The sequence below is a fragment of the Pseudoalteromonas sp. HF66 genome, assembly GCF_011806445.1.
In the GTDB taxonomy this organism is placed as follows: domain Bacteria; phylum Pseudomonadota; class Gammaproteobacteria; order Enterobacterales; family Alteromonadaceae; genus Pseudoalteromonas; species Pseudoalteromonas apostichopi.
Genome location: NZ_JAATOU010000003.1, coordinates 1 through 57,671 on the forward strand (window position 1 = coordinate 1; position 57,671 = coordinate 57,671).

At 41.0% G+C, this 57,671-nt stretch carries 56 protein-coding genes and 1 tRNA gene (1 of these 57 running past the window's edge); 34 read left to right on the top strand and 23 right to left on the bottom strand.

The annotated features are described in order from the left end of the window. Positions 1–123: 123 nt before the first annotated feature. Both HCZ11_RS04330 and HCZ11_RS04335 read left to right on the top strand, forming a co-directional pair. Positions 124–200, top strand: a tRNA-Asp gene (locus HCZ11_RS04330). Positions 201–437: 237 nt separating this feature from the next. Further along, complete coding sequence (locus HCZ11_RS04335; RefSeq protein WP_167657754.1) at positions 438–1,163, top strand: helix-turn-helix domain-containing protein; 726 nt, start codon at positions 438–440, stop codon at positions 1,161–1,163. 23 nt (positions 1,164–1,186) lie between these two features. Here the strand turns inward: HCZ11_RS04335 and HCZ11_RS04340 are convergent, their stop codons facing one another. After that, positions 1,187–1,651: a sel1 repeat family protein gene (locus HCZ11_RS04340; protein ID WP_119852042.1), complete on the bottom strand. Its 465-nt coding sequence runs from the start codon at positions 1,649–1,651 to the stop codon at positions 1,187–1,189. Between the two features lie 121 nt (positions 1,652–1,772). On the opposite strand from HCZ11_RS04340, the gene HCZ11_RS04345 reads away from it, so the two are divergent. Beyond that, positions 1,773–3,065, top strand: coding sequence for an NCS2 family permease (locus HCZ11_RS04345; RefSeq protein ID WP_167657755.1), 1,293 nt, complete (start codon positions 1,773–1,775; stop codon positions 3,063–3,065). Positions 3,066–3,091: 26 nt separating this feature from the next. Here HCZ11_RS04345 and HCZ11_RS04350 read toward each other — a convergent pair whose 3' ends face one another. Beyond that, the gene (locus HCZ11_RS04350) at positions 3,092–3,850 is read right to left on the bottom strand and encodes a hypothetical protein (protein ID WP_130051202.1); all 759 of its coding nucleotides are present in this window, start codon (positions 3,848–3,850) and stop codon (positions 3,092–3,094) included. A gap of 298 nt (positions 3,851–4,148) precedes the next feature. On the opposite strand from HCZ11_RS04350, the gene cysB reads away from it, so the two are divergent. Further along, complete coding sequence (gene cysB, locus HCZ11_RS04355) at positions 4,149–5,126, top strand: HTH-type transcriptional regulator CysB (RefSeq protein WP_130051203.1); 978 nt, start codon at positions 4,149–4,151, stop codon at positions 5,124–5,126. A 56-nt stretch (positions 5,127–5,182) separates the two neighbouring features. Here cysB and HCZ11_RS04360 read toward each other — a convergent pair whose 3' ends face one another. From HCZ11_RS04360 to pabB, 3 genes are all read right to left on the bottom strand, one after another. Then, a complete protein-coding gene (locus tag HCZ11_RS04360) occupies positions 5,183–6,559 on the bottom strand; it encodes an L-serine ammonia-lyase (RefSeq protein WP_130051204.1) in 1,377 nt (458 codons plus the stop codon). A gap of 101 nt (positions 6,560–6,660) precedes the next feature. Continuing rightward, on the bottom strand, positions 6,661–7,239 hold the full coding sequence (locus tag HCZ11_RS04365) for a CoA pyrophosphatase (protein WP_130051205.1): 579 nt from the start codon (positions 7,237–7,239) through the stop codon (positions 6,661–6,663). A 17-nt stretch (positions 7,240–7,256) separates the two neighbouring features. Beyond that, complete coding sequence (pabB, locus tag HCZ11_RS04370) at positions 7,257–8,600, bottom strand: aminodeoxychorismate synthase component I (RefSeq protein WP_167657756.1); 1,344 nt, start codon at positions 8,598–8,600, stop codon at positions 7,257–7,259. 181 nt (positions 8,601–8,781) lie between these two features. Here pabB and HCZ11_RS04375 point away from each other — a divergent pair, with 181 nt between their 5' ends. From HCZ11_RS04375 to HCZ11_RS04400, 6 genes are all read left to right on the top strand, one after another. Further along, positions 8,782–10,308, top strand: a complete 1,527-nt coding sequence (locus tag HCZ11_RS04375) for a fumarate hydratase (protein WP_062570698.1) — start codon at positions 8,782–8,784, stop codon at positions 10,306–10,308. Between the two features lie 400 nt (positions 10,309–10,708). Next, positions 10,709–11,749, top strand: a complete 1,041-nt coding sequence (locus tag HCZ11_RS04380) for a Glu/Leu/Phe/Val dehydrogenase (RefSeq protein WP_130051207.1) — start codon at positions 10,709–10,711, stop codon at positions 11,747–11,749. A 157-nt stretch (positions 11,750–11,906) separates the two neighbouring features. Continuing rightward, entirely contained in the window at positions 11,907–12,542 is a 636-nt protein-coding gene (locus tag HCZ11_RS04385) for a CatA-like O-acetyltransferase (protein ID WP_239977567.1), read from the top strand. A 131-nt stretch (positions 12,543–12,673) separates the two neighbouring features. Further along, entirely contained in the window at positions 12,674–15,580 is a 2,907-nt protein-coding gene (locus HCZ11_RS04390; protein ID WP_167657758.1) for a two-component regulator propeller domain-containing protein, read from the top strand. Between the two features lie 89 nt (positions 15,581–15,669). After that, on the top strand, positions 15,670–16,494 hold the full coding sequence (locus HCZ11_RS04395) for a M90 family metallopeptidase (protein ID WP_167657759.1): 825 nt from the start codon (positions 15,670–15,672) through the stop codon (positions 16,492–16,494). 107 nt (positions 16,495–16,601) lie between these two features. Beyond that, complete coding sequence (locus HCZ11_RS04400) at positions 16,602–19,787, top strand: amidohydrolase family protein (protein ID WP_167657760.1); 3,186 nt, start codon at positions 16,602–16,604, stop codon at positions 19,785–19,787. A 54-nt stretch (positions 19,788–19,841) separates the two neighbouring features. Here the strand turns inward: HCZ11_RS04400 and HCZ11_RS04405 are convergent, their stop codons facing one another. Then, positions 19,842–20,384, bottom strand: a complete 543-nt coding sequence (locus HCZ11_RS04405; protein ID WP_167657761.1) for a TetR/AcrR family transcriptional regulator — start codon at positions 20,382–20,384, stop codon at positions 19,842–19,844. A 99-nt stretch (positions 20,385–20,483) separates the two neighbouring features. Here HCZ11_RS04405 and HCZ11_RS04410 point away from each other — a divergent pair, with 99 nt between their 5' ends. Continuing rightward, complete coding sequence (locus HCZ11_RS04410) at positions 20,484–20,960, top strand: HPP family protein (RefSeq protein WP_130051213.1); 477 nt, start codon at positions 20,484–20,486, stop codon at positions 20,958–20,960. Positions 20,961–20,990: 30 nt separating this feature from the next. Here HCZ11_RS04410 and HCZ11_RS04415 read toward each other — a convergent pair whose 3' ends face one another. Next, positions 20,991–21,368, bottom strand: coding sequence for a hypothetical protein (locus HCZ11_RS04415; protein WP_054561783.1), 378 nt, complete (start codon positions 21,366–21,368; stop codon positions 20,991–20,993). A 150-nt stretch (positions 21,369–21,518) separates the two neighbouring features. Here HCZ11_RS04415 and HCZ11_RS04420 point away from each other — a divergent pair, with 150 nt between their 5' ends. After that, positions 21,519–22,271, top strand: a complete 753-nt coding sequence (locus tag HCZ11_RS04420; protein WP_130051214.1) for a Nif3-like dinuclear metal center hexameric protein — start codon at positions 21,519–21,521, stop codon at positions 22,269–22,271. A 6-nt stretch (positions 22,272–22,277) separates the two neighbouring features. On the opposite strand, the gene HCZ11_RS04425 is transcribed toward HCZ11_RS04420, so the two are convergent. Together HCZ11_RS04425 and HCZ11_RS04430 are read right to left on the bottom strand one after the other, a co-directional pair. Then, positions 22,278–23,042, bottom strand: a complete 765-nt coding sequence (locus HCZ11_RS04425; RefSeq protein WP_167657762.1) for a YdcF family protein — start codon at positions 23,040–23,042, stop codon at positions 22,278–22,280. A gap of 55 nt (positions 23,043–23,097) precedes the next feature. Beyond that, on the bottom strand, positions 23,098–23,985 hold the full coding sequence (locus HCZ11_RS04430) for a LysR substrate-binding domain-containing protein (RefSeq protein WP_054551603.1): 888 nt from the start codon (positions 23,983–23,985) through the stop codon (positions 23,098–23,100). Positions 23,986–24,299: 314 nt separating this feature from the next. On the opposite strand from HCZ11_RS04430, the gene HCZ11_RS04435 reads away from it, so the two are divergent. Together HCZ11_RS04435 and HCZ11_RS04440 are read left to right on the top strand one after the other, a co-directional pair. Further along, positions 24,300–24,992 carry an alpha/beta fold hydrolase gene (locus HCZ11_RS04435; RefSeq protein ID WP_175580377.1) on the top strand — a complete coding sequence of 231 codons (693 nt, stop codon included), beginning with the start codon at positions 24,300–24,302 and terminating at the stop codon, positions 24,990–24,992. Between the two features lie 2 nt (positions 24,993–24,994). Next, positions 24,995–25,819 (top strand): alpha/beta hydrolase, encoded by an 825-nt coding sequence (locus HCZ11_RS04440; protein ID WP_167657763.1) that lies wholly within the window; start codon positions 24,995–24,997, stop codon positions 25,817–25,819. Here the strand turns inward: HCZ11_RS04440 and HCZ11_RS04445 are convergent. The 3 genes from HCZ11_RS04445 to HCZ11_RS04455 form a co-directional block, all read right to left on the bottom strand. Continuing rightward, the gene (locus tag HCZ11_RS04445; RefSeq protein WP_130051217.1) at positions 25,816–26,295 is read right to left on the bottom strand and encodes a YchJ family protein; all 480 of its coding nucleotides are present in this window, start codon (positions 26,293–26,295) and stop codon (positions 25,816–25,818) included. The genes HCZ11_RS04440 and HCZ11_RS04445 overlap by 4 nt on opposite strands. A 40-nt stretch (positions 26,296–26,335) precedes the next feature. Beyond that, positions 26,336–26,773, bottom strand: a complete 438-nt coding sequence (locus HCZ11_RS04450; RefSeq protein WP_130051218.1) for a SulA-like leucine-rich domain-containing protein — start codon at positions 26,771–26,773, stop codon at positions 26,336–26,338. Between the two features lie 303 nt (positions 26,774–27,076). Continuing rightward, a complete protein-coding gene (locus HCZ11_RS04455) occupies positions 27,077–29,002 on the bottom strand; it encodes a S9 family peptidase (protein ID WP_167657764.1) in 1,926 nt (641 codons plus the stop codon). A 149-nt stretch (positions 29,003–29,151) separates the two neighbouring features. Between HCZ11_RS04455 and HCZ11_RS04460 the strand changes: the two genes are divergently transcribed. Beyond that, positions 29,152–29,742, top strand: a complete 591-nt coding sequence (locus HCZ11_RS04460) for an ATP-binding cassette domain-containing protein (protein WP_167657765.1) — start codon at positions 29,152–29,154, stop codon at positions 29,740–29,742. Next, on the top strand, positions 29,739–30,833 hold the full coding sequence (locus HCZ11_RS04465) for a DUF6136 family protein (RefSeq protein ID WP_167657766.1): 1,095 nt from the start codon (positions 29,739–29,741) through the stop codon (positions 30,831–30,833). The genes HCZ11_RS04460 and HCZ11_RS04465 overlap by 4 nt, the downstream gene beginning before the upstream one ends. On the opposite strand, the gene fadE is transcribed toward HCZ11_RS04465, so the two are convergent. Further along, positions 30,830–33,286 (bottom strand): acyl-CoA dehydrogenase FadE, encoded by a 2,457-nt coding sequence (fadE, locus tag HCZ11_RS04470; RefSeq protein ID WP_130051220.1) that lies wholly within the window; start codon positions 33,284–33,286, stop codon positions 30,830–30,832. The two genes, HCZ11_RS04465 and fadE, sit on opposite strands and share 4 nt — an antisense overlap. A 337-nt stretch (positions 33,287–33,623) precedes the next feature. Here fadE and HCZ11_RS04475 point away from each other — a divergent pair, with 337 nt between their 5' ends. Then, positions 33,624–34,388: a class II glutamine amidotransferase gene (locus tag HCZ11_RS04475; protein ID WP_138599717.1), complete on the top strand. Its 765-nt coding sequence runs from the start codon at positions 33,624–33,626 to the stop codon at positions 34,386–34,388. A 17-nt stretch (positions 34,389–34,405) separates the two neighbouring features. Here the strand turns inward: HCZ11_RS04475 and HCZ11_RS04480 are convergent, their stop codons facing one another. The 5 genes from HCZ11_RS04480 to cmoA form a co-directional block, all read right to left on the bottom strand. Beyond that, positions 34,406–35,206 carry a DUF3108 domain-containing protein gene (locus tag HCZ11_RS04480; RefSeq protein ID WP_130051222.1) on the bottom strand — a complete coding sequence of 267 codons (801 nt, stop codon included), beginning with the start codon at positions 35,204–35,206 and terminating at the stop codon, positions 34,406–34,408. Further along, positions 35,151–35,798: a phosphoribosylglycinamide formyltransferase gene (purN, locus tag HCZ11_RS04485; RefSeq protein ID WP_130051223.1), complete on the bottom strand. Its 648-nt coding sequence runs from the start codon at positions 35,796–35,798 to the stop codon at positions 35,151–35,153. The genes HCZ11_RS04480 and purN overlap by 56 nt, the downstream gene beginning before the upstream one ends. Continuing rightward, positions 35,798–36,850, bottom strand: a complete 1,053-nt coding sequence (purM, locus tag HCZ11_RS04490) for a phosphoribosylformylglycinamidine cyclo-ligase (RefSeq protein ID WP_130051224.1) — start codon at positions 36,848–36,850, stop codon at positions 35,798–35,800. Before purM ends, purN begins: the two co-directional genes overlap by 1 nt. Before the next feature lie 191 nt (positions 36,851–37,041). Then, positions 37,042–38,010, bottom strand: coding sequence for a tRNA 5-methoxyuridine(34)/uridine 5-oxyacetic acid(34) synthase CmoB (gene cmoB / locus HCZ11_RS04495; RefSeq protein ID WP_167657767.1), 969 nt, complete (start codon positions 38,008–38,010; stop codon positions 37,042–37,044). A 27-nt stretch (positions 38,011–38,037) separates the two neighbouring features. Then, a complete protein-coding gene (gene cmoA / locus HCZ11_RS04500) occupies positions 38,038–38,763 on the bottom strand; it encodes a carboxy-S-adenosyl-L-methionine synthase CmoA (RefSeq protein ID WP_063706202.1) in 726 nt (241 codons plus the stop codon). A 118-nt stretch (positions 38,764–38,881) separates the two neighbouring features. Between cmoA and HCZ11_RS04505 the strand changes: the two genes are divergently transcribed. The 4 genes from HCZ11_RS04505 to HCZ11_RS04520 all read left to right on the top strand — a co-directional run bounded on the left by HCZ11_RS04505 (position 38,882) and on the right by HCZ11_RS04520 (position 41,600). Further along, on the top strand, positions 38,882–39,562 hold the full coding sequence (locus tag HCZ11_RS04505; RefSeq protein WP_063705977.1) for a DUF3334 family protein: 681 nt from the start codon (positions 38,882–38,884) through the stop codon (positions 39,560–39,562). 244 nt (positions 39,563–39,806) lie between these two features. Continuing rightward, the gene (locus tag HCZ11_RS04510; protein ID WP_167657768.1) at positions 39,807–40,085 is read left to right on the top strand and encodes a hypothetical protein; all 279 of its coding nucleotides are present in this window, start codon (positions 39,807–39,809) and stop codon (positions 40,083–40,085) included. A 79-nt stretch (positions 40,086–40,164) separates the two neighbouring features. Further along, on the top strand, positions 40,165–40,467 hold the full coding sequence (locus HCZ11_RS04515; protein WP_167657769.1) for a hypothetical protein: 303 nt from the start codon (positions 40,165–40,167) through the stop codon (positions 40,465–40,467). Between the two features lie 116 nt (positions 40,468–40,583). Then, complete coding sequence (locus HCZ11_RS04520) at positions 40,584–41,600, top strand: DUF5924 family protein (RefSeq protein WP_167657770.1); 1,017 nt, start codon at positions 40,584–40,586, stop codon at positions 41,598–41,600. Between the two features lie 9 nt (positions 41,601–41,609). Here the strand turns inward: HCZ11_RS04520 and HCZ11_RS04525 are convergent, their stop codons facing one another. Both HCZ11_RS04525 and HCZ11_RS04530 read right to left on the bottom strand, forming a co-directional pair. After that, positions 41,610–42,104 carry a M48 family metallopeptidase gene (locus HCZ11_RS04525; protein ID WP_130051226.1) on the bottom strand — a complete coding sequence of 165 codons (495 nt, stop codon included), beginning with the start codon at positions 42,102–42,104 and terminating at the stop codon, positions 41,610–41,612. Between the two features lie 22 nt (positions 42,105–42,126). Further along, positions 42,127–42,975: a DUF72 domain-containing protein gene (locus HCZ11_RS04530; protein ID WP_167657771.1), complete on the bottom strand. Its 849-nt coding sequence runs from the start codon at positions 42,973–42,975 to the stop codon at positions 42,127–42,129. A gap of 227 nt (positions 42,976–43,202) precedes the next feature. Between HCZ11_RS04530 and aspS the strand changes: the two genes are divergently transcribed. From aspS to HCZ11_RS04555, 5 genes are all read left to right on the top strand, one after another. Further along, entirely contained in the window at positions 43,203–44,972 is a 1,770-nt protein-coding gene (gene aspS, locus HCZ11_RS04535) for an aspartate--tRNA ligase (RefSeq protein ID WP_130051228.1), read from the top strand. 109 nt (positions 44,973–45,081) lie between these two features. Then, the gene (locus HCZ11_RS04540; protein WP_058585269.1) at positions 45,082–45,288 is read left to right on the top strand and encodes a hypothetical protein; all 207 of its coding nucleotides are present in this window, start codon (positions 45,082–45,084) and stop codon (positions 45,286–45,288) included. Next, the gene (locus tag HCZ11_RS04545; RefSeq protein ID WP_130052273.1) at positions 45,288–45,875 is read left to right on the top strand and encodes a pentapeptide repeat-containing protein; all 588 of its coding nucleotides are present in this window, start codon (positions 45,288–45,290) and stop codon (positions 45,873–45,875) included. Before HCZ11_RS04540 ends, HCZ11_RS04545 begins: the two co-directional genes overlap by 1 nt. 14 nt (positions 45,876–45,889) lie before the next feature. Continuing rightward, positions 45,890–46,477: a GNAT family N-acetyltransferase gene (locus tag HCZ11_RS04550; RefSeq protein WP_167657772.1), complete on the top strand. Its 588-nt coding sequence runs from the start codon at positions 45,890–45,892 to the stop codon at positions 46,475–46,477. Between the two features lies 1 nt (position 46,478). Beyond that, on the top strand, positions 46,479–47,210 hold the full coding sequence (locus HCZ11_RS04555) for an alpha/beta fold hydrolase (RefSeq protein ID WP_130051230.1): 732 nt from the start codon (positions 46,479–46,481) through the stop codon (positions 47,208–47,210). Between the two features lie 7 nt (positions 47,211–47,217). Here HCZ11_RS04555 and HCZ11_RS04560 read toward each other — a convergent pair whose 3' ends face one another. Beyond that, positions 47,218–48,105 (bottom strand): MBL fold metallo-hydrolase, encoded by an 888-nt coding sequence (locus HCZ11_RS04560; protein WP_130051231.1) that lies wholly within the window; start codon positions 48,103–48,105, stop codon positions 47,218–47,220. A 238-nt stretch (positions 48,106–48,343) separates the two neighbouring features. On the opposite strand from HCZ11_RS04560, the gene HCZ11_RS04565 reads away from it, so the two are divergent. Then, the gene (locus tag HCZ11_RS04565) at positions 48,344–49,186 is read left to right on the top strand and encodes an isopenicillin N synthase family oxygenase (RefSeq protein ID WP_130051232.1); all 843 of its coding nucleotides are present in this window, start codon (positions 48,344–48,346) and stop codon (positions 49,184–49,186) included. Between the two features lie 203 nt (positions 49,187–49,389). After that, positions 49,390–50,796 (top strand): DEAD/DEAH box helicase, encoded by a 1,407-nt coding sequence (locus tag HCZ11_RS04570; protein ID WP_130051233.1) that lies wholly within the window; start codon positions 49,390–49,392, stop codon positions 50,794–50,796. Positions 50,797–50,858: 62 nt separating this feature from the next. Here HCZ11_RS04570 and HCZ11_RS04575 read toward each other — a convergent pair whose 3' ends face one another. Both HCZ11_RS04575 and HCZ11_RS04580 read right to left on the bottom strand, forming a co-directional pair. Then, positions 50,859–51,605, bottom strand: coding sequence for a DUF3307 domain-containing protein (locus tag HCZ11_RS04575; protein WP_167657773.1), 747 nt, complete (start codon positions 51,603–51,605; stop codon positions 50,859–50,861). After that, positions 51,602–52,219: a hypothetical protein gene (locus tag HCZ11_RS04580; RefSeq protein ID WP_167657774.1), complete on the bottom strand. Its 618-nt coding sequence runs from the start codon at positions 52,217–52,219 to the stop codon at positions 51,602–51,604. Before HCZ11_RS04580 ends, HCZ11_RS04575 begins: the two co-directional genes overlap by 4 nt. Positions 52,220–52,374: 155 nt before the next feature. Here HCZ11_RS04580 and HCZ11_RS04585 point away from each other — a divergent pair, with 155 nt between their 5' ends. From HCZ11_RS04585 to nudC, 6 genes are all read left to right on the top strand, one after another. Further along, positions 52,375–52,869, top strand: a complete 495-nt coding sequence (locus HCZ11_RS04585; protein ID WP_167657775.1) for an NYN domain-containing protein — start codon at positions 52,375–52,377, stop codon at positions 52,867–52,869. A gap of 372 nt (positions 52,870–53,241) precedes the next feature. Next, positions 53,242–54,156: an N-acetylglucosamine kinase gene (gene nagK / locus HCZ11_RS04590; RefSeq protein WP_130051237.1), complete on the top strand. Its 915-nt coding sequence runs from the start codon at positions 53,242–53,244 to the stop codon at positions 54,154–54,156. Next, entirely contained in the window at positions 54,156–55,268 is a 1,113-nt protein-coding gene (gene nagA, locus HCZ11_RS04595; RefSeq protein WP_167657776.1) for an N-acetylglucosamine-6-phosphate deacetylase, read from the top strand. The genes nagK and nagA overlap by 1 nt, the downstream gene beginning before the upstream one ends. A gap of 61 nt (positions 55,269–55,329) precedes the next feature. Then, on the top strand, positions 55,330–56,460 hold the full coding sequence (gene nagX / locus HCZ11_RS04600; protein WP_167657777.1) for a transmembrane glucosamine N-acetyltransferase NagX: 1,131 nt from the start codon (positions 55,330–55,332) through the stop codon (positions 56,458–56,460). Positions 56,461–56,670: 210 nt separating this feature from the next. Then, positions 56,671–57,465, top strand: a complete 795-nt coding sequence (nagB, locus tag HCZ11_RS04605) for a glucosamine-6-phosphate deaminase (protein ID WP_167657778.1) — start codon at positions 56,671–56,673, stop codon at positions 57,463–57,465. A 114-nt stretch (positions 57,466–57,579) separates the two neighbouring features. Further along, on the top strand, positions 57,580–57,671 hold the 5' portion of the coding sequence (nudC, locus tag HCZ11_RS04610; RefSeq protein WP_130051241.1) for an NAD(+) diphosphatase. 826 nt of this gene lie beyond the right edge of the window; only the first 92 of its 918 coding nucleotides appear in the window; it begins with the start codon at positions 57,580–57,582; its stop codon lies beyond the right edge, outside the window.

Below are 57,671 nucleotides of genomic sequence, written 5' to 3' on the forward strand. Positions count from 1 at the left end.
TGGTAGTTCAGTTGGTTAGAATACCGGCCTGTCACGCCGGGGGTCGCGGGTTCGAGTCCCGTCCACTCCGCCATTTGATATCATAAACAAATTAAGTGCATTACCCCATGCACATACCACTGCGGAGTGGTAGTTCAGTTGGTTAGAATACCGGCCTGTCACGCCGGGGGTCGCGGGTTCGAGTCCCGTCCACTCCGCCATTTGTTTTCATCAAAGCAAATGATTAAATTAGTCTTTACTCTCCAACAAATTATCTCTTTACACTGAAAACGTATCTCGTATCTCGTATCTCGTATCTCGTATCTCGTATCTCGTATCTCGTATCTCGTATATTTCTTCCTATCTTGCTAATATTCTTAATTATTCCTATTTATTCAGCTTCTTATATCTGCATGAATAGCAAAGAATAGTGGCTCCACAACAAAAGGAAATGCGTTATGAGTACATTCGGAACACAACTAAAACACTATCGCTGTGAGCTAAAACTAAGCCAACCAGAATTTGCTGAGCAAATAGGGATAGAGCAAAGTTACCTATCAAAACTTGAGAACGATAAATCAGTGCCTTCAAATGACACATTTCGTTCGATACTAACGGCACTCAACCTAACAATTTGTGACTTTATGGAGCCATTAAAACACTCGGCAGATAAAGCGAGATTGATTAATGTGCCTGACATTGAAGCTTGGTATAAGCGACAAAGTAATAAACAATTCATTAAACAGCGCTCATTGATATATGTTGCCATACTGTTGAGTGCGCTAGGCTGTGCCATGTTTTATTTAGGGCATCAAGAAAAGCTATTCAATACAATGTTCTATGAGTACAAATCATACGGTGTAGTGAAAGATAATGAACCAGATGGCATTTTTCATGATTGGCGAACGCTACTCGTTGAACAAAGCCGCGAGAAAATAGATGCAAAACGTCGAGAAATGATTAGCAGGCATGATTTTAAATTTATTATCTCAGCTGACTATAAGGGCATCTCGTTTGTAGAGCCTGGCGAGCAAGACAGCAGACGCTTATACAGCCTTACTTCAAAAACACCTATTATCAAGCCGCATAAAGGCCATGTGTGGCTTGAGTTTTTAGGTATCTTATTGCTTGTGGTTGGTGCAGGTCTCATCACATTTGAGAGTAAACTGACAAGACAGCATTAATGAGTTGCAGAACCTGACGCGTGTTAGCTGGCGTCAGGGTCACGAGGAATTAAATGAGCAAACTGTTGCTGGTGGATTTGTTCGTATAAGGTCGCTGCATAGCTTTGCGCATCATGTAATCGGCGAGTACTAATGTGCTTTCTAAGGTCATCAAGAGCAGCGGTTGCAGGCTCATATCCTTGACTACTTGCCAAACTTAGCCAAACCGCACCATGAAATACGCTGTGCGGTACACCTTGCCCTTTGATGAAAAACAGCCCCATATAAAATTGCGCTCTATGGTTGCCCGCCATAGCTGCTAGGCGCATCCATTTGGCAGCAAGGGGAGGTTGTTCATTTTTTAAATAATACAAAGCTTTGTTTAGTACGTTTTCAACAGATTGAGTACTTTTATCTGGCGCCGACCCTTTATCGGGTTGGGTAATAAAGGCAAGTACATTATCAAGCTGTTGCTCTAAATCTAAGCCTACTGGCGAATTATCAGACATAGTTTAGTTATTTTCTTGAATTAAAAGACCTTATTAGTTTAGAACATTGCAAGGCAAAATGTCCTCTTATTGAGATAAAATATGATAAAATTAGCCAATTAATCTCAACTTAAAGTTCAACATGTTCGAAAGACTTTTCAAAATCACTGAAAACAACACCTCTGTGCGCCGCGAGACTATTGCTGGCATCACAACATTCATTACCATGGTTTACATTGTATTTGTTAACCCTGCCATGCTAGCAGAAGCGGGAATGGATCAAGGTGCGGCATTCGTAGCAACCTGTATTGCTGCTGCAATTGGCTGTTTTATCATGGGTTTATGGGCAAACTACCCATTAGCACTGGCTCCGGGTATGGGCTTAAACGCCTTCTTCACTTATGGTGTTGTTTTGGGCATGGGCTACACTTGGCAAGCTGCATTAGGTGCAGTTTTTATGTCTGGCTGTATTTTCTTATTCTTAAGCCTATTTAAGGTGAGAGAGTGGATCATTGATGCTATTCCACTGGTATTAAAGCGTGCCATTGCCACAGGTATCGGTGCTTTCTTAGCGCTTATTGCATTGAAAAACGCTGGGATTATCGTAGCAAGCCCTGCAACCTTAGTGCAGTTAGGCGATATCACCGCACCAGGTCCACTACTTGCGATTTTTAGCTTCTTTGTTATTGCGGCGCTGTTATATCGCGATATGAAAAGTGGCGTGCTTATTAGTATTTTACTAGTAACGGCTATTGCGCTTGGTTTAGACCTTGTGGAATATCAAGGTATTATTTCAATGCCACCTTCAATAGCGCCAACCTTTATGCAATTGGACTTTGCAGCCGCATTCGAAATCTCAATGCTAACAGTGGTTTTTGCGTTCTTATTTGTTGATTTGTTTGATACTTCAGGCACTTTAGTTGCTGTAACGCAAAAAGCAGGTCTTGCTGATGAACAAGGTAAAATGCCTCGTTTAGGTCGTGCATTAAGTGCCGACAGCACAGCTACCATTGCAGGTTCAATGCTTGGTACATCAACAACAACGTCTTACATTGAATCAGTAGCAGGTGTGTCAGTGGGCGGCCGTACAGGTCTTACTGCTGTGGTTGTAGGCATTTGTTTTTTGTTAATGATGTTCTTTGCGCCACTTGCTAGTATGATCCCAGCTTATGCAACTGCGGGTGCGATTTTGTATGTTGCTGTTTTAATGATGCAAAACTTAAAGCTGGTAAATTGGGATGATATGACAGATGCAATCCCTGTCAGCGTGGTATTATTAATGACACCGCTCACTTTCTCGATTGCACACGGTATTGCACTTGGTTTTATTTCGTATACTGCGGTGAAGTTGGTATGTGGTAAAAAAGATGAAATCAGTATTAGTGTGTGGGTATTAACAGCGCTGTTTATTGTTAAGTTTGCGTTTTTATCTTAATTAGCACAAAGCAAAGAAAAAGTGGTTTACCACTTTTTCTTTGGTGCGAATAATACATCTAAATCGTCTTGCTCTTGTTCTGCTTTTTTCTTCAGTGACGTTGCATTTGATGCTTTTAATTCAGAACTAATCGTTTCTAGATAATTCTCTACTTCTTGCTTTTTGGTATTAACATAATCATCGCTATAGCTAACTGCGCTGAGAGTCGCAAGTGCCTTTTCAAAATACTGTCTGGCAGAACCCACCATGTTTGCTGAACGGGCAGAGATACCACGCTTAATTTGGCTTTCTACATTGATTCGCAGTTGTAACTTTTCAAGACGTTTATCTTCAGCAACAAATATTTGGCTATCTATTTTACCTTTGCCATGCTCTGAGCGAAGTAAGGCACGTAATTTCTTTATCCCTTGAATTAGGGCAATCAGTTGTTTGTCGTTATCTGGTAGGGCTAATGCATCACTATTATTAGCTTCGATAGGAGAGGCTAAACGTTCTTTTGATTCTTTTAATCTGTTTTTCAATTCTTTTGAGCTTGGAGAGAGCTCTACCATACCTGCTAAAGCATCATAAATACGACGCTGAATAATACGTAGGATATTTTCAGACATTGGGATATTGGCACTGTTAAGCAGTACATCCTCTGCTTCTTCAATGATTTTTTTCTGTTTTGTAAGCTCTTTACGGCGCTCTGCTTCTTGTTTTTCTTTATGTTGTTGCACTGCACTGACCCATAGTGCGATCACAATTAATGCAACAATGAGCATGATGATGATAGAAACAATCATTACTAAATCTCAGTTTTAACTATCTAATTTTTTTATCTTACATTAAAAAGATTAGATCTGAACAGTTTTGCGGTTAGTTATCTCGAATAAACTTCTTACACTTACTACTTTATAATGAGTATAGCCTTAAACTAGCACCTTTATTGAATATTTTGCGAGTAAACACCGCTACCGAGCTGTAATTTAATGTGTTAGCCTTAGAAACAATCGATATAAATGTATAGCGCGATGAAATATCGCTTGGCATTGCGCTTTACAGCCTTTATAAATAAACAATAAAAACGTCTACAATGCAGCCATGAAACTACAACAACTCAGATATATAGTCGAAGTCCAAAATCATAAACTGAATGTATCCGCAACAGCAGAAAGTTTATTTACCTCGCAACCGGGGATCTCGAAACAAGTTCGTATGCTTGAAGACGAACTCGGTGTACAGATCTTTGGCCGCAGTGGTAAACACCTTACCCATGTAACCAGTGCAGGTAACGAAATTATTAATATCTCACGGGAAATACTGTCGAAAGTTGAAGGTATTAAAGCGGTTGCCAATGAGCATACCTTACCCGATCAAGGTAAGCTTAATATTGCGACTACTCATACTCAGGCTCGTTATGCATTGCCGAATGTTATTCAAGGTTTTATGAAAAAGTACCCAGCTGTTTCGCTGCACATGCATCAAGGTACGCCGCAACAAATTTCAGATGCTGCAGCACGCGGCGATGCTGACTTTGCCATTGCGACTGAGGCATTGCATTTATATTCTGATTTAGTCATGTTGCCTTGTTATCACTGGAATCGCAGTATTGTTGTGGCAAAAACACATCCGCTCGCGCAAAAGGCTGATAATTTAACCGTTGCCGATGTGGCTAAATACCCACTTATTACTTATGTGTTTGGTTTTACGGGTCGTTCTGAATTAGATAAAGCTTTCAATGCGCATGGGCTTGAGCCACATATTGTATTTACTGCAACCGACGCTGATGTAATCAAAACCTATGTCCGTTTAGGCCTAGGTGTGGGTGTTGTGGCGTCTATGGCGATTGATCAAATAACTGATTCTGATTTAGTGTGTATTGATGCAAGCCACTTATTTGAAGCGAGCACTACCAAAATTGGTTTTAGAAAAGGCAGCTTTTTACGCAGCTACATGTATGATTTTATTGAGCGTTTTGCACCACACTTAACTAAAGAGTTAGTGGAAAAAGCAAGCTTATTACGTAATCAAGAAGATGTTGATAAGCTCTTCGAAAACATTGAATTACCAGTAAAATAGATATAAAGAAGCCGCGTTAAAGCGGCTTTTTTATTGTGCTCAAAACGTGCTATAAATTAACACTCGATGATATTAACAGCTAAGCCACCGCGCGCGGTTTCTTTGTATTTTGTTTTCATATCATTTCCTGTGTCGAGCATGGTTTTAATGACCTTATCAAGCGTAACCTTTTGCTCGCCAGAACCGCGCATTGCCAAACGTGATGCGTTAATTGCTTTAATTGAACCCATCGCATTACGTTCAATACACGGAACTTGCACAAGACCGCCAACGGGGTCACAAGTTAAACCCAGGTTGTGCTCCATACCGATTTCAGCGGCATTTTCAACTTGCACAACATTACCACCCATTATTTCAGTTAGTGCACCAGCGGCCATTGAACAGGCAACGCCCACTTCACCTTGGCAACCTACTTCAGCACCCGAAATTGAAGCATTCTTTTTATATAAAATACCAATTGCTGCAGCTGTTAATAAATAACGTGTTGCAATATCACGGTCTACTTCTTTAATGAAAGTGTGATAATACATTAATACCGCTGGCAAGATACCCGCAGCACCATTGGTTGGTGCGGTAACAACACGGCCACCTGCTGCATTTTCTTCATTTACTGCAAGAGCAAACAAATCAACCCAGTCCATTGCGCGCAATGGGTCATTATTAACCTCAATATTTAATTTAAGGTGTAAGCTTGGTGCGCGGCGTTTTACTTTTAAACCACCTGGTAAGATACCCTCTGTACGCATACCTCGCTCGATACAGGCTTTCATTACTTGCCAAATATTAAACAGCTCATCTTTAATGTCTTTTTCGCTGCGTAGAGTTTTTTCGTTGTGCATCATAAGCGTTGATACACTAAAACCTGATTCACGGCATAGATCTAATAGCTCTTTTGCAGTATTAAACGGGTAAGGAGCTGGGTTTTCTTCGCGTATCTCGAGCGCTTTTTGTTTTTCGTTCTCGAACTCATCATCGCTTACGATAAAACCACCACCGATTGAGTAATACACCTTACTAAATAATTTTTCGCCATTTTGGCTGGCAATGATTTCCATTGCATTTGAATGTTTTGGTAGTGTTTTACGGCGGTGGAATACAATCGCCCCTTGCTTTGGGAAATTGGCTTTATGGCTTTGGTTTAAATAAATAACCTGTTCTTTTTCGATTTTTGCGAGGATATCGTCTACTAAATCAGCATCAATGGTTTCTGGATCATAACCAGCAAGACCTAATATTACGGCTTTACCAGAGCCGTGGCCAATACCTGTCTGCCCTAATGAGCCAAACAGCTCAACTTTAATATCGGTCACGTTTGCAAGTAAGTTTTTTTCTTCTAATTCGTTTACAAATAAACGCGAAGCGCGCATTGGGCCAACAGTGTGAGATGACGATGGGCCAATACCAATACTAAACATATCGAATGCACTGATCATAATTTGCTACTCATTTTTCTATTAACGGCATACTACCTGCCTTTGAACGGTGCCACATGATAACGTTTAAACGTGTCTGTGTAACCCTAAAAGCAGGATAATTAAACTGGTAGGGCGAGCTGTTTGATAAAGTTATTAATAATGCTGGCTGTTGCCCCCCAAAGCAGACCATGCGGGGTCATTAAGCCTTGTAAAATAATGATTTTACCATTTCGTTCAAAGGGCAGGGGCTGCCAATTTTGTTGATTACTCAAATAAGATAAAGGCAGTAAAAAGCTAGCAGCAACTTCGTTGGGATCTGCCTGCCATGTTGTGCCTTCGCTAAGGACACAAACAAATGGCTCAATAGTGAAACCGGTTAGGGTCGCGTATTGGTGTAATTTACCGTGAACCGTCACTTGATGTGTCGCAATATTGAGCTCTTCATTGAGCTCTCGAAGGGCTGTGTGCATCAAAGAGTCATCATGCTTTTCATACTTACCACCTGGTAAGCAAATTTCCCCCGGGTGGTGAAGCAGATAACTTGGTCGTTTACATAGTAATAAATGTGCTTCGTCATTTACATCAAGCAATGGTAGCATCACGGCACTGGCGCGCTTTTCGGCATTAAAGCGAATGGTGCTAGGGCTCTGTGTGGTTTTACTTAAACTAAAACGAGCTATTATTTGCTGACTATTCAAGGTAGTTACTTCAACTTTTACTTTAACAAAGGCAGTATTTTATTTACTTTATCGTAAGTTTCTTGGTACTCCAAGTCGACCTTTGAATCAGCCACAATGCCGCCGCCAGCCCAGCAATAGATAGCACCTTGATGACACACTAAAGTACGAATTGTTATACTGGTATCCATGTTGCCACAGGCACTCAAGTAGCCAATTGAGCCGCAGTACACACTACGGCGATGCGGTTCAAGCTCTTCTATAATTTCCATAGCGCGAATCTTCGGTGCTCCAGTAATTGAACCGCCTGGAAAAGCAGCATGAATTTGGTCAACGGCATCTTTGCCATCCGCTAATTCTGCGCGCACAGTACTTACTAAGTGATGTACTGCCGGAAAGCTCTCTATGGCAAATAAGGACGGCACGGTGACACTACCTGGACGGGCAACTTTTCCTAAATCATTACGCAAAAGATCGACAATCATGACATTTTCCGCACGGTCTTTCTCAGATTGTTGTAAGCGAGAAGCTTGCGCTTGGTCTTGTTCATGGTCGGCAAAACGAGGAAGCGTTCCTTTAATTGGTTTGGTTTCTATTTGGCCCTGATTAACTGAAATAAAACGCTCAGGCGAGATTGATAAAATAGCGCCATCAGGGTGGTTTATATAGCTTGAGAATGGTGCTTTATTGGCTTCTCGCAACTGTTTATAGGCTTGCCATGTTGAACCCGAAAATTCAGCTTTAAATCGCTGAGCAAGGTTGATTTGGTAGCAATCACCGCTTTTTAAATAAGCTTGAATTTGTTCAAACTTTTCGCTGTAGCTGGCTTTGGTCATATTTGAGTGCCAGTCACTTGTTAGAGCGAACTCTGCACTTTCTGGTGTTTCGTTTAGCTGCTGTTGATAGAGTGCTAAGCGATTATGATTTGGCTGACAGACGTAAAACCAGCTTTGTTGTTGCTTATCAAAAATAAGGGCATCAGGATAAAGACCTATTGCCATTTGCGGCATATTAATATCGTTTTTGGCAGTAGTCGGCATGTTTTCAATCACGCGACCTAAATCATAACCAAAATAACCAAGCCAACCACCAGTAAAAGGTAGGTTGTTTGAGTTTGGTGTGTGATTAAACTCCCTAAGACCAGATTTCATCAAACTAAAGCAATCACTTGATTGTAATTTACCATCTACAAAGCACTGATTATCGCGCACCTCTAATTGCTTTAATGGCGCAATGGCAATGATATCGAAACGGCTATTCACATGCTCGCTATTAGCTGAATCAAGTAACACGGCGTGGGGCAAATGAGCGAAATGAGTAAATAGCGTGATGCAATCACCGCTTAATTCTAATTTAATGCATAAATTTTCATCGTTTATCATCTACATTGCCCTGAATAACTAGCCCGAAACGGGCGAGGAGGGTATCATAAGTTAAATTTGATTGGCAGCGTTATGATTTCCTTTATAGTGATGCCATGACTAACCCGTAGAGTAAATCTTCGTCACCGGTTTACTCAGGATCACGTACAGCGCTACGCGATAAAAACTTAAGGAACCCGTAATGAGTACAATTCGTCAGCAAGACTTCATTGATAGCATTGAAGATGCATTGCAATACATTTCTTTTTATCACCCTCTCGATTTCGTACAAGCCTTAGAAAAAGCTTACAATAAAGAGCAAAGCAAAGCGGCAAAAGATGCCATTGCGCAAATATTAATTAACTCTCGTATGTCAGCTGAAGGTAAGCGTCCGCTATGTCAAGATACAGGTATTATTACTTGTTTCGTAAAAGTAGGTATGGATGTTAAGTGGGATAAAACAGACATGACTGTTCAGCAAATGGTTGATGAAGGTACCCGTCGCGCATACTTAAACCCAGATAACCCGTTACGTGCATCAATTGTTGCAGACCCTGCTGGTACGCGTAAAAACACCAAAGATAATACACCATCAGTTGTTCATATCGACTTAGTGCCAGGCGCTGAAGTAGAAGTAATGGTGGCAGCGAAAGGCGGTGGCTCAGAAAATAAAACGAAAATGGTTATGCTTAACCCATCTGATGATGTGGCTGCATGGGTTGAAAAAACATTACCAACGATGGGTGCGGGCTGGTGTCCACCTGGCATGTTAGGTATAGGTATTGGTGGTACTGCAGAAAAAGCTGCGGTACTTGCTAAAGAATCTCTAATGGACCCAGTTGATATTCACGAGCTGATTGAGCGCGGCGCAGAAACAACTGAAGAAAAAATGCGTATCGATATCTTCGAACGTGCAAATAAATTAGGTATTGGTGCACAAGGTCTTGGCGGTTTAACAACCGTAGTTGATGTGAAAATCAAAACGGCACCGACTCACGCAGCATCAAAACCAGTGGTTATGATCCCTAACTGTGCAGCAACTCGTCACGTTCACTTTACGTTAGATGGTTCAGGCCCTGCTGATCTTAAAGCACCGAAACTAGAAGATTGGCCAGAAGTTACGTTTGAAGTTGGCGAAGGTACACGTCGCGTTGATTTAAACACACTGACTAAAGAAGATACGCAAGAATGGAAGATGGGTGAAACTGTACTTCTGTCTGGTACTATCTTAACGGGTCGTGATGCAGCTCATAAGCGTCTACAAGACATGATCCAATCAGGTGAAGGTTTACCAGAAGGCGTTGATTTTGATAACAAGTTTATCTACTACGTTGGCCCTGTAGATGCTGTGGGTGATGAAGCAGTAGGCCCAGCAGGCCCTACAACTGCGACTCGTATGGATAAATTCACCGATATGATGTTAGAAAACACAGGCATCATCGGTATGATTGGTAAAGCTGAGCGTGGTCCTGCTACAGTAGAATCAATCAAAAACAATAAGTCTATCTACTTAATGGCGGTAGGTGGTGCAGCTTACCTTGTTTCTAAAGCAATCAAGAAAGCACGTGTTGTTGCGTTCGAAGATTTAGGTATGGAAGCAATCTACGAGTTTGAAGTAGAAGATATGCCAGTAACCGTTGCTGTTGATAGTGAAGGTGCGAATGCGCATACGCAAGGCCCAGCTATTTGGAAAGCAAAGATCGAAGAACTTGATGGCAAATTAAAATAACCATCTTGTAACTCTTTAAATAAACGGCGCAACAGCGCCGTTTTTTTCAGCTCTGACCAGTCTTAGTTATTTCTTCACCATCCCCTTAAAAAGCATATATTTCTTGGCTTTATCGATACAATTTCTTTGTAATATTTTCTTTACGCTATACTTTACCTTTACGTTCACGTAATTAAGTATGCAATGTTAATATTTTGTTTTGAATTAACAATGCTTAAAGTGTGCTTTTTATGGTGTGTTTTTTCTTTAAAGTGTTATTTTTTGAGTTGTTATTTCGGCAGGGGAACTTTGCTTAGTTTTATCATCTCATATAGTGGCAAGGGAGCAAACGAAGTGATAAAGTCTCGGCACTTTCAGCGCTCACACCCCTTAGGGTAAGAAAATTTCGGAGTATTTAACTGTGGCTGTATTTAATAAAGTCGACTTTGATAACCACGAGCAAGTGGTGTTTTGTTCAGATAAAGAATCAGGCCTAAAAGCTATTATCGCGGTTCATAATACCAAGTTAGGTCCAGCAGTTGGTGGTTGCAGAATGTGGGACTACTCAACAGATGAAGATGCTGTAACTGACGCACTACGTTTATCAAAAGGTATGACGTATAAAAATGCTGTGGCACGCTTACCATTTGGTGGCGGTAAGTCAGTGATTATTGGTAATGCAAAAGAAATAAAATCAGAGCAACTTTTCCGTGCATTTGGTCGTCAATTAGAGCGATTAAGCGGTAGCTACTATTCAGCTGAAGACGTGAACATCACCTGTGACGATGTTGCTATTATGAATAAAGAAACTAACTATGTATTAGGTCTTGAAGGTAAAAGTGGTAACCCATCACCTTTCACTGCTTATGGTACATTCTTAGGTATTAAAGCTGCATTACAACATCAACGTGGTCACCAAGACCTAGCAGGTGTTAAAGTAGCAGTTCAAGGTTTAGGTGCGGTGGCGTATGGCCTATGTAAGCATTTACACGAAGCGGGCGCAACGTTATTTGTAACAGATATCAATGAGCAAGCTGTTGAGCGTGTTGTTAATGACTTTAACGCTACGGCTGTTGGTATTGATGAAATCTACGACTTAGATGTCGATGTTTATGCACCGTGTGCACTAGGCGCAACGGTAAACGACACGACTATCCCTCGTTTAAAAGCAACGATTATTGCAGGTTGTGCGAATAACCAATTAGCAGAGTCTCGTCACGGTGAAATTATTCGTGAAAAAGGTATCTTATACGCTCCAGATTACGTAATTAACGCAGGTGGTATCATCAACGTTTACTACGAAACAGCGCCAGAAGGTTATAGTGCAGAAGCATCAACGAAACACGTTGAAGGCATCTTTGATACCCTAACTGAAATCTTTGCTCGTTCAGAAAAAGAGCAAAAGTCGACGCATTTAATTGCAGATGAGCTAGCATTAGAAATCATCGAAAACGGTTTATAATTTAGTAAATTCACTAAATTTACAGTCAAAAAAAGGTGCGCAGGTCGCACCTTTTTTGTATCTGTTATTTATCGCATCAAGGTGACGAAGTTAAGCTTGCTAGGTACACTCAGCTTTTAAATTTCGAGGACACCTAATGAAAGCTCCATCTTGTGAAATCACGCCTATTGATCTAGCGACTTGGCCTCGTAAACAGCATTTTGCTTTTTTCAAAGAATTTTCTCTGCCTTATTTTAATGTGTGTGTTTCGCTCGATATGGCAGCTCTCTACACTAAATGTAAAACAGAGTCTTATTCGTTTTTTCACTGCTATGTCTACCTAACACTTGAAGCATGCCATGATTATGCGCCGATGCGTCAACGTATTATTGATTGTTTGCCAGTACAACTGTCATCGGTAAGAGGCAGTGTTGTAGAGCTTGCTGAAGATGAAACATTCCGCTTTAGTTATTTTGAAAAACAAGCGTCGATGGACGATTTCTCAAAACATGCCATTGCAGCGAGCAAAACAAGTAAAGCAAAGCCATTTTTTTCTGATGCATTTGCTGCAACAGAAGGGCAGCCTGATCTTATTCATATCTCAGTGCTTCCATGGTTAAACTTCACAGGCTTCTCGCATGCCGTGAGTGAGGGGCACGGCCTTGGTATACCTAAGTTTGTGTTTGGTCAATATGACTCGAAAACTGGCAAGATGCCACTCTCAATTGATGTACATCATGCTTTGATGGATGGCTTACATGTGGCGCGATTTGTGAAAATACTGCAAGATAAAATTACGAATTTTTGTAATTGATTGTTGCTAAATGTCATTAAAGTGAGTAAGAATTGCAACTAATGTAGTATTATCTGAAGTTAGCGATGACTTTGGCTTCACAGAGCTACATCACTGAATAGAACGATAATAAATATCAGGGTTTTAGTTTTATGGTGCGGGTAGTTAGTTGTATTTTACTTTTCTTATGTTTCAGCGCTTTTGCAGACTCTGCACGCCTCTCTCTGAGTGACTACTTTACAGAGACTTGGAGTACTCGCGCCGGACTTCCTCATAATAGTATTAATAGCGTTACGCAAACTAAAGATGGCTACATTTGGATAGCGACTTGGGAAGGCCTTTCTCGCTTTAATGGCCGTGAGTTTAAACTTTTCACTCGCACAGAAATTCCTGGTTTACCAGATTCAGGCTTACGTAGCCTTATTCCCATGGATAATGGAGATTTATATATCGTTGGTGCGCGAGGTGGTATTGCTCTTCGCTCACAAGGTGGGTGGCGCGCATTACCCAGTTCTTCTGCGATGGTAAATCATGCGCTTGTCACTGAACAAGGTGAGCTTTGGTTAGCACTAGAAGGACAAGGCATTACTTATCGTGCTTCTGAAAATGCCACTGAGCAAAAGTTACTTGATAAGCTGAGCGCATATCGTCTTTTACAGGACAAAACTGGGGTGATCTGGGCTGCTACCAGTGATGGACTCTATCAAATTATTAATAATCAAGTTCGTAGAGTAGGTCAAGAATCAGGCCTACCTGACGCCTCTGTCTTTACTTTGTTACTCACTAGTTCAGGTACCTTAATTGTTGGGACCGAAAAGGGAGTATGGAAAAAGCAGCAAGACAAATTCATTTCTGTTGACCCTGTACTGAATAAAGAATCTATTTCTAGCTTACTTGAAGATAGTGAAGGCGATTTGTGGTTTGGTACCATCAATAAAGGGGTGTTCAGACTCAGCAGTGTAGGACTTGAAAACTTGGCCGCCGATGATGGTTTACCCAACAACCGTATTTTATCTTTACTGCAAGATCGCGAAAAAAGTATCTGGGTTGGCACTAATGCTGGTTTATTTCGCCTGCGCGAAGCGCCATTTACAAATTGGAGTCAAAGTCGTGGGCTTGCATCTGACTATGTGCGTACCGTGTTATCGCATTCTGATGGTAGTTTGTGGGTGGGCAGTAGTAATGGTTTAAACCGTATTGAAAATGGCAAGCTCACAACTCTTAGCCAAGCCTATGAAAAAGACCCGCTATCAGTTTTAAGTTTAACCGAAGATAAACAAGGCACAGTGTGGTTAGGCACTTATACTGCAGGTTTAATGAAAGTGGTAAACAAACAAATTTACCCAGTAAGAAATCGCAGTAATGGCTTGATTAGTAATGAAGTTCGCGCTGTGTTGTTCGATAAAACGGATAACTTATGGATTGGCACCGCGGGTGGTTTAACCAAAATAGATCCTGCCGGGCAAACTGAATTATTCACCACAGAAGATGGTTTAATTGGTGATTTCATTATGGCCCTTGTCGAAGATGACCATGGCAGGTTATGGGTTGGTACGGGGGTCGGTGTTTCAATTTATGACCCAGCAACAAAGCAGTTTAAAACTCTAGAGTTTCCAAAGCAGTTCAGTACTGAGTATGCATTTGGCTTTTATCTAGATGACGATACTATGTGGCTTGCTACTGATAGAGGCCTAGTTCGCTACAATCTCAGCACAGATAAAATGAGCTTGTTTGGTCGAGATCATGGTTTACCAGTTGATAAGCTGTTCCAAGTAATTGAGCAAGGTGACTCATTATGGCTGACCAGTAACCGTGGTGTTATTCAAGTCAACAAAGCTCAGTTAGTTGCAATACTAGATAACCCTGAAAAAGTTCAACCAATGAGCATTTCGATGCAGCTTTATGATGAAGGCGATGGCATGTTGAGCGCGCAAGCAAATGGCGGTTCAAACCCTGCAGCTGTTCTTCATTCCGATGGACAAATATGGGTTGCTACTGCTAAAGGTGTCGCTATCGTAACACCAGAGCGCTTAAAAGAAGCTAGTAAACGACGATTATCGACGGTTATTGAAAGCTTTGAAGTCGATGGCAAACCAATGACTTTACCTGTTGGTAATGAAGTTTTGAGTTTACCTGCTGGTGTTTCTCGTGTTTCGTTTAACTATGCAGGGCTTAGTTTTATCATGCCTGGGCGTTTAAACTACCAAACTCAATTAAGTGGTTACAATCAACAATGGGTAGACAGGGGGCGTCTGGCCATTACGGAGTACACCAATTTACCGCCGGGTGAATATACCTTTAAAGTGCGTGCAGGGTATCCTAATAGTGATTGGCAAAATAATGAGCAAGTACTGCGTTTTAAAATCGCCCCTTATTTTTGGCAAAAAACTAGCTTTAAGTTATTTATCTTAATTGCCGTACTTTTTACTGCTTATGTCATTTATAAATACCGCTTATATCATTATAAGCGTATTGAAATTGAGTTAACCGAAAAAGTTGAACAGCAAATGCATGATTTACAAACCCAAGCGGATGCTTTTGCTCATTTAGCGAACCATGATCAGTTAACGCAATTACCGAACAGACGAGCTTTCGATAGCTGGTTATCTGAAAACTTTAATCAATTTCAGCGTGATAATAAAACGCTTAGTATTGCCATTATGGATATTGATCACTTCAAACTTATTAATGACAACTTCTCGCACTTAATTGGCGATAAAGTGATTTGTGAAATTGCTCGTTTGCTGCGCCTGAACTTCCCTGATGAAGGTTATGCCGCTCGTTGGGGCGGTGAAGAGTTTACTCTGCTGTTCCCATATAAAAATGCTGAAGAAGCTGCAAAAATGTGTGAAATTATCCGTTTAGAAATAGCCGATTACGATTTTTCAGAATTAGCACAAGAGCTCTCAGTGACGGTTAGTTTTGGCGTTGCAGATAATGCAGAAGTTACTGATTATGACCGTTTATTATCACATGCAGATACAGCTCTTTATCACGCTAAAAACAACGGGCGTAATAAAATTTTTATTTATAATCAAGGTTGCACTGCGCTAGATTAGCCAATCTGAAAATAAAAATGTGTGCAAACAATTGATCTTTTCTTGTTTGCACACATTAAAGTATCAAGATTGTTTTTTAGGCGATAGTAATGCTTAACGTGGTTTTGATACTTTTTTTAATAATTTTTGTTGTGTGTTACTGGCGCTGGGACGACATCCGTAATCACTTTTGGCAGAAAAAATACCTCAATAACTCCCTCAATGTTCAGCAAAAAAATCTGCTGTTAAAATATATGCCTATCTACCGAAAGATGACGGATGCCGATCGTGAAAAGCTGGAGCGTCACATCGTTTGGTTTTTAAATGAAAAACGCTTTATTGGTTGTGATGGCCTTGAGCTTAATGATGCAATGAAGCTGATTGTAGCGGCAGATGCCTGTGTTTTAGTGCTTAATAAACCTTGGCCTTTGTATCGCAATGTAAAAGAGATCCTTTTATACCCAAGCGCGTATTATGCCCCGCAAACTTCTCGTGATAATGCTGGGCTTGTGAGTTATCACAATACTGTGCGACAAGGTGAATCATGGCCGGGCGGAACGCTGGTATTGAGCTGGCATGATGTCCTTGAGGGGAATCGCTTGCCAAGTGATGGTCATAATTTGGTGTTTCATGAATTTGCCCATCAGCTCGACCAAGAAACCGGCAAAACTACAGGCACGCCATTGCTTTCGAGTAATGAGGATTACCAAAAGTGGGCAAAAGTATTTAGCCGTGCGTTTAATCAATTAAAAACCCATTTAGCCTATGGCATGCCTCATGTTATTCACAGCTATGGCGCGACCAATGAGGCAGAGTTTTTTGCTGTTATTACTGAAACCTTTTTAGAAAAGCCTGCTGAACTCAGACAGTTTGACCCAGAAATATACCATTTACTGGTTGGCTTTTATCAGTTTGATCCGATTGCGTGGCATTAGTCGACTATTTACGTCTGTTTAACACGAATCACTGGAATCTTGCTATGCTATTTGGTGCAATCCTAAAAGTGTGCATATAAGCAAAACAATAAAAAAGTGAGATTTCAATGAAGAAAATGCTTCATACAGCGCTTGCTGTATCGATTTCACTTGCTTTAACAGGGCAAGTGGCTGCAGCTGAGCAATCAAATGATGACAAATGGCAGGTAGACGCACCAAAAGGCCAATTCTTAGACGCTAAAATTAGTGTTGAGCAAGGCACGTGGATGAATGTTGATATTAGCCCTGATGGTAAAACAGTCGTGTTTGACCTACTCGGCGATATTTATACCATGCCAATGTCTGGTGGTACTGCAACGCAATTAACCAGTGATATAGCATGGCAAATGCAACCGCGCTTTAGCCCTGATGGTAAGCACATTGCATTTACTTCAGACCAAGGTGGTGGCGACAACATTTGGGTTATGGATTTAAATGGTGAAAACCAAAAGGCAGTAACGAATGAAACATTTCGTTTATTAAATAGCCCAGCTTGGAGCCCTGATGGAGACTACTTAGTGGCTCGTAAGCACTTTACTGCAAGCCGCTCTTTGGGTGCAGGTGAAGTATGGCTATACCATAAAGCGGGTGGTAAAGGTGTACAGCTAACTGCACGCGAAAACGACCAAAAAGACTTAGGTGAGCCAATGTTCTCGCCTGATGGGCGTTATGTTTATTTCTCTCATGATGCAACGCCGGGTAAAACATTTCATTACTCTAAAGACTCTGTAGCGGGTATTTATAAAATTAAACGCTATGACCGTGAAACTGGCGATATTGAAACAATTATCGATGGCATGGGCGGGGCTATTCGTCCTACACCTTCGCCAGATGGTAAAAAGCTTGCTTACATCAAGCGTGATGATTTTCAAACAAGCTTGTACTTATATGACCTTCACACCGGTGAGCATACTAAGCTGTATGGTGAGCTTGAGCGCGATATGCAAGAGACATGGGCTATTCATGGCGTATATCCAACAATCGCTTGGACACCAGATAACGAACAATTGGTATTTTGGGCTGGTGGTACTATCCATAAGCTAGATGTCGATGATAAGTCTGTTTCGACTATTCCATTTAAAGTTGAAACCAATAAGCAAATTCAAAAAGCAGTGCGTTTTACACAAAACATCGATAGCGATAATTTTGATGTGAAAATGCTGCGCAATGTACAAATTTCACCAGATGGTGAAACGGCTATATTTGAAGCGCTAGGTCATATTTATAAGCGTGATTTAGAGTCTGGCAAAGTGAAGCGCTTAACTAAGCAAGACGATCACTTTGAATTATTCCCACAGTTCTCTCGTGATGGAAAGAAAATTGTTTACACAACATGGGATGATAATGAGCAGGGCTCAGTACGTGTTGTATCTGCGCGTAGTGGTCGTGGCGATACTATTACCAAAGAGCCGGGTAAATATGTAGAGCCAACATTTAGCCCAGATGGCAAAACGGTTGTTTACCGTAAAGCGTCAGGCGGCAGTATTCTTAATCCTACATGGTCATTAGAGCCAGGTATTTACTCAGTAAGTGCTAAAGGCGGTAAAGCAACGCTTATCACTAAATCAGGCTATCAACCACAATTTGGTGCAGCAAACGACCGTATTTATGTGATGAGTCCTTGGCCAAAACCAACATTAAGCGTTGTTGAACTTGAATCAAAACAAATTCGTAAACTTTATGAATCAGAGCATGCAACAGAGTTTAGAGTATCACCAGATGGTAAATACTTAGCGTTTGCAGAGCGATTTAAAGTGTTTGTCACGCCATTTGTTGAACGTGGTAAAACCATTAATATTGGCCCGAAAGATAGCCAATTCCCAATTGAGCAGCTCTCTGTTCGTGCGGGTGAAAATATCAGTTGGAGTGGTACAAGCGATAAACTTTATTGGAGCTTGGGCCCTGAGTTATATCATGCAAGCCTAGCGGGTTTATTTGATATTAACCAAAATGCTGAGACTGATTTTAAAGTTAAAAGTGGCGACAATATCGGTTTTACAAAAACCATGGCGGAGCCTAAATCTGTATTTGCATTAACTGGCGCGCGCATTATTACCATGAATGGTGAGCAGGTCATTGAAAACGGCGTTATTGTTACCGACGGTAAGCATATTAAAGCTGTAGGTAGTAAAGACAGTGTTGATATTCCTAAAGGCGCAGAAGTAATTGATGTGACTGGTAAAACAATTATGCCGGGTATTGTTGATGCGCATGCACATGGCTCGCAAGGTAGCGATGAGATCATTCCACAGCAAAACTGGAAGAACTTAGCTGGATTAGCGTTAGGTGTGACAACGATTCATGATCCATCAAACGACACCACTGAGATTTTTGCTGCAAGTGAAATGCAAAAAGCAGGCATGATTGTCGGCCCTCGTATCTTCTCTACGGGTACCATTTTATATGGTGCGAATATGCCAGGTTATACATCGCACATTGACTCGCTAGAAGATGCTAAGTTCCACCTTGAGCGCTTAAAGAAAGTGGGCGCGTTTAGTGTTAAATCATATAACCAACCGCGTCGTGAACAGCGCCAGCAAGTAATTGAAGCAGGCCGTGAACTTGAAATGATGGTTGTGCCAGAGGGGGGATCATTACTGCAGCACAACTTAACTATGGTGGTTGATGGTCATACGGGTATTGAACACTCAATTCCTGTAGCCAATATATACGATGATATTCGCCAGCTTTGGTCTCAAAGCGATGTTGGTTATACGCCGACATTGGGTGTAGCTTACGGTGGTATTTGGGGTGAAAATTATTGGTACGACAAGACAGATGTATGGAATCACCCACGCTTAAGTAAGTTTGTACCAAAGAATCAACTTTTACCTCGTTCAATGCGTCGTGTTAAGGCTCCCGATCATCACTATAATCACTTTAACAATGCCCGTGTTGCTAAAGAGCTACAGGACTTAGGTGTATTAGTGAACTTAGGTGCACACGGTCAACGTGAAGGTTTAGCGGCACATTGGGAAATTTGGATGTTTGCGCAAGGTGGTATGACACCACTTGAAGCTATTCGTGCAGCAACGTTAGATCCCGCTAAATACATTGGCCTTGATAACAACATCGGTTCTCTGGAGCCGGGTAAACTTGCCGATTTAATTGTTATTGACGGTAACCCGCTAACTAACATTCGTGATACAGATAAAATAGATTACACCATGATTAATGGTCGTTTATTTGATGCTGCAACAATGAACGAAGTGGGTGAGAAAAAACGCGAAAAGTTATATTTCGAAAAAATCTAACAAAGAGAAGGTTTAACTTAAAGCGGCCATTGTGCCGCTTTTTTTATGATTTATTTATTGTTTTAAGTGAGGAAACTGTTTAGTTCCTATTAGTTTTGCTTGGCAGATCATGCCTTCAACGAGCGTCATTAAATAGTAGCTTTGCGTGTCCAGCTGCGCACTTTCCATGTTATTACACGATGACAGACGCAGTTTAATTAACTGCTGTATGGCCATTTTATGTTCTTTACAGGCTTGATTTATCGGGCTAGTAGGATCAGGAAACTCGGCTGCAGTGTTAATAAATAAACAGCCATTGAAATCACCTAACTCAGTCACCTCAGAATTAAACCAAGCTTCATGGCAGCTGATCAAAGCTACTTTAAATTCTTCAACAGTGGTTAGCTTGCTGGTGGCATGCGTTAACCAATTTAAGAATTTGTTATGTCGCTCACTAAGGCACGCAAGTAATAATTCATCTTTACTTGCGAAATGGTGGTACATGGTTTTTTTGGCGACACCAGCCACATTAATAATTTCGTTTATTCCCACACTATGAATGCCTTTTTGATAAAAAAGTGACAGGGCAGTCAAAATAATATGTGTTCGTTTATCCATAACAAAGCCTCATTGGGTGACTAATGATAGCTTGACAGAAGTAGACCGAGTTGTCTACCATTTGCGAGGTAGACAACTCGGTCTACTTTTGGAGGTGTTATGGAAAATAAGTTTCGTAAAGCTGCTATTGCTGGCATATTTGCTTGTATGGCAATTTTTGTTTTAGCGTATTTGCAGCAATTAGGAAATTATGGTGTTTGGTTGATGGCGCCATTTGGTGCAACTGCGGTGCTGGTGTTTGGTGTACCGCACAGTCCTTTAGCGAAAGCGAAGAATGTCATCGGCGGGCACATTTTGACTGCTTTAATCGGCGTTGTATTTGTAAATTATGTTGGAGTAGGGCCTGTTGAAATTGCTTTAGCCACAGGGTTGGCAATTAGCCTGATGATGTTGACAGATACAATTCATCCCGCAGCAGGCGCTAACCCAATTTTGATTATGCAATCTCTACAAAGTTGGGATTTTTTAGTGATGCCCGTACTGATTGGAACTGTGTTTATTGTGTTATTTGGTTACTTAAGTCAATGGCTATTAAATATTCAGTTGAATGGACATAAAAAAACCGCTAACGAGTAGCGGTTTTTAAAATTTTTAAGTGTAATTAAATTACACAACACCACGCGGTAAACGACAATCGTGGTCTTTTTCAGCTAGGTTAACAATCCAAAGCTCTTCAGCTTTGTAACCATCATCGTTTGCTGTAACAACAGTGAACGATGCTTTCTTAGCTGTTTTAGCCGGCGCAGCGGTTTTAGTTTTGGTTTTTTTCGCTGGTGCTTTTGGTGCTTCTTCTGCTTTAGGCTCAGCTGTTTTACCAGAAGTGAGCTCTTCAGTCAGCGCTGCAACATCAGCAAGGCGCATATTTTTGCCACCGTCGATGCTATACCAACCAGGTTTTGTTGTGATTTCAGGTTTCTTACCATTCGCTGCTTCGTATGCTGCTTCGAAGGCATTTAACACTTCTGTTTTGTCTAGTTTGCTCATCAGAGACCCTATACGTTGTAAACACAGATTAAGAATATATATTTATACCTATTTTCAGCTTACTTTTCAATTTTTTGCGATTTTCCTTCCATTTTTCACTCATAAACGCCAAAATTTGCACAAAATAGAGGGTTGAAGGACGATTTTTATATGCAACGCAAACAATTTACTCAATTATTAAACGACATTCTTAAACCTGATTCTATCGCTGACTTTTGCCCAAATGGCTTACAAGTTGAAGGTGCGAGCGAAGTAAAAAAAATAGTGACGGGTGTCACAGCAAGTCAAGCATTGATTGATGCTGCTATTACACAAAATGCAGATACTATTTTGGTACACCATGGTTATTTCTGGAAAGGGGAATCACAGCCAATCACGGGCATGAAAAAGCGCCGTATAGCGGCACTTTTAAAAAATGATATTAATTTATATGGCTATCATTTACCGCTAGATATTCACCCCGACATTGGTAATAACGCACAATTGGCAAAGTTACTCGATATTGAGTTCACAGGCGGGCTTGAATCAGGTCCAAATAGTGTGCCAGTAAAGGGACGTTTAAAAACACCGTTAAGCGGTGAAGAGTTTTCCGACAAAATTACTCAAGTACTTAACCGTGCACCATTAACTAGCTTGGTTAGAGAACAGAAAATCGAAACCATCGCTTGGTGCACAGGAGGTGGACAAGGGTATATTGATTTAGCGGCTGCTCAAGGTATTGATGCTTATCTTACTGGTGAAGCCTCTGAGCAGACTATTCATAGTTCACGTGAGCAAGGCATCGACTTTTTTGCAGCAGGACACCATGCTACTGAGCGTTATGGCATTAAAGCCTTAGGCGAACTTTTAGCTGAGCAGCATGGTTTTGATGTAACGTTTATCGACATAGACAATCCAGTCTGATTAAGTCTATAGCGTCTCTGGATCAATCCAGCGGCGCACACTCACCCATGCACTGCCAATTTTCTCATGAGCAACTCTGGTCACTGCAACAAGTACAGCGTCATCAGGTATAAACTGTTTATACGTTGGATACTGACTAAAATCTTGAAAGTCGGTTGCCGCTGGGATCACATCAACACCTTGTGCATTAAATAAGTCTTTCGCTCGCGGCATATGGCTTGCTGAGGTGACTAGGGCAGTTTCTTTATCAACTAAATATATGGCAAGTCGTTTCGCTTCTTCTGCGGTATCCATAGCGAGGGGATTTTGTTTAATTCTCGTTGCAGAAATACCTAACGCTTTTGCTGTTTCAAACATGAGTTGACTATTGGTGGTATTAGCAAAACCGCCCCCTGATACATAGAGGGTGGCATTTGGATAATGGTGAGCAAGCTTAACACCTTCAAGTAAGCGAGCAAGCGCACAATCGCCTAACTGGTGGTTTGCTTGAAGGCGCGAGTTGGGCATTATTGAGCAGCCAAGTACCACAATATTATCAAGTTTAGGATGTTTTGCTTGGTTAAATTGCCATGCAGGGTTATTGCTTGTAGCTATCAATGACTGGCCAATAAATGGCGTGCTTATCAGCATTAAAGTTAAAATGCTAACAAAGCCAAAATAGAGTGCTTTGCGTTTATGTGTAATGGCTAAAAATACCATCACTAAAGTAAGCAGCCCCAACAACGGCAGGGGCATTAATAATGAGCCAATGATCTTTTTAATTTCAAACATATATCAATGCTATTGTCTGTGACAGATAATGCTATGTTAGTTATTTTGCCTTGCTTTAGCGACCGTTATTTTGCTTACACGTATTTAAAAAGTGGCGATAAACAGGGTTATCTTTCATATTTTTTTTCATCGCTAAATACATAGGGCGTGTAAGACCTAATGCACCTAACGGAATAGACTTAATAAGCCCTTGGCTTTCATAAGGGGTGACTAGCCAATCTGGTAATGCTGCAACTCCCATACCTGCGCTCACTAATTGGAAAATCAATAAGCCTTGGTCAACAGTTTTAAGGGTGCCATCAAATCGTGCATTTTGAATGAAATGTTTAAAGATATCTTGGCGCTCACGCGGAATAGGGTAAGAAATAATTGTTTCGTTCTTTAAATCAAGGGCCGTGACATAGGCTTTTTTTGCCAATTCATGATCCGGTGCAACGATTAGTTTTAATTTAAAATCAAACAGGTGAGCATATTCAAGCTGATCTGGTTCACGGATATCAGAAGTCAGCACTAGATCTAATTCATCATTAATTAAATCTGGGATAGCGTCGTAACTAAAGCCGCGCTCGTAATCAATTTTAATATCAGGCCAAAAGTTATTAAATTCTTTTATGGTTGGTAGCAACCAATGAAAGCAGGCATGACACTCAACACTTAAACGTAAATTTGATATTGGCTGATTCAGGCTTTCCTTTAAGCGACATTTCGTTGCTTCAACTCGAGGTAATACCTCGTTAGCAAGTTCCAGAAGTAACATACCTTGTGGTGTGAAGCGCACAGGCTGTGTCTTACGTTCAAACAGTTGGCAATCTAACTTATTCTCAAGATCTTTAATTTGATGCGATAAAGCCGATTGAGTTAGAAATAACTCACGCGCTGTATTGACCAAAGAGCCTGTTTCTTTAAGGGTCGCTATGGTTTTTAAGTGTTTTATATCAATCATCTTTAAAAAATCTCATGAAAAATGTGAGTCTGACTCAGATTACGAACATACTACGCCTTAGAATTATTTTTTTCAACGTCTAGACGTCTAAAATTGGCGATTAATTTAACCGCTTTTTTACAATACGCCTTCCTATAAATAATTGACAGCGTTGTCATGTAATTGTTTGTATTTTAGTTATGAAATTATATGAATTTACCTCAAGTTGAAACTTGCTATTTTAATAGTGTTATAGCTTGCGAGAACTAACTTGATATTTATTTTCAATTAATAGTAGTAGGGTAGAGCTGTTCGCTAAGGTATTATTTTTTATAATGTTATTATCTAAAACAATGGTAGTTTTATTTTTCATAGGGATGTCTGTGTTGCGTACTGTATTTTTACTCTGTGTTTGTTGGGTTATGCCTGCTTTTGCTGGCACTATTAACAGCCAGTTTCCGACAGAAATTGACCCACATGGTCACTATGTTTTTTATTCACATGGTTTTATTGTAGAAGGGCATAACCCTAAGCCTGTTCACAAAACCTTTGGGATTTATGATTTTGTTGCCGTAAAAGAAGCGCTTGCAGATGAGAGCTATCATTTAATTGCTTACCATAGACCAAAAGGCACTGAACCTTTTGTGTTTGCGGAAAAGCTTGCAGCAGACGTTGAAGCATTAATAACTGCCGGTGTTGCTGAATCAAACATCAGTTTGGTTGGTTTTTCAAGGGGTGGGGCATTGTCGATAATGGCAGCCAATGAACTTAAACGTACAAATATCAACTTAATTATTTTAGCTGGTTGTGCTGGTTTAATTAAAAAGCTCCCATCAGTTAAAGCTTACGGCAAGGTTTACTCTATCTTTGAACGTTCAGATCAGGTTGGCTCTTGTCAATTTTTAATTGATAGGAATGAGGTAACCAAGTTCGAAGAAATAAGCATCAATACAGGGCTTTCACATGGCGCATTTTATAAGCCAAAAGATGAATGGGTGTTACCTATTAAGAAGTGGCTAAAGGATTAACTATGCCTTATATATTGTTATTTTTAGCGATTAGTGTTTTCGGAATAAGCTTTTCAAGCGATGCTGAGCCGTTTACGTTGCCGCGCACTGATACAGTTTTGCTTAAAGATAAACAATCAGACAACGAATACCCAATCACTATTAAACTGCCACCTAGCTACCAAAAGCAAAGTCATAAACGCTACCCTGTGGTGTATCTATTAGATGCAAATTATAGTTTGCCAATTGCCTCTGGTGCTAGTCGCTTTATGATGAATTCGGGGTCCATTGAAGAGGTGATTATCGTTGCTATAGGATACCAAAAAGGCATGTCTGGGCTTAATAGCCGTATTTATGACTACACCCCATTTGAAGATAAAAATTGGCAGCGACAGACTGGGGGAGCAAGAAACTACCTCAATTATTTAAAACAATCCGTATTGCCCTATATTGATGCTCACTACAGAACAAGCCAAAAAAACACCTTGGTCGGTAACTCGCTTGGTGGTTTATTTGCAGCCTATACCTTGTTTACTGAGCCTACGCTTTTTTCTAGTTATGTCATAGGTAGCCCTTCAGTGTGGTTTAAGCAGCATGACCTTTTAGCTTTACCTGTGGTGTCCACGAGCAAAACAACTAAAGTGTATATTGGTATCGGAGAACTTGAGGAAAGTGAAGGTGAACAAATGGTTTCGGGCGCAAGGCTATTAGCAGCTAAAATTAATAAACAAAGCGGCGCGCTGGTTACAACAAATTTATTTGTTATCCCTCAGGCACGCCATGCAACAGCATTCCCAACAACGATTACCCAAGCCTTAGACTGGATTTACCAGGTTAATGATAACTAAAGAGCGTGACACTTTTTATATTTTTTGCCGCTACCACAAGGGCATTCATCATTACGGCCAATTTTAATATCTGCAACTGGCGTTATATCACCATCTAGGTAACGCCATAGGCCATCTTCTTTAATAAAACGCGATTTTTCGTGTAACTCACAATACAAGTTTTGGTAAAAGTAATTTGCTTTAAATTCTACAAAACCTTCTTGATCATTATGTTCAGTATCTAAAACACTGAGTTTGGTAAAACGGCAGCTATTAGCAAAATCTTTGATTTCGCGAACCGGGTTAGCGGCTTGCTGGCTTTGTGCATAGGTACTAAATACATATTTAGCATCTTTTAGCGCGTAGGCACTAAAACGAGAACGCATAAGTTGCTCTGGGTTATCAGCTTGGCTTGCACCTGTATGAAAAGGTTGGCAGCAAAGCTCGTAAGTCAATTCGCTGCCACAAGGACAAAGGGAGTGTGTGAGTGATGTCATAACAACTTACCTAAAACTATAAATTGTTATTTTAACAAGCCTATTGTGGCTGCGGTACTAAATTGTTTAATTGGGCGCTTTTTGTAAAACAATAAAACTTAGCAGATGCCTGCTCAAGGTTTAAGTTCATCGAATCAAGTTGATGATTGCTTACAATATCTGTCCATGTGATTACAGCAGCAAAATTACCGTTATGTAATGCTGAGCTAAGTACGTACTCAAGGTTAACTAAATGCTTTTGTCTTATCACAAGCAGTTTGCTGGTATCAATCGAACACGAATCTAATAACGCTTTACTAGGAACATGATCAGGAGCAATTAATAGGGTCCATGCATTTTGGCTATTGTAATGATGCAATACCTTTAATAGTTCAAAGGTTGCTGATATTTCGTCTTCAATTTGAATTAAGTTAACAGACGCTTTGTCGTTATCTTGTTGGTAGCTTTTAACTGTTCTTAAGGTAATTGGCTGTAACATAACTTTCACTCACTGGTTGTTTATACAGTATGTGTATACAGTAGTTTATACAGTATTCTTGCGCAAGTACTTTTTTGCTATTTTTTAACCAATAATTCAGTTTTATTTTAATTAAAATAATTTAGTTGTTATTAAACAATTGGTTATGGTTTTGTGTTGAAGGTTGAAAAAGGTGAGAAATTTACCGCTAAAGCTATACAGTATTTTATACAGTACTATGTAAATAGCTAAGTTTTGCTTCTATACAGGTATTTTGCATAAAAAAGCCGGTATAGAAACCGGCTCTTAATCTTTGTAGTTCTGCTATTTATCTAAGTAGGTATTTAAAAACTCAAGATATGCGTTTGAGGCTTTTATACGGTTTTCCTTTTTAGTAAACCCATGGCCTTCATCATCGAATAATACATATTCGACAGGCACACCATTTGCTTTTACAGCGGCAACGAGCTCATCGCTTTCAACTTGTAAAACGCGAGGGTCGTTAGCACCTTGAATCACCATTAAAGGCTTAGTGATGTTTTTAGCATGAAATAGTGGCGAAATTGCACGGTGACGTTCACCGTCTGTCGCGGGGTCGCCCATTTCGTCATACAGCGCCTTTTTAAAGCTTTCCCACCATGGTGGAATCGAGTTTAAGGTTCTAACCCAATTCGTTACACCAAAAATATTAATGCCGACTTTAAACTCTTCAGGTTCGAAGGCAAGTGCAGCAGCAGTCATAAAACCACCATAGCTGCCCCCTATGATGCCAATTTTATCAGCATCGACCCAATCTAGGCTTTGCAGGTGTTTTTTACCGTAAACGATATCTTGTAAATCGTCAGTGCCATGCTTTTTGTCATCTAAATGGAAGAAGGTTTTACCGTAACCTGAGCTACCTCGGTTATTGACTGCAAAAATGGCATAACCATGATTTACTAGATGTTGCTGCATAGCACTATATCCAGTGCGGCTTTGTCCACCAGGGCCGCCATGCACCCATACTAAAGCAGGTACTTTGTTGTTGCTGTTGGCTTGCTTAGGCTTGTATAAAACTCCCGGAATTTCTAAACCATCAAAGCTTTTAAAGCGCACAATGGTGCTTTCAACCAAGTCACTTTGATCAATTGCATCACTTAATGTATTGGTTAATTGTTTAGCTTTCGACTCACCGACTTGCCATACAAATAGGTTGCTTGGAGAGGTGTCTGAATTTAGGTAAAACGCCATGGTTTTTTCATCAGCTGAAAAATTTACACCGCGTAAGTTACCAGCAGGCAGTGATGGCATGGCAATACCTTTACCTGTGGTGGTATCGATTATCGACACCTTAGTGCTTGCATCAGCATTAACACCGCTTACTTGGTAACGGCCAGATTTAGAGAAGTAAATAAAGCTTACATCCCACTCATCTTTGAGGGCAGGGCTGTGCTCACCGGTAGTTAAATCATAACGCCATACTTCTGCAAACTCACCCTTAGCATCAGTTGAGTAGTACAATGATTTACTGTCTCTTGAAAATGTTTCAGGGCCGTATTTAGCGTCGCCGTCATGGCGGGTAATGAGCTCTGGTTTCAGAGTTTTTTTACGCGTATCGAGAATAAAAACATCGCTGTCTTTGTTCGAATTGTTTTTCGATAAAGCAATAAAGCGGCCGTCAGGGCTGATTGCGCCGACATCAAGGCCCATGGTATTTTGATAAACAGGTGTTACTTCATAGCTGTTTGCATCAACACGATATAGGTCCATAAACTTAGCATCACGCTGATTGCTGGTTATAAAAAACTGTTTACCGTCTTCGGTGAAGCCAGCAAACCCTGCTCGGGTTTCTTCACCAGGGGTGAGGTCTTTCACTGTGCCATCTGTTTCGCGAACATAGATGTGATAACGCTCGTTACCGCCTGAGTCTTTAGTAAATAATACGCGCTCATCTTGAGGGAAATAAGCCACTGCATAAGTACTGTCTTCAAAGTCTGTTAAGCGTTTTTTTTTGGCGGTTTTTATATCTACTTCATACAGGCTATAAATGCCGCTTTCGTCACTGCTCACGAGTATTTTGTCGCCTTTAGGTGAAAAGCTGCTGCCCATAATTGAGGTTGTATCAAAAAAAGTTTCAGCATCATACTGTTTAACAGTTTGGCTTTGTTGCACGCTTTCGGTGATGCTAGTTGATGGGGTTGATTGTGAACATCCTGCAAGTGCAAGGCTAAGCGCACATGCAACTGCTGCTATTTGAAAACTCGGTTTCATTGTAATTATTCCTTGTTAATTTTTCGTTATAAAGTGTTGCCTGTTCATAATCTAAACGCAAGTTTTACCCGTTCGATATTTGTTACAAATCATGTAAATGAATAGGTACATGAGTGTGTTATTATTTTTTCACTATTAAAGGAATAAACATGATTGAAATTAACAACCTCAATAAGCGCTTTGCCTCAGCGCACGTGTTCAAAAACTACAGTAAGCAATTTCAGAATAAAAAGGTTTGTTTACAGGCAGCCAATGGTAGAGGAAAAACAACATTACTGATGATGCTAGCTGGCCTTGAAAAGCCGCAATCAGGGGTTGTTTTATATAATAATCAAGCATTAAAGTCGCCGCAAAACGATGTTTCAATTGCTAGCGACCGTATTACGCTGCCAGATTTTTTAACTGCGCGGCAGATTATTGAACTTAGTTGCAATGCGTTAAAGAAAGATATGCCAGAGCAACTTATAACTGGATTTAACTTTACAGAGCATTTCAATACTCGCTTTAGTGCTTTGTCGAGTGGCAATCAAAAGAAGTGTCAGCTTATAACAGCTTTTTTAAAGCAAGCTCCATTTTTACTATTAGATGAACCGAGCGCTGCGCTTGATCAAATAAGTATAAAATTTTTGCTGACCATACTCGATAGCTACCTAGATGATAAACCTAATGGGCAGGTCATCATTACAAGCCACGAACCAGAGGTGTTTATACAACACGGTTTTGAGTGCACATCACTATGATAAACTCCCTTGCTAGTTACTTGTCATTCCTTTCTTTTCGATACCTAGCATATACGACCACCCTCAAAAGCATGCTGTCTCAGTTAAAGAGCTTTAGTTTGTTGTTCGCACTAGTACTGGGCCCAGCTTTCCTTGGCATGGTTTTATTGTTGTTTTTAGGGCTTGGAAAAATAGTCGATAGCCATGCAGCACCTGCTTACGGTGCAAAATTAGCAGTGATTTATCTCTTACTTGAATCAGTGATGTTATGGGCCATGGCGCCAGCCATTAAAAATTCGCAAAATAGGGCATTTCAGCGAAGTCTTTATAAATACAGTTGGCGAGTATGTGTTGACTGCAAATTACTACTTTTAAGTAATGCTTGGCTTATTGCCAGTTTACTAATAGCAGTAGATCTATCGTTAAAGCAATGGTTACAAGTGCCTCATTTTATGCTGTTTATGTTGTTGCAGTGGCTAAGTGGAGTATTTGTTCTTTATAGGCCTCGTGCACTTATTTATAGTTTATTGCTCAGTTCTGTATTGGTATTACTGCCTGTTAGTTTAACTTCACTGCAATACTATCTAGGTTTTGTTGCTATTTTCGGTTGTTCGATTTTACTCCCTCCTCTAAGAAAAAGTCATAAGTTAAAGGTACACTCGCTTGCTTTATTTTGGCTTAGTTACTTTATACAGCACAGCTGGAGCTTAATATGGCGTGGCTCAGTATTGTTAGCATTCTTGCTCGCTTTATTACAGCTAATTGAAGTTCGTAATGACTTTAGTGACTTGATACAGGCTGTGGCTTTTTCAGTATGCGTGTTGCTAACGAGCTCGCTGCAGTTCGATTGCTTATCTGTTTTTAAAAAATACCGGCTGTTCTTTCAAAGCAATAACCAAGACAAGCCGTTTTATATAAGCCAGTTTTTACCGAGCTTTATATTTTTTGCTGTGGCTTTAATTGTTGTTATGAGCATGCTTGGCACTAACTTGATTTACATCCCCATTGGGGCATTATGGTGTGTATTGCAGCAATATTTAGTGCAAAAAAAACCAGCGCAATTTGCGCTGGTTTGGTTTTTCATAACAATTGGAATTGTTTTGCTAGCTTAAGCGGCGTCTGCTTTTTTATCGCTCTCGCCGCGGGCTACCTTACCGGCAACTAAGTCAGCTGGGTCAAAGTCGTCAACGTTAATAACATCAAGACGGGCTTTTTCAACAGCAGCTAATTTGTCGGCTTCAGCTTGGCTTAAAATACCTGCTTCAAGGCCCATTTGCGCTACTTTATCAAGCTGGAAGAAAGGCAGTTTCACGCCTTTTTCACGGCATACCTTGTCAAACAAAGGCTCAACTTCAAGAATGTCTTTAAGCGTTTGCTCCTGACGACCCACAAGGTTAAGCGGCTCGTTTTTAAGGTAAATGTAGTTAGCTAAACGGTTACGAGTTTCGCTTGGTACTTGTAATAAGTGAGCAAGTTTGTGCTCAAGCTTATCTGTAGGCTTACGAACTGGACGACCGAATGGGAATAACATGATTTTTAGCATCGCACGAAGTGGGGCAGATGGCATGTTGTTAATTAAGTCAGCTAGTGCACGTTGGCAGTGGTAAAGGTGATCTTGGCAGCTCCATTGAACAAGCGCAAAATCTTCTTTTTTACGGCCTTCGTCGTTGTAACGTTTAAGTGTTGCAGATACAAGGTATAAGTAGCTTAGTAAGTCACCTAAACGTGCAGAGATACGCTCTTTACGTTTTAATGAACCACCAAATACCGCCATGCTGATATCTGACATTAATGCTAACGATGCACTGAAACGTGACGCAACACGATAAAACTCAGCGGTTTCATCTTTGTACGGCGTACTCGTAAAACGTGCATTTGTAAATGCTAACCACTTAGTGCGAACAAGGTTCGAAATAGTAAAGCCAACGTGACCCATTAACGCTTTATCGAATACTGCAAGGGCTTCTTCGCGGTCTTCAATTGCACAAGCACCTAGCTCAGTTAACACAAATGGATGACAACGAATTGCACCTTGACCATAGATGATCATGTTACGTGTTAAGATATTTGCACCTTCAACGGTAATCGCAATTGGCGCACCTTGGTAGCCACGACCTAAATAGTTGTTTGGACCAAGCATGATGCCTTTACCACCGTGAACATCCATGCCGTGAATAGTCGCTTCACGCATTTGCTCAGTTAAGTGGTATTTAATAATTGCAGATACAACCGATGGTTTTTCACCAAGGTCAACAGCCCCTGTAGACATACTAACTGCAGCATCAGAGCTATATGCGTAACCTGCAAGTTTTGCCATTGATTCTTCAACACCTTCCATTTGACCAATTGGTAAACGGAATTGACGACGAATACGGCTGTAAGAGCCTGTTGCAAGCGCGATTGTTTTTATGCCACCTGTAGAGTTAGACGGCAATGTGATTGCACGACCAACAGATAAACATTCAACAAGCATACGCCAGCCTTGACCTGCCATTTTCGGGCCACCAATGATGTAATCAAGTGGTACAAAGATATCTTTACCGCGAGTAGGACCATTTTGGAATGGTACGTTTAGCGGGAAGTGACGACGGCCAATTTCTACTCCCGGAGTATCTGTTGGGATCAGCGCACAGGTAATACCAGGTTCTTTGTCATCACCTAGTAAACCGTCAGGATCTTGCAATTTAAATGCAAGGCCAAGTACAGTTGCAACAGGAGCAAGAGTAATATAACGCTTGTTCCATGTTAGGCTAATACCAACAACTTCTTCACCGTTCCATTGACCTTTACAAACAACACCGTAATCAGGAATTGCACTTGCGTCAGAACCTGCTTCTGGTGAGGTTAGCGCAAAACATGGAATTTCTTGACCACTCGCTAAGCGTGGTAAGTAATGATCTTTTTGCTCTTTAGTACCATAGTGCTGAAGTAATTCGCCCGGACCTAATGAGTTAGGTACACCTACGATAGAAGATAGCAACGTTGATTTACTTGTTAGTTTTTGCAGTACACATGATTGTGCATAGGCAGAAAACTCTAAACCGCCGTATTCTTTTTTGATGATCATGGCAAAGAACTTATTATCTTTTAGATATTGCCAAACATCTTGCGGTAAATCAGTTAGTTCGTGAGTTGCGTGCCAGTCATCTAGCATACTACACACTTCTTCAACAGGACCATCAATAAATGCTTGTTCTTCGATAGTCAGTTTAGGAGCTGGGTATTGGTGTAATTTGTTCCAGTCAGGACGACCACAAAACAGATCCGCTTCCCACCACGTAGTACCGGCATCGATTGCTGATTTTTCAGTATCCGACATAGTCGGTGTTACTTTTTTGAAAGCAGCAAAAATAGGTTTAATGATGTATTGTTGACGAACGCCAGTCACAGAAAGTGGCACAGCGATAAGTAAGAATAGTAGCCAACTAATTGCGCCAAACGCGCCAGCAAATGTGCCAACAAGTAAAGTCGCAATGGTAATACCTAAGCAGGTATTCCAGCTTGCTCTGTGGTAACTCGCAATACTAAGCAGCACGAGTAAACCAAGTAAAAATATGAGAGTCATTGATTATTCCTTAATAGAGGTCAGACCACCTCTTTTAGAGTAGCGCTAGAAAAGCGAATTATCAAGAGCAGAACAGAGATTAAAACAGTCTGTTCAGTGAGTTTTATTCATTTAAAAATGACTATCAGTGCAAAAAGATTTACAGCAAATTAGAAATTGTTGAGTAATTACTGATAATCAGCGCCGCTAAAACAGCTATTAGTTGTGAATTGCTCAGATAGTTCTGAAAATCTCAGCATAGCAGTTGCCATCTTTAGCGCTATGTTTAACAATGAGCGCAGGCAGGGATCAGCCCATCATGCCTTTCCTTCGATTAGTTTTATAGGTTAAGAGTTCTATGTGTGAGTTGCTTGGCATGTCGGCCAATGTACCAACGGATATTTGTTTCAGTTTTTCAGGATTATTAGAGCGGGGTGGTAATACTGGCCCACATAAAGATGGCTGGGGCATCACCTTTTATGAAGGTAAAGGCTGTCGTACATTTAAAGATCCAGAGCCAAGTTGCCAATCAGAAATTGCTAAACTCGTTAAAGCGTATCCAATAAAAAGTATTTCGGTGATAAGTCATATTCGCCAAGGTAATCGTGGCCGTGTATGTCTTGAAAACACTCATCCATTTACCCGAGAGTTGTGGGGACGCGAAATTACCTATGCTCACAACGGGCAATTATCGAATTATCATGATTTAAAGCCAGATTATTATCGGCCAGTGGGTAATACCGACAGTGAGCTAGCGTTTTGTTGGTTGCTCGATAAAATTCGCGAAAAATACCCTAAGCGCCCATCAAATATGGCATCTGTATTTCGTTATGCTGCTAAGCTTGCTCACACACTGCGTGAAAAAGGCGTATTTAACATGCTACTTACCGATGGTGTGTATGTTTTAGCTTATTGTACCAATAACTTACATTGGATCACTCGTCGAGCACCGTTTGGTAAAGCAACATTAATTGATGCTGATATGGTGGTCGATTTTCAAAAAGAAACCACACCGAATGATGTGGTTACTGTCATTGCGACAAGACCACTCACCAATGACGAGCGCTGGCAAAAAATGGAACCGGGTGAGTTTGCACTGTTTAAAATGGGCGAAAAAATCTAAAAAAGAATGAAGCGCTATTAGGGCGCTTCTTTACTTTCTTCATTTGTTAACGAGACTGGCGTGGTCACAGTGAATGAATTAAGTTGCACTTCAAATTGTTCTACCCCTTTTTCACCTTTCCACATACGAACTAACATGTAGTCCATTTCAGGAGCAAACCAAGCTAGCGCTTGACGCTTATCGTTATCGTATAAACGTTTTACTTTAATGGCTTCTACATTACCAATTGGCAGCGAAATCATTTCTGTGCCCACAACTTCAAAGTCGTAATTTCGCAGATTACCTTTTTTATCAATCAATGGATACGATAATTGCGTTTTGCCTTGTTTTAGTTCTTCTCGAACTTGTACTTGATAAGACAGTGAATCTTGAAAATCATCAGACCAATCAATTTTAAGTGGGTATTTACTTTGATTGCTTTGCACTTGCTTTTGAGTTGAATCAAATTTTAAGCTGTATTCTTTATCAGGCCCTGTTCCCGAGCGCTCCATAGTGTAACTTACTGGAGAGATTTTGTGATCATGATAAGTAAACATTGATGTTTCTTTTCGTGAGTCCGAAAAAATCATCCATTCGATTTCACTGTGATAAGTGATCACGTAATTACCGTCTGCGGCTCTTTTAAGCTCGCGGACTGCTTTACCATGGGTTTCGCCTTTACGAAGTACATCGTATTCTGCTTGGTATTGAGTGAGGTCGCCAGCTAAAACACTGGTAGGAAGTAATAAAGTGCCCACACAAGCAAGTAGGGCACTTAGATTTTTATTCTGGGTAGTGCGCGCCGTGTGCAGGAAGTTTCTTTTCGTCAAAAACTGCATAATCTGCTTCCATCTTGAGTCGTTGTTCACTGAACCACTTGACCACCAATGGATAGATTATATGTTCTTGCTGATGAACACGTTGTGCGAGTGTCTCTGCGGTATCGCTTTCGAGTACCGGAACTTTGGCTTGAAGAACAACGGGACCGCCGTCTAGCTCTTCTGTGACAAAGTGAACACTAACACCATGAACGTCATCTTTTGCATCTATCGCTCGTTGGTGGGTATTCAGCCCTTGGTACTTAGGCAACAAAGAAGGGTGAATGTTCAACATTTTTCCCTTAAATTTTTGCACTAAGCTAGGAGTAAGAATACGCATAAAACCAGCTAATACAACTAGATTTGGTTCAAAATTGTCAATAATGTCCATTAACTCAGCATCATAGGCCTCGCGCGAGTCAAAATCTTTATGGCTAAGTACACGAGTTTGTATACCTGCATTTTTTGCTCGCTCAAGGCCATAGGCGTCGGCTTTATTACTAATTACAGCGGCGATTTCGGCCTTAATTTCACCACGCGCACACGCGTCAATGATGGCTTGAAGGTTAGAACCGCTACCAGAAATTAATACAACAAGACGACAAGGGGTCATTAGTCACGACCACCTAAAATTTCTACTTGCTCTTCGCCTGCTTTCGCATCTTGAATCTCACCGATATGCCATGCATTTTCGCCAAGATCTTTAAGAATTGTTAAGCTTTGCTCAAGTTTGTCAGCTGGAACAACTAATACCATGCCTACACCACAGTTGAATGTACGGTACATTTCGTGTGTTGTGATGTTGCCGTTTTCTTGTAACCAGTTGAAAACTACAGGCCATTCCCAGCTGTCGCCTTTGATTACTGCTTTTGCAGACTCAGGAAGTACGCGCGGGATGTTTTCCCAGAAGCCACCACCTGTGATGTGAGATAACGCGTGTACATCAACTTGCTTGAATAGCTCAAGTAATTGTTTAACGTAGATGCGAGTTGGCTCTAAAAGGTGATCGCCAAGTGCTTTGCCTTCAAGTTCAGCGCTTGTGTCTGCGCCAGATACTTCAAGGACTTTACGAATTAATGAGAAACCGTTTGAATGAGGACCACTTGATGCAAGTGCGATTAATTGGTCGCCTGCAGCAACTTTAGTACCGTCGATAATTTTTGATTTTTCTACCACACCAGTACAGAAACCAGCCATGTCATAGTCTTCGCCGTCGTACATACCTGGCATTTCAGCAGTTTCACCACCGATTAATGCACAGCCAGAAAGCTCACAGCCTTTACCAATACCTGTTACAACATCAGCCGCAGTATCTACGTCTAATTTACCAGTTGCATAGTAATCAAGGAAAAATAGTGGCTCTGCACCTTGTACAATAAGGTCGTTTACACACATAGCAACAAGGTCGATACCCACTGTGTCGTGCTTTTTAAGATCGATTGCTAAACGTAGTTTTGTACCAACACCGTCTGTGCCAGCAACCAGTACAGGCTCTTTATAGCCAGTTGGTAGTTCGCAAAGTGCGCCAAAACCACCGATACCGCCCATTACTTCAGGACGTCTGGTTTTTTTAACTACGCCTTTAATACGCTCAACAAGTGCATTACCGGCATCGATATCTACGCCCGCGTCTTTATAGCTAAGAGACTGTTTTTGTTCGCTCACAGGTTTTCCTCAAAAAAGTTGCATGTGGGTTGCTTAGAAACGCGCGTATTTTACAACAATTGCAATGGCGCGGCTAGTTGAAAAATCACTTTAACCGACTTGACAAGGACAGTTGTCCGGTTTTTTTTGCTTTCAAGTTACAAGGCTAAAGTATCAAGCAAATGACCCTTCAGCCTTGTAACTGATATTTGTTAAGCTTTCGCGGTTAAAATAGCGCGAAGAGGGGCTGGGTAACCTTCGATGGTTTTGCTGGTGTCATTTGGGTCTAAAAAGTCGACTAATGATTCGTTTTCCATCCACTGGGTTTTGCGTTGTTCTTCAAGCGTTGTGATTGCGCAGTCTTTTACTTGCACATATTTAAAACCAACGCGCTCCATCCATAGTTTTAATGCGGTGGTGCTTGGGATAAACCATACATTACGCATTTTCGCATAACGGTCGGTTGGCACTAAAACTGTGTGTTCGTCACCTTCAACAACCAAAGTTTCAAGAACTAACTCACCCCCTGGGCGAAGCTGTGCTTTTAATTGTGCTAAAAAGTCGATAGGTGAACGACGGTGATATAAAACACCCATCGAAAATACTGTATCGAATGCTTTTAGCTCTGGCAGGGCTTCTACACCTAGCGGCAATAAGTGCACGTTGTCATCTTGATGATAATGCTTTATCGCTTGGAATTGGCATAAGAATAAATCGGATGGATCAATGCCCACTACAAAATTAGCGCCTTCACCGCGCATGCGCCACAAGTGATAACCTGAGCCACAGCCAATATCAAGCACAGTGCGGCCTTTTAACGGTTCAATATGAGGCAGTAAACGATCCCATTTCCAATCACTGCGCCACTCAGTATCAATCTCGATACCGTGTAAGCTGAATGGTCCTTTACGCCATGGCATCATGCGCTTTAATAAATGCGTTAACTGTTTTTGCTGGCCTTCAGATAGCTCATCACCGGTGCCAATTTGTACTTTATCCTGAAGGTTCACATGGTTTGTGCTTACCTCAGGTAAGTTTTTCAGCACTTTTTGCCATTTTGGTAAATCACCGTGGCTAGCTTCTAGTTCCCAGTGCTTTAATTGGCCAGGCAAAGTTTCGAGCCAGTGGCTAAGCGGGCTTTGTGCAATCGCAGCGTAAAATTGGTTAAACCATTGAGACATGAAATACTCTTTATATCGTTGTGATGATTACTTGATTGCAATCATCGAGCAGAAGTTAAAACATTGATACCACACTTGCGTTTGGCTAAAACCAATTTCACTTAATCGGTTTAAGTGGGTAGATAAATGATCAGGGCGCATGACATTTTCGATAGCCGTGCGCTTTTGGCTGATCTCCAGCTCTGAATAGCCGTTGTGACGTTTAAAATCATGGTGCAAATCAATGAGCAAATTATCGCATTGCTCATTTTCACCTCTAATTTTTTCGCTAAGCAGCAAAACGCCGCCAGGTTTTAAATTTGCATAAATCTTTTCAAGCACTGCTTGGCGCTTTTCAGGTGGAATAAACTGTAGTGTAAAGTTCATCGCTACCACAGAAGCATTTTCGATTGCTAAATCGTTTATATCACCCAGCGTGACAGTGACCGGCACGTCAGAGCGAAAACCTTGTAAATGTAATTTACAGCGTTCAACCATCGCTTCTGAGTTATCGACGGCAATAATATTACAGTTATCGGTGCGAATATTACGGCGCATACTTAACGTTACAGCACCAAGTGAACAGCCTAGGTCGTATAGGTTTGAATTACTTTGCGCGTATTCGCCAGCCAGTTTACCTATGGTGCTAACAATGGTTGCGTAACCCGGCACCGAACGCTGGATCATATCAGGGAAAACTTCTACTACATGTTGGTCAAAGCTAAAGTCTTTAACCGCTTGCTCAGTGGCATAAATACTGTCTTTTTGCGTCACGTGAACAGTCTCTTTAAAAAATAATACCGCTATTTTAGCATTTTTAACTGGATAGTCAGTGATAAATTCAGTAGCTTGGCTAGAATTATCAATAACAAGTACAAAAAAGAGAAGTTTAATGACAAAAAGCAAAGTGATCAGTACAGAAGATATCTTATCAACTCTGTGTCATTCAGTGACTGGAGTTCTGTCTTCAGCAAGTGGTAACGGTATTAGTTATTCTGCTATGGTTCAAAAAATCACCCGCACCTGTATGCGCCCAGATATTGGCTGTTTTGTATTGTTCGATGGTGGCTTTACCGGTCTTGTGGTAACAAACTTCACAGCGCAAGCAGCCATGGAAATTTACCATGATTACATGCGTAACATGGGTATGCCAGAAGACGAAATTGCACAAAGCCATTTATCAGATGATGTGGCGAACGTACTCGGAGAGCTGATGAACCAAATCGTTGGTGACTTTACGTCAAAAGTACGTGACCAGCTGCATACTTCTATCACGCAAAACCAACCTAAGATGATGGCAATTAACAAGCAGGTGCAAATCTCTGTTGATACTACCATGGATAGACCGCAAGCACGCCGTGTGACATTCACCACAGCTAAGCAAAATATCTTCTATCTTGAGCTGGCAATGGATAAAACTGAATTCATCAAGCTACATGACTTTGATATTTCAGAAGCCGTTGACCCAGATGACATCATTGAGAACGAAGCTAAACAAAAAGCTGAAAAGCAAAAAGCATCATCACAAGCAGACGATGCAGATGATGATTTTATGGCAGAACTTGGTTTGTAAACCAAAGACTTGAGCTATCAGCTATCAGCCGTCAGATACAATAGAGGCGCGGGTCAGACCGCGCTTTTTTGTGTTTAAAATGCTAAACACTCAGTGCTTTATATTAAGCATATTGCAACTGTAAAATTCAATTGAGGGCACTAAACTCGGAGTTTGAAATATGGTTTTGCAGCTTTTATTAAGTTAATGCTTTGGTGCGTTATACATAAATTAAATAACTGAAATAACTCAATAGGCAGTTGAATTGAAATTTAATCACATATACCAAGATGTTATTGTCGATGAAGTGAAGTTAAAACGCACTGGGAATGAGTTTCAAGTGTTTGTGACATTCCAAGCTCAATCAGAGACTTTATATGTTGTACTTAATGGAGTCCGAGAGACTGATAATATTTCCGATTTGTTAGAAGCAAAACAACTTTGGCTCGAATATACCGAATCTAATCAAGCTGAGTATGGCAAATTTACCCTAGGTATTTCACATGAGAGTTATACGGAAATTTGTTTTGACTCATTAGCTTAAAGGTCTTTTAAGCTATATTGGTATGAACAAAATATATATCCATGTTAGCAATTACTTACATTCTTTTTTGAGGGAAATCGTGCTGCAAGAATTAGAACATTGGAGAAGTTCAAAATCTAAAATTTTGACAACTGAAAAATTCAAGATTGTTATTTCTGCTCAATTGGGTGAGCCAATTAAAGCTCAATACATTGAAATTAAAGGCAATGGCCTTATAGCAAGAGCAACACTTTGGGAAAATGGTAATCTTGTATTAAAAGCAATTAGTTGCCAGTCTGGTAAGCAGGTAATTTTAAAACAGCTGAATTCATGTGAGGTATGGCAAATTGACGATGAACTTAACTGGTGGTTGAGTGAAATTGTTATTTACGACCCCTCATAATCGATGCAGTTGAGTAACTAGTCTTGGCTTAAAGCTGAACTTAAAGCTCCTTTTAAAGCCTACATTCATCCAATTTATGCTTTACTCATTAAGCCTTAAATGGATTTGATGATTGCATGAATTACTTAAAAAACTTTATAACTAAATTTGTTTTCATGATGCAGAAGCGGCCGGGGTTGATGGCTGTGTTGGCTTTTTGCAGTGGTGTGGCAAGTTTTGTCTTTGTTGAGCGAAAAGAGTCGTTTTCGCAGCTTATCTCTATTTTGTTATTAGTTACTTGGTTGTGGTTGTTAATAGATAACTGGCTAAGAGATAAAGTAGAGGAGCGTTTTGGTGTGGCGGTGTCGCCCAACGTGATGCGCTTTGCGCTGCAAGTTGTGCAGCAAGAAAGTTTGTTTTTTGCCTTACCATTTTTCTTGGCGGTGACAACTTGGGACCATGGTCAGGCCGCGTTTACCGCTTTAATTATACTTTGTGCGTTCGTTTCTGTTGTTGATCCCCTCTATTACAAAAAGCTTGCAAGGCACAGTGTCTGGTTTAGTGTGTTTCATAGCTTCTCTTTATTTGTCGTGCTGTCGGTTACCTTACCTATTTTATTAAAGTTAACGACCAGCCAGAGTTTTGAAATTGCGCTGATCACGGCTGTTATTTTAACGATTCCAAGTCTTGGCAATTTGATGCCAAATGCGAAATGGTGGCGTTTCCCACTGTTGGTGTTATTGCTTTGCGCTTTAAGTGCTGGGCTTTGGCAATTACGCAGTTTTGTACCCCCTGCGGCACTGCGTTTAACTGATATGAGCATGTCGTATCAGCTTGATGAACAAGCCCGTAAACCGCTTTCGCCAATAACAGAACTCACTGAGCAGAGCTTGCATGGAAAAGGTTTATATAGTTTTAGTGCGGTAAAAGCCCCTCGAGGTTTAGATGAAAAAATCTTCCATGTATGGGTACATAATCGTAAAGAAGTTGACCGCATAGCCTTGGATATTTCTGGTGGTCGCAAAGAGGGCTATCGTGCCTGGAGTCATAAAACGAATTTCCCTGCAAATGCTGCAGGAAAATGGGTCGTTAAAGTGGTTACCGAGTCAGGTCAGCTGATAGGACAGAAAAGGTTTGAGGTAACTAAAGTCTAGCTTATAGCTTTAGTACGGATTTTTCCCTTCACCTACCAACACACTGAATATTCTCAAATCCAGTTCTAGTTGATGGTATTGCGGTTCCATGTGGCAGCAAAGTTGATAGAAGGCTTTGTTGTGGTCTTTTTCTTTAAAATGAGCCAGCTCGTGTACGACGAGTGCTTTGAGAAGTGGTTCAGGTGCGCGAAGTAGATCGCTATTAATGGCAAGGTCGTGTTTTCGGGTTTTACCTTGCATACGGAAAGTATGGGTGCCTAAGGCATTTGTGACCATATCGCCTTGTTTTTTGAACGCGGCACGGCCAAATGGCAGGGCATTTTTAAGGTAACGCTTTTTCAATTCAGTGGCGTAATTGTATAAAGCTTTATCGCTGGTAATGCTATGTGCATCTGGGTATTTGCTTTTTAGGTATTTGGCAGCTCTGTCACCCTTAAATAACTGTAACACTTGCTCAATGATATGGGGCGGGTAACCTTGAAAATAACGGCTGTAATCTTTCATCTTTTCTCTAATAAATCGGGCGCTAAAATAAACTGCTTTGGCTTGCTTCGCGTTCACCTAAAAACGGCGCAAGCACGGGGTGATTGTAACCTAAATCTTGGCAAAACTGTCTTGCTAAAAGTGGTGACTGGCGATTATCTGCGGTATGAAAAAACAAATAGGGCGATTTTCCTTCATCAAGCCATTGTTTTACTTTTTTCAGCCAAGGCTGGTAATACGATTTATATTCATGTTCAAGGCTGGCAATCACAAAGCGCAGCATTGGCTGATCTCCTGTTGCAATGGCATGCACCGGTAAATAGGGCTTTTTCTTTTGCGCATCAATGAGTGCATCGGTATCGGCGGGTACAGCAAATAAAGCGCGGGTATCCATGCTTATGCGGTCTATATTGTTTTCAATTAATAGCTGATTTAAACGAATTTCAGCATCATCTTTGTTAAAAAAGCCTGGGTGACGTACTTCTACACCGTAACTAAGTTGCTTGGGGAGTTGTGCAATAAAATTAGCAAGCAGTGGCAGTGCTTCTGGTCCAAAGGCGCGGGGTAGCTGCAACATGACTTGCCCCGTTTTAGCAAAGATTGGCTCAAATAAGTTTAGCCATGCATTAAGTTCATTATTTATATTTGTCAGTTGTAATTCGTGACTAAAACGACGATGAAACTTAAAAGTAAATTTAAAATCTTCGGGTACCGCATCATGCCAGCGCAATAATGACTCATGACTTGGGTCAGCATAAAAACTGGTGTTGCCCTCGACTGAATTAAAGCTTTGCGCATACTCACTGAGCATGTCGGCGCTTTTACAGTGGCTAGAGAGTAAATTTCCTTTCCATGCGGTGCTAGACCACTGCGGACAACCTAAATACAGCATTAAATCAACCAATAAATTGAAACTGTGCTTAGTGTAACAAAAGAAATGTTTGCTCAGAAGTCGGGGGGTATATTTAGCCCCCGACAGGCACTGCTGGCACTCGCATTTTGAGATGGTTTGGGTATAATGCTCTGCCTTAAATGATTACTTTGTATAGTGGCTTTTGCTCTCAAAATAGCGAACTCTTAAGAGCAGGCGGCTATAAGTCTTTAACTGACAGGAATACTATGCGCTCTATATATTGCGGACAGCTAAATAAATCTCACGTAGATCAAGAAGTTGAACTATGTGGTTGGATCAACAAACGCCGTGACCTTGGTGGCCTTATCTTCGTCGATTTACGTGACAGAGAAGGTTTAGTACAAGTTGTTTTTGATCCTGAAGTAGAAGGATTAATGGATACTGCGAATAAACTACGCCAAGAGTTTTGTGTGCAGTTAAAAGGTGTTGTTCGCGCACGCCCTGATAGCCAAGTAAACAAAGACATGGCAACAGGTGAAGTTGAAATTTTAGGCACAAGCTTAACTATCATCAACCGTTCAGAGCCATTACCACTTGATTTTAATCAGCAAAACTCTGAAGAGCGCCGCTTAAAATACCGTTACCTAGATTTACGTCGTCTTGAAATGAGCGACCGTATCAAACTTCGTGCAAAAGCGAGCAGCTTTGTGCGTCGTTTCTTGGATGACAACGGTTTCTTAGATATCGAAACACCGGTACTAACAAAAGCAACACCAGAGGGTGCGCGTGACTACTTAGTACCTAGCCGTGTTCATAAAGGTAGCTTCTACGCTTTACCTCAGTCGCCACAGTTATTTAAGCAATTATTAATGATGTCGGGCTTTGACCGTTACTATCAAATTGTTAAATGTTTCCGTGACGAAGACTTACGTGCAGACCGTCAGCCAGAATTCACACAAATCGATTTAGAGACGTCATTCATGAGCTCTGATGAAGTGCGTGCAATGACTGAGAAAATGATTACAGAAATGTGGCAATCATTATTAGACGTTGACTTAGGCGACTTCCCAGTGATGCCATACAGCGAAGCAATGCGTTTATATGGTTCTGATAAACCAGACCTACGTAACCCAATGCAGCTTGTTGACGTTGCTGATTTAGTAAAAGACGTTGAGTTTAAAGTATTCTCAGGTCCTGCTAATGACGAAAAAGGCCGTGTTGCTGTATTAACTGTACCTGGCGGTGCTGAGCTTTCTCGTAAACAAATCGACGATTACACTAAATTCATCGGTATCTATGGTGCGAAAGGTCTAGCTTGGATGAAAGTGAACGACCGTGCTGCGGGCGTTGAAGGTGTGCAATCACCAATCGCTAAATTCTTAAACGAAGAGGTGATCAACCAATTACTTGAGCGTACTAATGCGCAATCTGGTGATATCATTTTATTCGGTGCTGATAAGCGCAACGTTGTAAACGAAGCAATGGGTGCATTACGTCTTAAGATTGGTGTTGATTTAGGCATTACTGATCTTGATAGCTGGAAACCTTTATGGGTTGTTGACTTCCCAATGTTCGAAGAAGACGACGAAGGTACATTGCATGCGGTTCACCACCCATTCACTGCACCGAAAGGTATTTCTGCCCAAGAGCTTGAAGCAAACCCAGCTGCAGCATTATCAGATGCATACGATATGGTATTAAATGGCTACGAAGTTGGTGGCGGTTCGGTACGTATTCACAATGCCGATATGCAAGAAACAGCATTCAGAATCTTAGGTATTGATGCACAAGAGCAACAAGACAAGTTTGGTTTCTTACTTGATGCACTTAAGTACGGTACACCTCCGCATGCGGGTCTTGCGTTTGGTCTTGACCGTTTAGTTATGCTGTTATGTGGTACTGACAACATTCGTGACGTGATTGCTTTCCCTAAAACAACGCAAGCATCATGTTTATTAACAGATGCACCAAGCAAAGCAAATGCAGATGCATTAACTGAGCTAGCAATTAATGTTGTAGCGAAAGACGCTGAATAATTCATAATAAACTGAATTATAAGACTTTATGAATAATAACCCTAAGGTATATGCCTTAGGGTTTTTTTGTGCTTAAATGAATATTTAGTATGTTCTTCAAGGAGAGAAAATGAATATCAATGCAACTTTAATCGGCCAAATAATTGTTATTTTAATCCCTGTGTTTGCCGCTATCAGCTATTACTTAGGCAAGCGTAAAACCTCAACACCAATTGTGGTGGCCGTTATTGGTGGATTATTAGCGCTTATTCCCTTGTTTGGTCTTATTTTTATTGCAGTTCTTGCGCTTAAACAAGATATTGAGACCACCGCGTGATCGTAAGCCACTCGCTTTATTTTGAACACACCTTTGAAGTAAACCTAGTAGACCAAACATTTTCGCATTGCGAATTTGAGCAATGTGAATTTATCGACTGTGACTTTAGCAATAGTCAGTTTGAAAACTGCCGGTTTATAGAGTGTGAGTTTAAAAACTGTAATTTAGCTGCGCTTGGGCTTAGATACACCTCACTCGAAGAAGTGAACTTTAAACAGTGTAAATTAACCAGTGTGCGCTTTACTGATGTTGATTGGCCGCTACTCGCTAGCCGTGCTCCAGTGAGTTTTATTGGCTGTGAGCTTAGCCACAGCAGCTTTTTTGAGCTTAGCTTAAAAGCTTTAAAAATGCGTAGCTGTTTTGCCAAAGATGTTGATTTTAGACATGCAGATTTATCTTCTGCTGATTTTACTGATACTGATTTTCGTGACAGCTTGTTTCAACAAACCAATCTCAGTAAAGCTAATTTTATAGGTGCTAGTCACTTTGCTATTGATATAACAGCTAACAATATCAGTAAGGCCAAATTTGAACGTTATGCCGCTTTGGATTTATTAGCAGGGCTCGACATCGAGCTGGTGGATTAAAGTTAAGGAAAGTTATGGATTTAAGTCCCATCTTTTTGGAAGGTCAATTTGTTAAATTAGTGCCGTTAACGCTTGAGCACCGTGATGCTTTAGTAAGCGCCGCTTCAGATGGAAAGCTTTGGGACCTGTGGTTTACCTCGGTGCCCAATGAAGAACGTGTTGACGATTATCTAACTATGGCGTTTGAACAACAAGCACTTGGTCGCGCATTACCATTTGCTGTCATCGATAAACACACTGATGAGGTGATAGGCTCAACTCGCTTTTGTAATATTGACAGTAAAAATCGCCGTTTAGAAATTGGCTATACCTGGTATGCCAAGCGTTTTCAGCGTACTGGGGTTAATACTGAATGTAAAAAACTGCTGCTGAGTTATGCATTTGAAACGCTTAATGTGATTGCTGTTGAGTTTCGTACCCATTGGCATAATCAGGCTTCGCGCAATGCCATTGCTCGCTTAGGAGCAAAACAAGATGGGGTTCTTCGTAATCACCAAATAATGGCCGATGAATGTGTACGCGACACCGTGGTGTTTTCAATTATTGATGGTGAGTGGCCGATGGTTAAACGCAGCTTAGAATTCAAATTAGAGAAGTCATAGCATGTTAAATATTAAAAAGGCGGCGCTAATGCTCGCGTTAACCCTTAGCGGACAGACAGCCTTTGCTAATCAAACAGAGATACTGTTTGATACACAGCGAGCTCGCCATATTCCGGTGACCATTACAGTAGCCGATAGCAAATGCACGATAAAGAAAAAATGCCCAGTGGCGTTTATTGGGGCAGGCTATGGTATGGCGCATACAGACTATCAATTTGCCCAGCAGGCCTTCCATCAGCATGGTTATTTAACGGTTGAAGTTGCTCATGAGTTAAAAGGCGATCCGAGTTTAAACCCTGAGCCACCATACATGACCACACGCATGGAAAACTGGCACCGTGGTGTACAAACCCTTGAGTTTTTAGCCGTAGAACTTGCAAAGCGTTATGCTGAGTATGACTTTAATCAGCTCACTTTATTTGGTCACTCAAATGGGGGTGATATTGCAGCATTATATGCCGCTATTTATCCCGCTAAGGTTTCTAAATTGATCACCCTCGATCATCGTCGTATGCTGACCCCAAGGAACAAAAATATTGCTGTACTGACACTACGTGGTAGCGATTACCCAGCAGATGACAACGTATTGCTTACGCAGCAAGAACTCGCTGTATACCCAGTGACGCAAATTAAGCTTAAAGATTCGCGCCATAACGATATGTATGATGGTGGCCCAGAAGCGCTTGTCGCACGTATGAGTAAAGAACTTAATACGTTTTTGGCACGTTTTTGATGCTCAGTTAAAACTGAGCATCAATATCGCTGCGAAAATTAAAATAGCCCATCTCGACAAGGTTGTTATACACACCCTCAATATTCAGTGGTAGCCATTGCTGGTACATTTTTAAATGGCTGTATTGGGGCAAGCTTATTTCTTTTTGTAAGGTAGCAAGGTTTTTACCTTTTAACATGCCATCGCGAACGGCAGTGTGTAAGTCTTCAATGTAGTGTAAGTAAGAGACAACATCATCGCGGTTGCCTGTATCAGCATGGCCACCTATAAATGCAGCAAACGCAGGTTCATTTAACACGGCTTTGGTTGAATGCAGCATGCCGTTAATATCGTAACCAATCAGATTTTTATATGGCATGCGGCCAAGTACAATCCAATCAACAACATAAAGTACATTGGCAGGCATAAAGCGCATACTGACATTACCACGGCCATTATTTGGCCCATAGTAATTAAGCTGCACGTAGCTATCACCTAAATCGACTTTGAGTGTATCGGTAAAAGTAAGATCAGGCAGGGCAGTAGGCACTTTATTCAATTTAAGGTCCTCAGCTGCAAACTGATGAGCGACGACAGTTGTGTTGGTATCGATTAGCTCATTACCGCCCATCGCATGGTCAACATGGCTATGGCTGTATAGCATGTATTTGATATCTGCGTTAAAGGTTTTCTTTATATAGCGTTTTAAGTATTTTGCGGCATCGCTATTAATAGGATCCGTTACCAAGGCAAGGTTATCAACAATCATAAAAGCACTATGATAATGGCCGGCAGTAAAGCGATATACATTATCTTTAATATTTTCGACTTTATAGTTTGCTTGCACAGCTGAGATGACCGGATTGGTAACGAGTATGAGCGCACTGAAAAGTAAAATTTGCAGCCTTGTGAACATAAGCGATCCTTTCGTGTTGAAACGTGTCTTATTAACCATATCAAAGTTTATGTAATAGTACGCATTATACTACTTAAAGGCTTAGTTGATCTGTATCAAACTTAAGGAGCTAAGCTAGGCAGGGGCGGACATAAGTCCTTATGTTTTTGCTTGTGTTTCTCTATTCTCGCGAAGCGCTATAATGAAGAAATGCTATGCTTAGCACAGACTTCTAGAACCTTATTCACTGGAAAAGACAATGCAACATTTACCTACCGTTGATTATAAAGCGAGCGATGCGGCCGCTCAATTTGTTGAGTCACTAAGAAACACAGGTTTCGGTGTATTAAAAAACCACCCAATACCTCAGTCATTAGTTGAGTCTATTTACAAAAATTGGCAAGAATTCTTTAATTCTGAGCAAAAGCATGAGTTTTTATTTTCAAAAGAAACACAAGATGGTTACTTCCCACCATCAGTGTCAGAAGTTGCAAAAGGCTTTACCGTTAAAGATATTAAAGAGTACTACCACGTTTATCCAAAAGGCCGTGTTCCAGCACAGCTAGAAGAAGAAATCCGTGAGTACTATCGCTTAGCCAATGAGTTTGCGGCAACATTATTAAGTTGGGTTCAGGCAGAAGCACCAGAAGAGGTGCGTGCTAAGTTCTCTATCGACCTTAAAGATATGATTGCTGACTCTGAGCAAACACTCCTGCGTATTCTTCACTATCCACCAATGACTGGTGATGAAGAGCCAGGTGCAATCCGTGCGGCAGCACACGGTGACATCAATTTATTAACTGTATTACCAGCGGCGAATGAACCCGGTTTACAAGTACAAAAAACAGATGGTGGTTGGTTAGACGTACCATGTGATTTTGGTAACCTGATCATCAATATTGGTGACATGCTACAAGAAGCGTCAGGTGGTTACTTCCCATCAACTATTCACCGCGTGATCAACCCAACGGGTAAAGCGTCAACGAAATCACGTATTTCGTTACCACTATTCTTACACCCGCGTCCTGATGTTGTGCTTTCTGAGCGCTACACTGCAGACAGCTATTTACAAGAGCGTTTACGCGAACTTGGTGTTAAGTAAAGATTAGCTATACCCAAACCACCTCAAGGTGGTTTGGGTATATAAGATAAAGCGGCATCAGAGCCGCTTTTTTTATACCTAAAATTATTCTGCTAAATCCACCATTAAGTACTAGTTTGTAAATAATTCCATGCATTATTGACTATCCTAGGTATAATGCGCCCACTTCGCCGTATCGGCTGAATTTTTTAAAGAGAGATAGTATGAGTTTTGATGGGTTAGGTTTATCACCAGCTTTAGTAAATGCAGTTTTAGAAAAGGGCTATGAAGCACCAACGCCTATTCAATCACAAGCTATCCCTGCGATCATTGAAGGTCGCGATGTTATGGCCGCAGCGCAAACTGGCACAGGCAAAACCGCGGGTTTTACGCTGCCGCTAATTGAGCGCTTGTCAAAAGGCCCTAAAGCAGGTGGCAATAAAGTACGTGCATTAGTATTGGCACCAACTCGTGAGCTTGCTTTGCAAGTAAGCGAAAATGTTGAGCAATATGCTAAGCATTCAAATGTCAGCTCATTTGTAGTGTATGGTGGTGTTAAAATTAACCCGCAAATGATGCGCCTTCGCAAAGGTGTTGATATTTTAGTGGCAACACCAGGTCGTTTATTAGACCTACACAATCAAAATGCTCTTAAGTTTGATGATTTAGAAGTACTGATCCTTGATGAAGCCGATCGTATGCTTGATATGGGCTTTATCCATGATATCAAACGTATCATTGCTAAACTGCCAACTAAACGTCAAAACCTGATGTTCTCAGCGACTTTCTCTGATGAAATTCGTGAACTTGCAAAAGGGCTAATTAACGATCCGGTTGAAATTTCAGTTGCAGCAAAAAACACGACCGCTAAATCGGTTACTCAATCAGTTTATGCACTAGATAAATCGCGCAAAACAGCATTACTTAGCCACTTGATCCGTACTAACGATTGGCAACAAGTATTGGTATTTTGTCGTACCAAACATGGTGCTAACCGTTTAGTTAAGCAGCTTGAACGCGATGATATTGTGGGTGCTGCCATTCACGGAAATAAATCGCAAGGCGCTCGTGTTAAAGCACTCGAAGGCTTTAAATCAGGTGAAGTGCGCGTACTAGTGGCAACCGATATCGTTGCCCGAGGTCTTGATATTGTTGAGCTACCTCACGTTGTTAACTACGATTTACCGAATATTTATGAAGATTACGTACACCGTATCGGCCGTACAGGCCGAGCAGGTGCATCGGGTCATGCTATTTCGTTTGTGACAGCTGAAGATGCAGTTGATCTTTACGGTATCGAACGTTTTATTGGTGAATTGATCCCACGCGCGACTGAAGCAGGTTTTGAACCAAGCAATCCCGTGCCTGAACGAGAGCTTGATGCACGCCCAATTAAACCCAAAAAGCCGAAAAAAGCCAAACAGCCGTTTTCTAAGCCTAAGTCGGATAGTAAAAAACCAAATAGCAATGGCAGTGGCATAGGTCCACGCCGTGGTGGTTCTGGGAAAAAATCTAATGCCAAGAAAGCAAGTGACGAGCAAACACAAAGCCCATGGGCTAAGCGTCAGTCTGTAGGGGGGAATTCTCAGCGCAGACGTCGCCCTAAGAATGATGGCTCAAATAACAGCTAATTTATTGGTTAATTAATATAAAGCGCGCCTGTGTTGGCGCGTTTTTTTATGGGTCTGCAAAGTCACACGGCTTTAAGGTAATTAACGGCTAAACCAATAAATAAAGTCACGCTGACACTGAGTAAGGTACCGAGCATAACGTATTCAGTCAGTTTTTTATCTCTACTGGCACTTAAATCACCAAAGCGGAATACGGATTTTGCCGCAAGTAAAAAGCCAACGCCTGAAAATTGGTCCAGTAAGATAAATGTTAGCATCAATACCCGCTCAAGCATGCCGATACTTTGCCCCGCAGCTGGTAAACTGCCCGTGGTGCTAAAGCCAGATGTGATCCGCTCTAACATCATTCGAATAAACACCGCTGTTGGATTTAAAATTAATAAATAGCCACACAGCACCCATAATGTTGCCGGTTGCATCAGCCATTGCCAGCTATGTGTAAAAAACTCATCGTTTTCGCTTAACCATATAGCCAGTAAGAACAAGATAACTAAATGTGCAAGTTGGTCGACAATAAAAGGAACCACACCTTTACTTGAGTAAGATTTAGCAAGGTCGATTAGATAGTGTGTAACCATAATCACTGCCGTGGCGATAACGACGTTTGAAAGCGCTTGCCAGCCATAATTAAACTCCCAAAATAATAGTACCAAAAATGAGCTAGCACCGTGGATGAGCACGTGCAAGTAAAGTTTACTGGCACGAAAGTGACGCGTATTTCTGTCATGTACCCAGCTCATAGGTTGCCAGTAAAAGTCGGCAATTAAATGCGCTAAAATTAAGCTTACGATAAGTAATGAAAAACTCATGTTGTCATTCCTTTGAGTGTGGTTTGGCTGTACTGTATAAAACGTTCAATTAATTGGTAGTGAGCCAAATTTAATAGCTTTGTGACATTGGCTCGGCTTGTTGCGAGTTCTTTAGCAAGTTCGGCATGGTTGTTGTGTTCTGCTGTTAAATAATAAAACAATGCATTTGCTTGTTTTTGACTCATTTTTTCAAGTAATACTTCTATTAGTTCAATATTGAGTAAAAAACCCTCTTCAAGGGGTTGATTGTCTATTTGTAAAGTGAGCCGTTGATGGCCCATATTATCTAACCCCCGGCCAGATAGAGTATAGGCGCTGCCTGTGGCTGTTTTTATATCGGCACGGGAGTTATCGAGTGAGCCAATAGCCAAACTTTGTCGCAGTTCGTAATTGGCTGCTTTCATTTGCAAATACAACAAAATTGCAGCATGACAGACCTGCTCTGGCTCTGTTAACTGTATTTGCAATGCATCGCCACGATATATGCTAAAACTTGCATTAAAGCGCTTGGCAACAAAGCGTAAGCTTTGATCAAGCTGATACAGCATGGCATCGTATTCTTGTTGTGGAATTTTTTGTGATTTAATTAAATCACCGCTGATCACCGCAATCATTATGATCCCCTAGGTTAAGTAACTTAATTTAGTTACATCGCGTTAAGTAACCAAATTTGGTTACTTTGTTTTATGTAACCAATTTAGGTTACTTTTTCGTAAATATCAACCTAGATATGCTACAGTGAACACAAATCACTAAAAACAGAAAAATTATGTCAGCAGTTGATAAGCCAAGAGTCGGTATCTTTGTAGATGTACAAAATATTTATTACACCTGTAAAGAAAGCTACAAGAAAAACTTTGATTACAATGCCTTTTGGGCACAGATGAGCGAACGCTATGAAATTGATTGCGCCATTGCGTATGCAATTTATCGTGGTGATGAAAAGCAATCGCAGTTTCAAAATATTCTGCGCGCAATTGGCTTTGAGGTAAAACTGAAACCTTTTATTCAGCGCAGAGATGGTAGTGCGAAAGGGGATTGGGATGTTGGCATTACCATTGATATGCTAGAGCATGCCAAGCAGCTCGATAAAATGGTATTACTTTCGGGTGATGGAGATTTTGCGTTATTGCTTGGCCATTTAGCGAATAAGTATCAGCTACCGTGTGATGTCTATGGGGCAGAGCACCTCACTGCCGATATTTTAAAGCAAGCCGCAGCTGAATTTCACTGTATTGACGATTCACTGTTGTTATCAAGGTAGAAAAAAATATTCCATTTTAAATAAAATGTTTAACTAAAGTATTATTTCGGCTAAGCTTGCATTAGTTAAACTTGATGATGAATAAAAGAATAGTCACTCACAATGCGCTAAATTATGCAAAAAAGTATAATTTAAGGTGTTATAGGACATCGTTGATGTGGTTTCTAATTTTCTTTTCTATTAAATAAAGCTATTTAATTCAACAAATTAAAAATAAATATAAAAGTTATACGAAATTTTATAAAAAATATAATGACAACGCTGTCATTTGTTGTGTAACATTAAATCAACAAAGGTTGAGATGATTTCGCATTCAGATAATAAAAATAATGCGATTTAGATAAAAACTAAACGAAGGCTAGGGGTCGTTAAATGATGGCGAAGAGTGTGAATGAGGACCAATTGTTTATTGGTATTGATGGTGGCGGAACGAAATGTCGAGCAACTATCTACTCTGTTAAACAAGGTGTATTAGGAACTGGCCTAGGTGGTCCTGCAAATCCATTACATGGTTTGGAACGTACTCTCGAATCAATTATGGTCTCAACACAATTAGCGCTTCGTGATGCTGGTTTACCACTTGATACAGTTCATCAGCTTTATGCCGGCTTAGGTCTGGCGGGTGTTAACCTACCTAGCTTGTATGACAAGATTATGGAATGGGAACATCCATTCAAACAAATGTTCCTCACGACTGATTTACATACTGCTTGCATTGGTGCACATGAAGGCAGTGATGGTGCGGTGATTATCACTGGCACGGGCTCTTGTGGTTTTTCATGTGTAAATGGTCGTACAACTAACTTTGGTGGTCATGGTTTTGCCCTAGGAGATAAAGGCAGTGGCGCATGGATGGGGCTTGAAGCAATAAAAGCGACCTTGCTAGACCTTGATGGTCTAGGCGAATCAACAAATTTAACTAAAGTGATCACTGAGCATTTTGCTGCTGATAATGCGATGGCAATTGTTGAGCAAATGTCTGGTCAGCCTTCGAGCAGTTTTGCTAAATTAGCCCGTTATGTATTTGAAGCAGCCAATAACAATGACAAAGTTGCCGTTGCGATAGTCAAAGAAGGCGCAGATTACGTGAGCAAATTAGCGCAGCGCTTACTTGAGAATAAGCCTCCACGTTTATCTATGATTGGCGGTTTAGCTGAGCCTCTGAATAAGTGGCTTGCAGAAGATATTGCTAAACGAGTTGAGACACCTATTCAACCACCTGAAATGGGCGCTGTTTATTTTGCTCAGCAATCTGTACTAGAACAAAGTCAAGAGGTAGGTTTGTAATGATGATTTATCATGCGAGCAAATTGTTTACCGGTGAAGAATTTTTATCAGATGTGTATTTTAGCGTCGACAATGGTGTCTTTAAACGTGTTGAAGCACATGCTGATGCTGTTGAATTAACAGGTTTAGTCACCCCTGGTTTTATTGATGTTCAAGTTAATGGCGGTGGCGGGGCATTTTTTAATGCAGAACAAACGCCAGATTGCTTAGATAGAATAGCCAAAGCGCATGGTCAGTTTGGTTCAACAGCGATTATGCCAACGCTTATTACCGACAAAGTAGAAGTAATGGCAAAGGCCGCTGATGCAACCGCACAAGCAATTGCTGAAGGGGTTCCGGGCGTTATGGGCGTGCACTTTGAAGGGCCACATCTTTCCTTTCCTAAAAAAGGTACCCACAGCGAGCAATTCATTCGTCCAATCACAGAGCAAGAATTTGCAATTTATGCACGCCAAGATCTAGGCATTAAAATCGTTACCTTGGCTCCTGAGAATGTTAGTGCTGATGATATCGCTCGCTTAGTTGAGTGTGGCGTAAAAGTATCTATTGGCCACACTAATGCGGACTTTGCGACTACCAATGCAGCACTTGCTGCTGGTGCTGATGGATTCACCCACTTATTTAATGCTATGTCAGCATTTACATCACGAGAACCGGGTGTTGTTGGTGCAGCACTTTGGGATGATAACAGCTGGTGCGGCTTAATTGTTGATGGTCATCATGTACACCCATCATCAGCAAAATTAGCAATTCGCACCAAGCAGCGCGGAAAAATTATGTTAGTCACAGATGCAATGCCACCTGTGGGTACTGACGATATGGAGTTTGATTTCTTTGATGGTCGTAAAGTCATTCGTACTGGCGATCGATTAAATTCAACTACCGGTGAATTAGCAGGCAGCGTACTTGATATGGCAAGTGCGGTGCGCAACACAGTGAATACATTGGATGTTAGCCTTGCTGAGAGCTTACGTATGGCATCACTTTATCCTGCACAATATTTAGGTTTACATAAAAAAGGTCGCTTGCTGAGCGGGTTTGATGCTGATTTTGTTGTGCTAGATGATAATCAATATGTAAAAGCGACATATATAGCTGGTAAAGCTTTGTAAGAACTTCCCTGGAAAAATCCCCGCCGAAGTATCGCGGGGCTTTTTGTATTAAAGGTAAACAATGACAACAACACAACCAACAAGAAAACGTTTGGCATCGCTGGATGCATTGCGTGGCATGGATATGTTTTGGATATTAGGCGGACAGTCACTATTCGCAGCGCTATTCGTTTTAACAGGCTGGACTGGCTGGAAAGTTTTTGAAGCACATACAGTACATAGCGTCTGGCATGGTTTCACATTTTACGATCTGATTTTCCCATTATTTATCTTCTTATCGGGTGTGGCGATGGGGCTAGCCCCGAAACGCATTGACCATTTGCCTTTTGAGGAACGCAAAGTTTATTACCGTAAGGCGGGAAAACGCCTTTTACTATTGTGTTTATTAGGTATTTTGTATAACCACGGCTGGGGCACTGGTATGCCAATGGCTTTGGATGAAATTCGCTATGCCAGTGTACTTGGGCGAATCGCCATTGCATGGTTTTTCTGTGCTATGTTGGTTTGGCACACCAGTTTACGAACGCAAATTATAACCGCAGCGACTATTTTATTGGGCTATTGGTTACTGCTTTGTTTTGTGCCTGTGCCAGGCGGCAGTGCTGGTGACCTTTCAGCAGCAGGGAGTTGGAATGCATGGTTTGATGCACACTTACTGCCAGGTATTAGTTATCAAAACCGTGTGGTAGACCCAGAAGGTGTATTGTCGAATATCCCAGCGATTGTCAATGCTTTAATGGGCGTGTTTGCAGGTCAATTAGTCGCCCGTGCTCAGCAAATTGGCGAGTGGAAAATGACCGCATTATTGTTTGCTGCAGGGATTGTAAGTGTCTGTTTAGGTTGGTTATGGGACTTACAGTTCCCAGTAAATAAAGAGCTTTGGAGCAGTTCATTTGTGCTTGTAACGGTTGGTTGGAGTGCCATGTTGCTAGCCGTATTTTATGCACTGGTTGATATTCTGCCGGGCCAGCGCGCCGCGTATCCTTTTGTGATCATAGGTGCAAACTCAATTATTATTTACTTAGCGTCAAGTCTTGTGAATTGGGGTTATGTAAGCCAAAGCGTTTTTGGTGGTGTGGTTCGAGCTGTGCCAGAGGTATGGCAACCCCTGATGGCGGTGATTGCGTTATTAGCAGTACAAATGCTGGTATTGCATTGGATGTATCGCCGTAAGATCTTTGTTAGTGTTTGATAATTATTAAACACTAACAAAAAGAGTAATTTTTTATTCACTTTTACTTTACAAAGGTAAAACTAGAAGTGATAATGACAGCGTTGTCATAATGGTTATAGCTACTGCATCGTATCCTGGCAGTGGTTTGATCTAAAACCCAGCTCGATTGCACGTGGGGTTGGGTTTTAGGTCCCATTTTTTTCCAACTTATAATTAGAGCTAATCGATATGCAAATAGTGATTCTTGATGATGCAGCCCAAGTTGCAGCTTATGGTGCCAACATCTTTGCTAAACAATTACTAAAAAAACCAGCATCAGTGCTTGGCCTTGCTACAGGTTCAACACCCGTTGCCTTGTATCAACAACTGATCGAAAAAAATAAAGCAGGCGATATTTCGTTTAGCCAAGCGACAACATTTAACTTAGACGAATACTTAGGCTTAACTGGCGAACATCCACAAAGTTACCGCTACTTTATGAATGAGCAGCTGTTTAACCATGTTGATATCGACAAACAGAACACCCATGTACCGCCGGGTGATGCAGTAAACCCGCTTGTTGCTTGTACTGAGTACGAACAAAAAATCCTAGCAGCTGGTGGTGTTGATATACAGCTACTTGGTATTGGCCGTAATGGTCATATTGGTTTTAACGAACCATCTTCAGGTTTGACATCACGCACGCGTGTTAAAACACTTACGAAAGCGACAATTGAAGACAATGCACGATTTTTTGCCGAAGGCGAATATCAACCACATTTATCAATCACTATGGGTATTGGCACCATTTTAGAAGCTAAAAAAGTGGTACTTTTAGCAACCGGTGCAAGTAAAGCAGATGCCGTTCACGCCATGGTTGAAGGTCCGTTAATGGCTAAATGCCCAGCCTCAGCACTGCAACTTCATAAAGATGCCGTAATCATCATTGATAAAGCAGCAGCGAGTAAATTAGAAGATTTAGAGTTCTATCGGCATATTGAAGCTGAGAACCAAAAACTACAAGCGCATCTAGCGACCTTGTAAAATTGTGAGAGAGAATAAAAAAGCCCTGTTTGGGCTTTTTTTATGCCTGTAATAAATTGGGTTTATCATCCGCTTATGGTAGTTTTACTAAGTAAACTATTTTCAAGGAACGCCATGCTGAATTACTCTCAAATGCCATTGGATCGTGCATCAAACCGCCGCAAAGATCCTAAGTGGCTAAAGGCTCAAATGAATTCTCAGAGTCG

Bases quoted from the DNA above. Each gene is read 5' to 3' on its own strand.
- HCZ11_RS04335 (WP_167657754.1), top strand. From the start codon at position 438: ATGAGTACATTCGGAACACAACTAAAACACTATCGCTGTGAGCTAAAA.
- HCZ11_RS04340 (WP_119852042.1), bottom strand. From the start codon at position 1,651: ATGTCTGATAATTCGCCAGTAGGCTTAGATTTAGAGCAACAGCTTGAT.
- HCZ11_RS04345 (WP_167657755.1), top strand. From the start codon at position 1,773: ATGTTCGAAAGACTTTTCAAAATCACTGAAAACAACACCTCTGTGCGC.
- HCZ11_RS04350 (WP_130051202.1), bottom strand. From the start codon at position 3,850: ATGATTGTTTCTATCATCATCATGCTCATTGTTGCATTAATTGTGATC.
- cysB (WP_130051203.1), top strand. From the start codon at position 4,149: ATGAAACTACAACAACTCAGATATATAGTCGAAGTCCAAAATCATAAA.
- HCZ11_RS04360 (WP_130051204.1), bottom strand. From the start codon at position 6,559: ATGATCAGTGCATTCGATATGTTTAGTATTGGTATTGGCCCATCGTCA.
- pabB (WP_167657756.1), bottom strand. From the start codon at position 8,600: ATGATAAACGATGAAAATTTATGCATTAAATTAGAATTAAGCGGTGAT.
- HCZ11_RS04375 (WP_062570698.1), top strand. From the start codon at position 8,782: ATGAGTACAATTCGTCAGCAAGACTTCATTGATAGCATTGAAGATGCA.
- HCZ11_RS04390 (WP_167657758.1), top strand. From the start codon at position 12,674: ATGGTGCGGGTAGTTAGTTGTATTTTACTTTTCTTATGTTTCAGCGCT.
- HCZ11_RS04395 (WP_167657759.1), top strand. From the start codon at position 15,670: ATGCTTAACGTGGTTTTGATACTTTTTTTAATAATTTTTGTTGTGTGT.
- HCZ11_RS04400 (WP_167657760.1), top strand. From the start codon at position 16,602: ATGAAGAAAATGCTTCATACAGCGCTTGCTGTATCGATTTCACTTGCT.
- HCZ11_RS04405 (WP_167657761.1), bottom strand. From the start codon at position 20,384: ATGGATAAACGAACACATATTATTTTGACTGCCCTGTCACTTTTTTAT.
- HCZ11_RS04410 (WP_130051213.1), top strand. From the start codon at position 20,484: ATGGAAAATAAGTTTCGTAAAGCTGCTATTGCTGGCATATTTGCTTGT.
- HCZ11_RS04415 (WP_054561783.1), bottom strand. From the start codon at position 21,368: ATGAGCAAACTAGACAAAACAGAAGTGTTAAATGCCTTCGAAGCAGCA.
- HCZ11_RS04420 (WP_130051214.1), top strand. From the start codon at position 21,519: ATGCAACGCAAACAATTTACTCAATTATTAAACGACATTCTTAAACCT.
- HCZ11_RS04425 (WP_167657762.1), bottom strand. From the start codon at position 23,042: ATGTTTGAAATTAAAAAGATCATTGGCTCATTATTAATGCCCCTGCCG.
- HCZ11_RS04430 (WP_054551603.1), bottom strand. From the start codon at position 23,985: ATGATTGATATAAAACACTTAAAAACCATAGCGACCCTTAAAGAAACA.
- HCZ11_RS04435 (WP_175580377.1), top strand. From the start codon at position 24,300: ATGTTATTATCTAAAACAATGGTAGTTTTATTTTTCATAGGGATGTCT.
- HCZ11_RS04440 (WP_167657763.1), top strand. From the start codon at position 24,995: ATGCCTTATATATTGTTATTTTTAGCGATTAGTGTTTTCGGAATAAGC.
- HCZ11_RS04445 (WP_130051217.1), bottom strand. From the start codon at position 26,295: ATGACATCACTCACACACTCCCTTTGTCCTTGTGGCAGCGAATTGACT.
- HCZ11_RS04450 (WP_130051218.1), bottom strand. From the start codon at position 26,773: ATGTTACAGCCAATTACCTTAAGAACAGTTAAAAGCTACCAACAAGAT.
- HCZ11_RS04455 (WP_167657764.1), bottom strand. From the start codon at position 29,002: ATGAAACCGAGTTTTCAAATAGCAGCAGTTGCATGTGCGCTTAGCCTT.
- HCZ11_RS04460 (WP_167657765.1), top strand. From the start codon at position 29,152: ATGATTGAAATTAACAACCTCAATAAGCGCTTTGCCTCAGCGCACGTG.
- HCZ11_RS04465 (WP_167657766.1), top strand. From the start codon at position 29,739: ATGATAAACTCCCTTGCTAGTTACTTGTCATTCCTTTCTTTTCGATAC.
- fadE (WP_130051220.1), bottom strand. From the start codon at position 33,286: ATGACTCTCATATTTTTACTTGGTTTACTCGTGCTGCTTAGTATTGCG.
- HCZ11_RS04475 (WP_138599717.1), top strand. From the start codon at position 33,624: ATGTGTGAGTTGCTTGGCATGTCGGCCAATGTACCAACGGATATTTGT.
- HCZ11_RS04480 (WP_130051222.1), bottom strand. From the start codon at position 35,206: ATGCAGTTTTTGACGAAAAGAAACTTCCTGCACACGGCGCGCACTACC.
- purN (WP_130051223.1), bottom strand. From the start codon at position 35,798: ATGACCCCTTGTCGTCTTGTTGTATTAATTTCTGGTAGCGGTTCTAAC.
- cmoB (WP_167657767.1), bottom strand. From the start codon at position 38,010: ATGTCTCAATGGTTTAACCAATTTTACGCTGCGATTGCACAAAGCCCG.
- HCZ11_RS04505 (WP_063705977.1), top strand. From the start codon at position 38,882: ATGACAAAAAGCAAAGTGATCAGTACAGAAGATATCTTATCAACTCTG.
- HCZ11_RS04520 (WP_167657770.1), top strand. From the start codon at position 40,584: ATGAATTACTTAAAAAACTTTATAACTAAATTTGTTTTCATGATGCAG.
- HCZ11_RS04525 (WP_130051226.1), bottom strand. From the start codon at position 42,104: ATGAAAGATTACAGCCGTTATTTTCAAGGTTACCCGCCCCATATCATT.
- HCZ11_RS04530 (WP_167657771.1), bottom strand. From the start codon at position 42,975: ATGCTGTATTTAGGTTGTCCGCAGTGGTCTAGCACCGCATGGAAAGGA.
- aspS (WP_130051228.1), top strand. From the start codon at position 43,203: ATGCGCTCTATATATTGCGGACAGCTAAATAAATCTCACGTAGATCAA.
- HCZ11_RS04540 (WP_058585269.1), top strand. From the start codon at position 45,082: ATGAATATCAATGCAACTTTAATCGGCCAAATAATTGTTATTTTAATC.
- HCZ11_RS04550 (WP_167657772.1), top strand. From the start codon at position 45,890: ATGGATTTAAGTCCCATCTTTTTGGAAGGTCAATTTGTTAAATTAGTG.
- HCZ11_RS04555 (WP_130051230.1), top strand. From the start codon at position 46,479: ATGTTAAATATTAAAAAGGCGGCGCTAATGCTCGCGTTAACCCTTAGC.
- HCZ11_RS04560 (WP_130051231.1), bottom strand. From the start codon at position 48,105: ATGTTCACAAGGCTGCAAATTTTACTTTTCAGTGCGCTCATACTCGTT.
- HCZ11_RS04565 (WP_130051232.1), top strand. From the start codon at position 48,344: ATGCAACATTTACCTACCGTTGATTATAAAGCGAGCGATGCGGCCGCT.
- HCZ11_RS04570 (WP_130051233.1), top strand. From the start codon at position 49,390: ATGAGTTTTGATGGGTTAGGTTTATCACCAGCTTTAGTAAATGCAGTT.
- HCZ11_RS04575 (WP_167657773.1), bottom strand. From the start codon at position 51,605: ATGAGTTTTTCATTACTTATCGTAAGCTTAATTTTAGCGCATTTAATT.
- HCZ11_RS04580 (WP_167657774.1), bottom strand. From the start codon at position 52,219: ATGATTGCGGTGATCAGCGGTGATTTAATTAAATCACAAAAAATTCCA.
- HCZ11_RS04585 (WP_167657775.1), top strand. From the start codon at position 52,375: ATGTCAGCAGTTGATAAGCCAAGAGTCGGTATCTTTGTAGATGTACAA.
- nagK (WP_130051237.1), top strand. From the start codon at position 53,242: ATGATGGCGAAGAGTGTGAATGAGGACCAATTGTTTATTGGTATTGAT.
- nagA (WP_167657776.1), top strand. From the start codon at position 54,156: ATGATGATTTATCATGCGAGCAAATTGTTTACCGGTGAAGAATTTTTA.
- nagX (WP_167657777.1), top strand. From the start codon at position 55,330: ATGACAACAACACAACCAACAAGAAAACGTTTGGCATCGCTGGATGCA.
- nagB (WP_167657778.1), top strand. From the start codon at position 56,671: ATGCAAATAGTGATTCTTGATGATGCAGCCCAAGTTGCAGCTTATGGT.